Raw genomic sequence first — 57,671 nt, 5'->3', positions numbered from 1 at the left:
TACAGCATTGTCGTAAAGCATTTCATCAATCCAGTTGGTGCCAACGCCCATCTCGTCAACTTCAGCCTGTGTAAAATAAGGCGCTTTGCCCGAGTTGATGGCGGCTTCGTTCATAATCACCGCATACTGTTTGCTGTTGAGCATATCCACTTTGCGGGCAACATTTTGCAAACCATAATAGGCGTCGAAGCTGATTTTCGCTGTACCTTTTTTACCCGTTTTGGTGGTGATCAAAATAACACCATTCGCAGCCTGCGAACCGTAGATGGCAGCCGAAGCGGCATCCTTCAGCACATCGATACTTTCGATGTCGGCATTGTTTAAATACGAGATATCGCCGGACTGAACACCATCGACAATATAAAGAGGGCCCGAGTTACCGATGGTACCCTGACCACGAACAACCACTTTCAAACCTTCGCCCGGCTGGCCGGAAGTAGAAGAAATCTGAACGCCCGAAGTTTGTCCTTGCAATGCTTGTAAAGCGTTGGTGGTATTTCTTTTTTGAAGGTCTTCGCCATCCACCTGAACGGTAGCGCCGGTTACCAGCTTTTTCTTTTGAACACCGTAACCAACCACAACGACCTCGTCAAATAAGGCCACATCCTCCTCCAACTGAACGTTCAGGCTTTGCTGCCCGTCTATTAAGATTTCCTGTTGTTTAAAGCCAACAAAGGTGATTTGCAGGGTTTGCCCATCGGACACCTGCAAGCTGAATTTACCGTCGAAGTCGGTTGATGTTCCGTTGGTGGTTCCTTTCACCACAACTGCTGCTCCGGGGATGGGCTCACCCGATTTTTGATCGGACACCATCCCGGTGATCTGTCTTTGAGCTTGTGCAAAGCCCGAAAAAACAAGAAGTAAAGCAAAAACCAGACAGAAGCATCGAAGAAGCAAAGCTGTCGGCTTCATGAAGGAGTTGGTTAAGAAACTCCTGTCACTGCGTTTTTCTTTCATAAATTTAGTTTTAAGTTAGATTTTACAGGTTTAATTGCTGATTGTGCAATTGTGCTCCTGAAGGCTGCCCGGCGAACGAGTCGTATGAGCTGAAGCCTAAAGAGCATTTTAAAACTAGGGCTAAAAATATTGCCGCAACTGATGAAATTGTTGTCGAAAACCGGGTAAATTGATAATGCGACCGTACCGAAATGTTTCGTACCGGGGGTACTCCGGTTAACCAGCAGGCATAATAAAATACTCTTGACAACTAACGTACAGCATGTTAAGGAAAGAAAAATCCCACGCGACATACACAAACCCAAAAACAACGGAACATCAAAACAAAATTGAGCTAAAAACCAGGATAAAGAACTGAAATCAACTGGTTTTTCTATTTTTGTGCTATGTATTATTCTTACGTGTTATATAATCTGGAACACCATCGATTCCATTACGGATTCACGGTTGATTTAAAGAAAACCGAACAAGCGCACAACAATGGCTTAATTGAAGAGACGAAGAACATTTCGCCTTGGGCAATCGTTTATCACGAACCCTGCGGAAGTAAAAATCAAGCCATCCGCCGAATTCGCTTTTACAGGACCAAAGCGGGGCAATACCATCTGAAAAGAATCTTAAACTTTTAGATTTCAACAGCTCTTGGTTGATAATCAATCGTCAAGAGATCGGTCTACAGTACCGCTTTTTCGTAATTTTGTTATTTGAAACCATAAAAGAACTAGGAATGAAAAAAATTATCATTGGAACATTTGCCTTCGCATTGATGCTTTCCAGCTGTAAAACCATGCAGCGCATGAAAGGCAACGAGGCAGCAGCACCTGCACAACAAGAACAAACACAAACAAAAGTTTTTTCGGTAGCCGAGCCACAAGCAACAAGCCCGCAACCGGCAGCGCCTCAACAACCGGCAACAAACACCTACCAGGCACCTGCCAAACCGGTTCGTACGCAAACCGAGACCTTTACTTTCGACCAGAAGGATGATGCTGCCAAGTATCAGGGAAGCAGCTTCTTTGTAATTATCGGAAGCTTCAGTTCTCTGGATAACGCCAACCGCTACAAGCAGGAATTGATTCCGCAAGGTTTCAACCCCATTGTACTGCACAGCGAAACAGGCTACTATCGTGTTTGTGTGAATTCGTATGCCGAAGAGATGGCTGCCCGTCAACGGGTAAACCAAATCCGGACCGATTTCCCGAAATATGCCGATACCTGGCTGTTAGTTAAAAAGTAAGTTCCAAAAACACAGCATACCAAAAAGCTTATTCATCGATTTGAATAAGCTTTTTCTTTTTGGTGAAAGTCGATGAACGCAAAGACGCTAAGGCGCAATGTCAATAACTTGTTTTGATTAGATGTGGAACGACAACCAAGACAACTTTTGAAAACAACGACAACAGCCTGGTCGAAAATCCTAAACTTTCATTCCTGTTGGTGATTTCCCGGAATCATGAAGGTTTTTTCGGAAAGTGTATCTGTTCTGTCTGGGAGCTAATCCACAATCATCGAGGGTACGCTCATCAAACGTTCGGCCGCCTGCTCGAGCTTGGCATTGTCCTTGGCAAAGCAGATCCGGAACATCCGGGCTTTGGTTTTTTCGTGGTAGAAAGCAGAAACCGGCAAAACAGCGATGCCGAAATCGCGGGCAAGTCGCTCTACAAAAACCTGATCAGGCTCGTCCGACAAACGGGAATAATCGATTATCTGGAAATAACTTCCCTGCGAGGGAACAAACTTATACATGCTGTTTTCCAACAGGCGCAGGAAATAATTGCGCTTGCCCTGATACAGGGAGGCAACTTCCTCGAAGGCTTGATTGCCGGGAATATAATCGGCCAAGGCATTTTGCATGGGCGTATTCACGTTGTGCAACTGAAACTGCTGCATCTTCCGGTATTCCACCATCAAACTTTCGGGTGCCAGGCAATAGGATACGCCCCAGCCGTTCACATTGTATAAGGGTCCAAAGGAGGACACAATGAAACTGCGGTTAATGAGTTTTTGATAGCGGGCAATACTTTGGTGCGTCAGGTTGTCAAAAACAATCGACTCAAAGGTCTCATCACTCAAAATGATGATGTTGGTTCCGTTTGTCAGTCGCTGCAACTGCGCCATATCGTCTTCCGACAGCACACTTCCGGTCGGGTTGTTGGGCGAGTTGATAATGATCATTTTCGTCTTGGTGGTGATCATTTTTCGCAGCTCTTCCCAATCAATTTTAAAATTAGGGGCTTTCAACTCCAGATACACCGGTTTCCCGCCATTCAGGATAATCGAGGGCACATACGACTCGAAAGCCGGCTCGAAAACAATCACCTCATCATCGTCGCGCACCACAGCACTAATGGCAGTATGCACAGCCTGAATGATGCTTGCCGAAACCGTTACTTCGGTTTGCGGGTTGTAGCGATGACCATAGTTCTGCTGCACCATATCGGCAATAACCTGACGAAGTTTTGCCACTCCTTCCAACGGAGAAAAACTGTCGTTCCCATTCTTCAGATGATCAACAGCGAGCTGCAGCAAGTCGGGAGAACACGGAAAGTCCGTGCCGCTAATTGCCATATCCAGCGCTCCTGTTTCCTCAATCAGACTGTTGACGGAGGCAAAAACTGATTTATTCGTATTCGGAAGTTTCGATTGTACCATATTCGCAATTAGAGCGGAAAGATACAAAATTACCGCTTTCCGACCGCCGGTTGGTTGTTAATTTAGAAGCTTTTAATCAGGACAGAACTTCCTTGAGTACGGCCAGCGACTTGAAATCGCCCGACAAATCGAGATGAATTTTATAGTATTCCAGCAGCGAATCGAGCAGTTCACGCCGGATCCGGTTGTTGAAGCTCAGTTTTGCCAGACCACTTAAGTCATGCTCAAACAGCTCGGCAAATTTCGCACTGCATTCCACATCCATAAACGAATGATGAACGGGCTCCTGCTGTTTAAAGGAAGCCGATATCAGGTCGAAAAAACGATAGGGCTCGCGGGGTGGCTGCTGAGGAGCAACCCCCAGAAAACGCGTCAGTCGGAACAACACACTTATCAGGAAATTATTCTGCCCCTCATCGGCCAGATCGAGCAGGCAGGCTGCATGGAACAGGAAGCTGAACAGCTCGGGGTTTCCTTCCTCCTCGCGGAGGCACTTCATCAAAATTTCGGCTAAAAAAATTGCTTGAGCACTTTTGCCAATATCAAATGGCAACTGGTTAAAAGGAACCGACAAGCGGGCATTTTTCAAACTTTGAATACCGGTTCGGTTTTTATGATACACCTCTAAATCCAATAAAAACAAAGGTTGAAAAAGATTAATCGGCGCTGCCGACTTTTTGGAACGCACACCCCGAACCAGATAGGCCTGCTGCCCAAAGCGCTCGGTATAAATCCGTGCAATGATTGAGTTGTCGGAATAAGGTATGGCATGCAGAAATATGCCACGGGTTTTTTCAAGCATAACCGGATATTAATGTATAAAGAGGATTTTCGTCACAAAGCTCTGTTCGCCGTAGCGATCGTTCCCAAACACCAGGTAAACACCGGTGGCCACCCGATGCCCGCGCAAATTGCGACCATCCCAGCTTGCCTGCCCGCCCAACGAAGTGGTTTTATAGACCAAATTACCACTGATATCGGTAATTTTCAGATCGGTATCTTCCATCAAACCGGTAATCACAACATCACCATCGTAATCCTCCCGCACCGGGTTCGGATAGGCATACACATTCTGGTAATCGTCATTTCCGGAAGTTGCGGATCCCATATACGAAATCAAACCTTTGGATGTCCCGATAAATACTTCCCCGGTCTGGTCATTGATCGCCAGACTGGTAATTTCGTCCGACAGCAAGGGACTGTCGTCCGTTGTAAAGTGGAGCAGCTCTTCGGTTCCATCCTCCGAAATTAAATACACACCGGAAGTTTTGGTGCCGAACCACTTCCGATTGGCGCCGTCGACAGCAATTGCGGTCACGGTTTGTGTGCTCAATAAGGGATGATACAAACCATCGCCTTCATCCAATCCCGGCCGCGACGCATAAAACGCACCGCCATCCCAAATATCCTGCGGATTGTAATACACGCCAACACCTACGGCAGTGCCAAACCAAATGGCGCCATCCTGGTCAATCGCAATGGAATAAATATCGGTCATGTTGGTATAAACCTCGTTGGATCCATTGTTGTAATAAGCCACCACCGACAACCTTTTACTCGCGGCACCACCGGCATTGCGGACAATCATCGTGTTTTGACGACGCGGAACGGTGATCCACATATCATCGTCCTCGGTCATAACCATTGTCCCCAAGTCGGTGCTCGACTGCACGCCCGACAAGGTGAACGACTCCCACTCGCCGGAAGTCCTCAGCACCGACAGGGGCTCGTCAACAATCGAGTTGACCACCCACAGGTTGCCATTGCTATCGAACTTCATATCGCTAACGCGGCAATAAGGTTCGTCGGGTTGCGAAGGAATGGCGGTCTGCAAACTGGAATTTTTATTGTTGTAGCGGGCAACAAACTGATCGTCCTGAAACTCGAGCACTCCTCCTCCCCACGAACCGGCAAAAACATGATCGGGATCACTCGGATCGGGCAGCACACATACAATATCGTGAAAGCCGCTCATCTGGCTGAATGTCTGACCGTCGAAGGGTTGCCATTGCTCATCCCTTAAAAGTTGAAAACGCGGCGTGTAAAACATGTTATTCCAGACTGAAGTTCTCCCGCCGTCGGCCAACCACAAGTCCGAACCATTCATGGCCAAGGCAAAAACAGCATTGCTCGCCGGTCCTTCGGGTTGAATCTGCTCAAACGATGCACCAGTTACTTGCACCAACGAGTAGCTGGCATCGGCAACCCACAACACACCATGGGCATCCGTCACGGCACTTTGTGCTGCAATGGAACTCACCGGCTGATGATTAAATTCGTAGGAACTGACACGCGCCGCCAACTGATTGCCGGGATTGTAAACTTCGACTTTCGCCCCGGACGAAACCACCAACTGCCCGACCGAGACCTGTAGATCCTGAACCTGGGTCACCGAAGCCAAATAGCGGCTCCAGGACGAACCGTCCCAGGCGTATAATGCATCTCCTCCCCAACTCTCACTATTCTGATTGACAATCAGCTTGTCATCGAAATAATCAGCCTGGTCAAACGCACTGTCGGCATTCGGCAGTGAGCTCTGCTTTTCCCAATTTCCGTAGTACTGCAAGTTCGGGGAGTTAATATCGGCTTTGTAAAGCCCATTTTCCGTGGCAGCGTAAAGGTAATTCCCATCGAAGGCCATGTCATTCACGCGAATTTGTGCAGCATTGTCGCCGATATAGTAAGTATCTTTAATTTCCCTTTTTTCAAGGTTCACCGCCACAATACCGAAGCCACAGGACAGATAAGCGACCTGATCGACCACCAAAATATTGTAGATTGACTTATCCCCCGAAATTTGCTTCCGCTTGATGTCGGACATATTATAAACCTGTCCCGAGTAGATTAAATCGAGGTTGCTGTTTTGGTAAGCAACAATCACCACATCCGACTGTTCGCCGTAGCCGATTGCAACAACGCCCACGTCCGACATGCCGGAGATCATATTCAATTTCTGAACGCTGTTATCGGCTTTATCAAAACAAAACAAACCACCATTGGCGACGCAATACACTTTACCGTCTGCCACAATAACCTTTTGAGCCGAGTTATAGGAAAGATATTCCGTCCACTGGCCAATCGAAAAACCGGCGAAACAGGTCAAAACCAATTGGGTAAACAGCAGCAATTTCTTCATAGCAGGTTCTTACGATCGATTCAGGAAAGTTACCAACTTCTCAACCGCCCGGGCCCGATGGCTAATCTTATTTTTCTCATTTAAGTCCATTTCGGCAAAACTCAACTCGTAACCTTCGGGTTGAAAAATCGGGTCATAGCCAAAGCCTTCCGCGCCGCGTTTCTCGGTCAGGATCGTTCCTTTCACTTCGCCATCCATCCATGTTTGCTTACCGCCAATCACCAAGGCAATCACAGTGCGGAAGCGGGCTATCCGGTTGTGCTCACCATTCATTTTCTCCAGCACTTTGGCCATATTCGCCTGTGCATCCTTAGCCTGTCCGGCATAGCGAGCCGAATAAACTCCCGGCTCCCCGTTCAGGGCATCAATTTCCAGGCCGGTGTCGTCGGCAAAGCAATCGTAGCCATAGTTCTGGTAAACATACATGGCTTTCTGAAGGGCATTGCCTTCCAGCGTTGGTGCTGTTTCCGGAATATCCTCGGTACAACCAATATCTTTCAAACCAAGCAACTCAATTTCGTCACCCAGTTTATGTTGAATTTCCTTTAATTTGTTCGGATTATTTGTGGCAAAAACCAATTTCATGAATACTTATTTTTATGCTGTAAATACGATTTCAGGAGTCAAATTTACAAAAACATCCCAATGGACATCTCGTTCCTGAAATTCCTCCGCAACACGATCCTTCAAAAGAGCCTGCAAGAAGTTCCGAATGAGCTTTATAAACTGATCTTCAAAGCCCGAAACAGCTGTTCGGCCGAGTCGGCCAGCAAGACCGGCGCATTGGCAATGCAGGCATCCAAGCTTGCGGGACCATTGGGCAAGGCAAATATTGAGGTGAATCCCTCGTCGTACAGTTCGCGATAGCCATCGCCCAGGAAGCCGGCAAAGGCAAACAGTGGTTTGCCGTGTTTTTGAGCCAGCTGCGCCACGCCCCAGGGCGTTTTTCCCTGCTTGGTCTGGCCATCCATCTTTCCTTCACCAGTCAGTACAATATCGGCTTGCCGAACAGCTTCCTCCAAATGAGTTTGTTCTTTTACGATGTCGAAGCCAGCCTGCAGGCGACCACCGGCAAAAGCCACCAAGCCGGCACCAAGTCCGCCGGCAGCGCCACCGCCAGGCAAATCCAGCACATCAATATTCAAATACTTTTTGATAACTGTTGCCAGATGCCCCAGGTTCGCATCCAGACGCTCCACCAACTCAGGAGTAGCACCTTTTTGCGGCCCATAAACCGCCGATGCTCCGCGTGGACCGGTCAGCGGATTGTTCACATCGCAGGCAATCCAAACGGCAGTCTCGCCAACCAAGGGATCAATATTCGTGAAGTCGATTGACTCGATCTCGTTCAGTGCTCCTCCTCCGGGAGGCACTTCAAGGCCTTTTTTATCCAGAAACCGATAGCCTAAAGCCTGGGCCATTCCTATTCCGCCATCGTTGGTCGCACTGCCTCCAATACCAATGATAATTTTCCGGCAGCCTCGTTCCATGGCATCCATCATCAGCTGCCCGGTGCCAAATGTTGTTGTGATTAACGGGTTTCGCTCGTTCGCTGTCAGGTGCTCAATTCCGGATGCCGCGGCCATTTCAATCACGGCGGTTCCGTCGGGCAAAACACCATAGAAAGCCTCAACCTGGCGCATCAGCGGATCGCAAACGGCCAGCTGCACCCGCTCGCCACCCAGCGCCGAAAGCATGGTCTGCACAAAACCTTCGCCACCATCAGCTACCGGAATCGACCTGATTTCAGCATCAGGAATCACGCGGCGGATTCCTTCACCCAGGTAGCGGGCAACATCAGCGGCTTCCAAACAATCTTTGAACGAATCGGGGGCAATCAATATTTTCATCTGCTTTTTTGTTTCAGGTTTAAAGTTCAACAGATCATTAGATCTTCAGATTTTAGTCTATCAGACATTCGATATTCTAAATTGAATATTGAGAATTGGATATTCGCCTCGGTTTAACGTCTATCTCTTCGCGCTCTGCTTCTCGCCATATTGTCAATGGTCAATCGTTAAGTGGTAAATGAGATTCCTTCAATCCTTTCCTCTTTGTGTTCTTTTTTATCTATGTGATTTCAAATTAGCAAGCCTGGCGCTTTTCCCTGCCGTGCGGAGTGGGTCGAGGCCTTTCTTTTTCTATAAACATTTAACCCCGCTGGGGTTGCCTCCAAAACCAAGTTCCGGGCTGTCAGCACCACTTTCTCATTCCTTATTTCTTATTCGATATTCTAAATTGAATATTGAGCATTGGCTATTCGCTTCGGTTTAACGCCTATCTCTTCGCGCTCTGCTTCTTGTCTCCAATCTGGTATCTTATCATCTAAAAATCCGGCATCCATTAAAACATAAAACGTGTTCGCAGCCATAAACTCTGGTAGGGCTTCATTTCGATGCCATCGGGATCTACAAGCTCCCAGGTTAAAATGTCGCGGCAAAATTCCATTAAGCCAGCGGGCAGCATCACCTTTTGCGGCTGATTGGTCAAATTATACAAGCAAACCAGCGACTCCTCGATATGATGAGCCTTACGGAGAATACAAAAAAATGCACTTCCCAGATCGATCACCAGCTGTTGGGTTTCAGGCGAAAAAGCCTCCATATTCCGGCGTATCCCCGTACGTTTGTTCAGCTCGGCCAAAATGGCGGCATGCTCCGGATGATTCCGCAACAAGTCGTTCAACTCGTCGAGGCTGAACTTATGCCGGTTAATGGAACGATTGACACCTGTAGCAGCGACGCCTTCGTCGTCATTCGGAATACCGAAGAGGTTCAGAAAATAAAAGGCCGGCACACCTTGCAGGGACAACATGATGGTTTGAGCCTGCAGGAAGCGTTTTACCTGATACTGATCTTCGCCGTTGCGTGTTCCTTTCAGCGCGTCGAAATAGGTCACATTAATCTCATAGGGCACATGTTTGTCGCCGAGCTGGCGAGTCGTTACCCGCGCACCAAACTCCTTCAGCTTCTCAATCATCTGCATCTTCTCCTCATCGGGCATAATACCCTCCAGAGGGCGCACACCAATACCGTCGTGCGAAGAGGTAAAATTGAGGTAGGTCGTTCCGCGACGCGGATCATTCAACTCTTTGGCCCAATTGGTGAGGTACAAACCATTGCCGGTATGCAAAGCATGCAAAAGCAGCGGAGGCAGGGCAAATTGGTAAATCAGGTGCGCCTCGTCACCCAGTCCGAAATAAGTGATATTTTCGCGATGCGGCACATTGGTTTCAGTTAGCAACAAAGCTCCGGGATAGCAATAATCCATCACATCGCGAAAAAGGCTCACAATCTCGTGTGTTTCGTGCTCATGCATACAGGCTGTTCCCGATGCTTTCCACAAAAAGGCAATTGCATCGAGCCGCACCACCCGAATACCCTTAGCCATATAAAAGAGGAAAACGTTGAGCATTTCCTTCAGTAGCTCGGGGTTGGCGTAATCCAGGTCGACCTGATCGGCGCTGAAAGTTGTCCACACCTTTTGGGGGCCATTGGCAGTGGACACCTCCGTGAGCAAAGGTGTGCTTCGCGGACGAATGACCTTCGAATGATCGAAATCGGCGGGAGGCACAAAGAAATAATCTTTGCCCGGCGCCTTTCCGTCCTTAAACTGCTTAAACCACACCCCTACACTACTGGCATGGTTTGCCACCAGGTCGGCCATCAGGATAAAATCCTCCTCAAGCTTTTCGATATCGTCCCAGCTGCCAAGCTCCGGGTTCACGGCATAAAAATCCATCACCGAAAAACCGTCGTCGCTACTGTACGGGAAGAAAGGGAGGATGTGAATGGTTGAGATCATCCCTTTCAACTTATCGATTGCGAAACGCCTTAAGGTTTGCAAGGGGGCCTCTCCTTTTTGGCGGATCATATCGCCGTAGGTGATCAGAAAAACCTGTTTTTCGTCCCAGCCCGGGCGTTTACGCGGTGTTTTGTTTTTGCGTTCGTCAATAAAATCACACAAGTCATTAATCCAATCTTCGGAAAGAGACTTGTTGTAAATCCGGTTTAACCGGTTTCTGATTTTCGATTTGGTACGGATATCCATGCGCAGATTACTGGTTACTCGTTTCTAGTTTCTAGTTACTGGTTGCTGGTTACTGGTTACTGGTTGCTGGTTGCTACACCTCCTTGTGGTCGGTTTCAACAATTTCGTTAAAACGTTCCAGCACGTCTGGAATTGCGTCAATCACACGCTTCCAGGAGGGAATAAAAGGAACAAGATCCGGGTTATCCAGGAAATCGATCCCGGCCCGGTAAATATTTTGGGCGAACATATCCACCGACTGTTCCTCTTTATGCCGGTCCATGCTCAGTCCGTTGATGACTGCATCGGCAGCATACTGCTCCACCATATCGAGGGCCAGGCGCAGGTATACTGCTTTTACCGTACGCACCACGCCTTTGCTAAACACCGAGCCCTGCGTTGCCAACTTGGCAAAAATACTGCGTGCAATATCGAAGCTCATCTTCGACAGCCCCCTGGTGGGGTCGCTGTTCGACTCGTCCTGGTGTTTGTGGTCGTAAGCATCGGCGATCTCGACCTGGCAAATCCGGTTAATGGCATTGTTGCGCTGAACCTCCGAGAGGATTCCAACTTCCAATCCCCAGTCGGAAGGAATCCGAACCGTTTTCATAATATCGGCACGCATCGAAAATTCGCCGGCCAGGATATACCGAAAATGATCGAGGAAATCGAGAAAGTCGTTTGCCGGAAACACCTTTTTCAGCGATCGGATCAGCGGGGTGACCATCAAACGCGTAACACGACCGTTGAGTTTTTTACCATCCGAGCGATAATAAAAGCCCTTGCAAAATTTATAGTTAAAGGTTGGGTCGGCCACCGGATAGAGCAAACGTGCCAGCATTTCGCGATCGTAAGTAATCACATCGGCATCGTGCAGGGCCACCGCTTCGGAACGTCCCGAGGCAATCATGTAGCCAAAGCACAACCATACATTTCGTCCTTTCCCGGGATCGCCGATAAATATTTTCTTTTCTTCAAACAATTTACGCAGCTCCATCATTCGGGGCCCGTCGTTCCACAACACACGGCAACGACATTTTTCCGAATCGAGGCCGGCGAAATATTCCTTGGCATGCTGAAACTGTTTCTTGGTTGCCTGATCCAGCCCAATGGTGATCTCGGTGAGATAAGGTACTTTTTGCAGGGTATCTACAATGTGCTTTAAAGCAGGCTTTTCCAGCTCGGTATACAATGCCGGAATGATCAAGCCCATTTTCCGTTTTTTGGAGTATTTCACCAAGCGCTGCTCCAGGTATTCAAGGGTTGAATAGTTGAGGTTGTGCAAGGTGGTAATACTCCCGTTTTGATGAAAATCGCCCATACTCGGTTTTTTATTTAGGTTAATAGTTTATACAATTTCCAAGAGCTGCGAAAGCTCCGTGATGACATAGTCCGGTTTAGTTTTCGAGGCCTGCGGATGGTCTTTCCGCAAGCGGTAGGCTCGCATGTCGCCGGCATAAAAGCAGGTTTTAAAACCAACTTGTTGCGAGGCGTACATATCTTTCAGCATATCGTTGCCAACGTACAGCACCTCCGATGGTTTGAGGCCACGCTTTGCCAGGGGTTCAACCAGTGCTTCGTAAACGGCCGTATCGGGTTTTCCTTTCAACATTTTATAACTGAAAACTGAAAGGTCGCGTTCAAATCCGTCCAAAAATTCTTCACCGTGAATTTTCCCCGAGAAGAAATAATTCATCATTACCGGAGTGTAAAACTGGGCATTCGAGACGATTCCCAGCGGGTAGCCCTTCTCCCTCAACGCGTCAATAGTCTTCGTCATTTTCGGCATTGGCCACACCTGGTTGCTGCTCAGCTCAAAAATGAAGGTGAACAGTCGCAAATCGGCTTTGTCGATTCCTTTAATTAAGCCGCGGTCTTCGGCCCGGCTCAGTGTTTTGCGCCAAATTTCCACAATATTCAACTCAGGGAAAGGGGTACCGGCCGCCTTGGCCGCTTCTTTTCCTTGTGTAACTTCTTCTTCAAACAAAGTATGAATTGTCATCAGGCCCGAGTCGGGAACCAAAATCTCGAAGCCGGAAGCATCGAGCGAACGCTTAAACATGGAAGCATCGTAGCCGGCCTGCATAATATCGCCGGAAGCCGAGATAATGAGGGTTCCGTAAATATCGAAAATAAGTGCTTTAATCCCTTTATCGCGGCGATAATAAGGTTCTGCACCCGTTGGGATGAGCTCCATGGGTTTTATCGCCTTCAAAAAAGGTTCAAGATGATTTAAATACGATTGGGTCGTCATGTCTGTATCAATTTGAGATTCGCGAACGGAATCGATTTGAAAATGGAACAGCCAACGCCTCAACGCAGGCTGTTCGTTCTCAAGATATCAAAATCCGCCGGAATTTTAGGGACACAAACACCGCAAGCCTGCATTCATGGCGAAAAATTAACAGACGAAATCCGCACCACACTGTCGAATTTGAGCAGCTTCATTCACCTTCCCATCCGTTTAAACCTCCCAAATCTGAAGCAAATATTACCTCTTCCCTGTCACCTGGACATTATGGGTTCCCGGGAGGAAATGCCCCGCTTGTTCTTTTTATTTTTGCCGGCGAACGGAAAACAATTCAATGGACATTCAGAAAAATTCGAGAATCTACCTGTTGGTGATCATGGGTATGCTGTCGGCCTTTGGCCCTTTTGTAACCGACTTTTACCTGCCGGGCTTCCCGTCGATCACCGACTACTTCAACACTTCCGCCTCGATGGTGCAATTGAGCCTGACATCGAGCATGCTCGGACTAGGCCTCGGTCAACTTTTTGTTGGCCCGCTGAGCGATAAGTACGGACGCAAACCGGCCATCCTCGGATCGCTGATTTTGTTCTTGCTGTCGACCATTGCCTGTATATTTTCGCCAACAATCCAGCTCTTCGTTGCTTTTCGTTTCATGCAGGGTATCGCAGGCGCAGGCGGTGTGGTTGTTTCGAAATCGGTTGCTGCCGACCTTTATAAAGGTAAGGAGCTAACCGCCTTCTTCTCGATGCTGATGGTCGTTAATGGCCTCGGGCCAATTGCCGCACCGGTTTTCGGAGGTATCACCATCAAATTCACCAACTGGCAGGGCATCTTCGTTGTTTTGCTGGCACTCGGGCTCATCCTCTTCATCTCGAACCTGTATTTAAAGGAATCGCTTCAGCCTGAAAGGCGGGCTCAGGGCAATATCTTCTCCACCTTTCGGAACTTCGGCCCCATACTCCGGAACAAACGGTTTATGCTCTACGTGATGAGCCAAACAATGGCGATGGGTTTTCTGTTCGGCTACATTTCATCGTCTCCATTTATCTTTCAGAACCATTACGGGCTGGGGCCAATTGGCTACAGCCTTTGCTTTGCCCTCAACTCGTTGGGGATTATGCTGGGCAGCCGGGTTGCAACTTTCTTCCGGCTACAAAAATCGTTGGCCATTGGCGGCATCAGCCTGTTTGCTCTGGGCTGTTTACTGTCGTTAATTTTATTCGTGGAAGGCGGGCTGATCGTTTTCGAGCTTGTTATTTTTGCTCAAATGACCGCTTTGGGAATTATCCTTCCAACAACGTCCTCGCTGGCTTTGGATATCGAACGAAAGAACAGTGGTGCAGCCTCCGCTATTTTGGGTTTTCTTCCGTTCTTATCCGGAAGTATCGTTTCGCCACTTGTCGGATTGGGAAATATTCTGAGCTCAACAGCAGTGGTTATTTTTATTAGTTGCCTGCTTTCTCTGGCGTTTACTTTGCTGGCCATTCGAGCCAACGAAACCGGCGAGGCCTAAAATCGACCATCCAAATTCGGGAGACTCACACATCAGTTTTTCCGGCTTCGAACCGGACTTAATTCCGGCTTCAATTTCGATGCATTGTCGGCACCGGCAGAATTATCGCGCGCCTTACTTTGAGTCACAATATAAACCCCGATAAAAACCAGCACAATGGCCAGCCCCTTGCGCCAGCCAAAGGTGTCGAGCTGCCAAACGACGGCTGCAAACGAAGCCACCACCGGCTGCACATTATTATACATGGTTGCCACCGTCGGGCGCAGGAACTTCTGACCAATGGGAATCATCAGATACGAAAAGAAAGTAGCCCCGAAAACCACGAAAGCAATGTCGCCGAAAATACTGACCGGCACAGCACTAAAATCGGTTGTAACCAGCTGTCGGAAGTTTAGCGGCAGATAGATAACAGACGCAAACAGGAACATCCATTTCATTTGCGTGATGGGGTGATACTTGCTGATGGAGTTTTTGAACAGCACAAAATAAGTGGCGTAACAAACCTGAGATAATAAACAAAGGCCAATGCCCATCAGGCTCTCGCGGCTGCTTACCACACCACCAGCTACGGTACTGCTCAAAATTAACATCAGGGCGCCCGATGCGCCCACCAAAATGCCGCTTAGTTTCACCCAGGTGATGGGCTCTTTCAGGTAGAAAGCAGCAATAATCATGGTGACAATGGGCAGCGTAGTGGTTACAATGGACGCATTGATCGGTGAAGTTAGTGACACCCCAAAGATGAACACCCCCTGATTCATAATGATGCCCAGCAAGGCAGCAATGGCCAGCAACTTTAGATCGGCCAGCGGCACACGTTCGCGCTTCACAAACAGCGAAGCGATCCAAAAAGCCATGGCAGCACCAATCACCCGAAACGATACCAGCATCCACGGATTGATGACCGGGTTGCCCATCACCAGTTTCGACAAGGGAGCCATCAGCCCCCACGAAATATTCGCCGCCAGCATCGCCAAATGCCCTTTTAACTTATTCTGATCCATTGTAAAAAATTTGGTCAAAAGTAAGACTTATCCATTAGCTAATTAATGCCAGAGAATGAAGCTATCGTTAATTCAATCCCGGCGCCCCGTCAAACAACAAAGCCTGACCCCCGGGGCAAAACTGCCACCGGAAATCAGGCTCCGTACACGATCGATTATACAGCCTAGTTAATCACCAGCTCGTCGGTAAACAGGAAAGCTTTCTGCGTATTTCGGGCTACAACATGCACATAGCGGGCTTTTTGCCCTTGCAGCGATCCCTCAAAATTCTTGAAAACCAGCTTTTGCTCATCGGTCGGAATATCATTTTTCAGATCGAGCACCTTTTCAAAGTTTTCGCCATCAGCCGAAACAGAAACCTCAACCGAACCCGGCATATAAACCCCCGGACTAATAATTTGCATGAATGTGGCAGAGAAGGAATGCAACTCTTCCACCTGTCCCAGATCAACGGTCACATCCACATCGTTGGTGAAGCCCTGCCATTTGCCGTCGCCATAGCTATCGCCGCCACGAAGGCCATCGGTCAAAGCGCCGGCATCGCCTGCAGGATAGGCCCTGTTCCAGGGCTTTTGGTAGCTCACCGGCTTGGCAATAGCCTTGTGATAATCGACCTGCTTGCGTAAAACCGGCTCAGTCAGTTGTCCATCCTTAAACACCGCAGCGCAAATCGAGGCACTGCCACTAACGAAAAACTCCCCGGTGTACAAGTTCGACGCCGTCGTGGGCAGCGAGCCATCAGTCGTGTAATACACGGTGGGCTCACTCATTTCGCTCTCGAAGCGAATGCCAATCCGTTGCTGCTCGGTATCCACTTCCATAAAAGGAATCAGCTCGGCAGTAGGATTGTAGTCGAGTTTGACACCGAGGTATTGCAGGCGCTGAAGCTGCTCTTTCACCCGAAACTTAAACGATTGCCAATCGAGCATTTGGCTGTCGGTCCAGGCACGCTCGGCCAGGGCCAGTGCCCGCGGAAACATCAGCTGATCGGCCACCATCTCCGTGGGGATGGTTTCGGACCACAGGCAAGCCTGCATTCCTTTCAGCTGATCCAGTTTGTCCGTCGGAAACTTCGAACCATGCAATTTCATATTGTAAACGCTGAACATCCGGCTGTCGCGGCGCGAAAAGTACAGGGGATTACCCGGTGTTAAAATCAGCTCACTGCCATTGTTCACCACCTTCTCGGGAACGCCGGCCACCCAATTTCGCCAGTACATCACATGCAACGATGAGTCGATTCCGCCCTCCAGCGCATCGTCCCACACCACCACTTTTTTTCCTTTGGCCTGCAGAAATTTCGCCACCCGATCGACAAAATAGCCTTGCAGGTGCTCGTAATCTTTGATGCCGTTTTTCAACATGAACTCGCGGCATTCCTGCGACTCCTTCCAGCTGTGTTTCTCCACCTCGTCGGCGCCAATATGAATGTATTTTGAAGGAAAGATGTCGACAACCTCATTCAAAACATTCTCCACAAAAGTGTAAGTCTCCTCACTCACCGGGTTCAACGGCGTCGAGAACACATTGCCCCAGGCCGACTTGCCGGTTGTTGAAAGATGCGGAAACAGATTGATGGCCGCCATCATGTGCCCCGGCATGTCAATCTCGGGAACAATCTCCACGTGCCGCTCTTGGGCATATTTTACCAGCTCGCGCAACTGCTCCTGCGTGTAAAACCCGCCGTAATACGGCACGCCGTCGCGCATTTCAATATGTTTGGGGTCGAGGGCATAATCCGGATTTTCCTTTGCCATTTCGATGCAGGTTGAATCCTGCGAGTTGAACGTTCGCCAGGCCCCCTGCGCGATCAGTTGCGGATACTGCTTAATTTCAATCCGCCAGCCCTGGTCATCGGTCAGGTGCAGGTGAAATTTATTCAGTTTATACAGCGCCATGCGATCGATAAAGCGCTTGAGGTAATCCACCGAAAAGAAATGGCGCGACACATCCAGGTGCATCCCGCGCCAACCAAACCGCGGCTTATCGTAAATGTTGAGCGCCGGAATCGAGATCGCCCCGTCAACCGGCGTCTGTTCTACCGAGGCCGGCAACAGCTGCCGCAAACTTTCGATGGCATAAAACATCCCGGCTGCATCGCCTGCTGCCAGCAAAATCTTATTGGATGTGAGATTGATGGCGTACGATTCGGGAGCAGAGAAGCTGTCGGACAACGCCAGTTCAATCGTCGACTCACCGTCTTCCTCCGACAGTTTTGTGCCTACTGCCTGCTGCATAAGCCCCTGCAGAAAGGCTACTTCAGTTGAAAACTTGCCTTGGTCGTTCACCACCAAGCGGGTGTTGGCCGTTAAGTCGAACTGGCCGTTTACTTTTTCGAGCTGCGCCGGATAAGGCACGATCGATAACTCCTTCGTCGCTGGTTTGCTGCAGGCCGAAGCCAACCAAACCAGCACAACAATTAAATAAGTGTATTTCACGGATTCTTGATTTAGGTGCCCCAAAGATAACAAGATGCCCGACTTGCAAAAACCCCAAAACTGTTCTCCCTACAGCAAATCCCCCGCAACTAAACCGATCAGGCGCCGGCATTTCTGAAGTCTTGATTAAATAGCGGCCTGTTGTTCGCCGAAGCAGGATAACACGACCGAAGCTTCACTAATTTTGAGGACAATATCGTTTAACCAATTCACAACCTCGCATGATCCAGGATATTTTTCCCCATCAATTCAAGAATGAATACAAAGCCAACCAGCTTGTTGCTGATACGGACTGGCTGTTCTATTTCGAGAACAACCAGCTGTTGCTGAAAACTGTGGGCGAGCAATTTTTCATTCCCCGGAAGAAAGACTTCCCGGCCCTTTCATGCCAAACAGCAACCTTCCTGTTCACCCTCAACGAAAGCTCCTGTTTTTTGATTTCAGAAAAACCGGAAGCCAACCCGGCTGAATTTGATTATAAGGACCTGAATTTCATGCGGACAATCGACCAGCCCGAAGTTGCCTGGACAGCGCTTGCGGCCTTTCAGCTGATGAACTGGTACAAGCAGAATAAGTTTTGCGGTAAATGCGGATCGCCATTGCAACACAAAACCGACGAACGGGCGCTTGTTTGTCCGTCGTGCAAAAACATGGTTTTCCCGAAGATCTCGCCGGCGGTGATCACTGCGATTATTTGCGGCGACAAAATCCTGCTGGCCCGAAACGCAAGCTTCACCAACAACCGCTTTGCCCTGATTGCCGGTTACGTGGATGTGGGTGAAACACTGGAGCAAGCTGTTCGCCGGGAAATAAAGGAAGAAGTGGGGTTGGAAATCACGAAGCTGCACTATTACAAAAGCCAACCCTGGCCCCTATCCGGCTCGCTGATGGTTGGCTTTGTGGCCGAAGCCGATGACCAGCACCCCATCACCATCGACAATAAGGAAATTGTTGAAGCTGGCTGGTTTGCGCGGGGGCACCTGCCCAACGTCCCGAACAACACCAGCATTGCCGGCGAGATGATCGAGAAGTTTGAAAAGGGAGAACTCAGCATTGACACCAACAACACCAACGATCAGCAATTGCGGCGAATTGAGCTCAGCAGAAATTGAGCTCATAGAACAACATAAGCCGACTAAGCAGAGCGAACATCTAAACTACTTCAAAACAATATCTTACAAACACCTAAGCAACAGGTAGCCAACAATCGTTTCGACTAAAACGAATAATAGAGACTGTCGCATCATTAATGGAAGAATTGCCTCCGCTTTGGCTCCCGGCACCTTGCGAAAACAAATAGGGCCGGAAAAAATTCCAGAGGGAAAAGAGCTTCCCTTCTATCTCCATATCCAGTTTTTAGGCTTATCAGGCCAGTATCGGGATAGTGGTATCGTCGCTAACTTGAGTGCTGACCGACAAGATTCAAATAACCACCAACTACTGGCTGTTAATTATCCGAAATTAAACAATGCTATAATAACAGGTCTCAACTTATTGTTTATAGGCTGATACTTTGCAATTGCCTATATGAATATCCGAAACCACCCCAGTAATTGTTTCATAATTACGAATGTGTTATATTTATGCCTGACGTAAAAACAACCTTTAACCCATGAAACTTTCCTTTCAACCATTTACTAAAAAACAAGCATCAATCTGGCTCGTATTTGCACTGCTCATTTTTCTCTATTCATGCGAAAAAACTCCCGCCCTTAGTCCGGAAATTGAAAGCATTAAAGAGTTTTATGATAAAGCAGAAAAACAAACTGTACTTTATGCCGATTCGGCGGCACTAATGTTAGATTCAGGGATAAACCGGGCAATTCAAATAAAACACGATTCATTAACGGTTGCCGGACTTTTTCGAAAAGCTGACTTAAAAGAAAAACAAGGACTTAGTCGACAGGCCGATTCCATTTACAGCATGTTAATTTACGGAAAACGATTCAATATAGATAGCTCGGCAGTCAATAAAATAAAGCTCCATTATGCGCATTTTAACCAATTAAATGGTGATCAAACAAAGGCTCTTAAGCTATGTACGGAAGCACTTGAGTTTTTCAAACAAACGAATAACAATAAAACGGTTGTATTGGGAAATATTTATCTATCAGACATTTTCACCCTGCAGAACGAATATCCCAAGGCAATGGATGCTTTGATGGAAGGATTAGCAATAGCTGAAAAAATTGGCGATACAAAAAGCCTGGCATTGTTATATGGGAGCCTGGGGAAGATGTATTTTCGCCAACAGGATTACGAAAAGTGTCTGGATTGTTTTAACAAAGTGCTAACTTTTAATACACAATTAGAAAATATAGAAAACATTGCTGTTACCAACCAGAACATTGGCACCATTCTTTTAATTCAGGAGAAATATAACGAAGCAGAAAAGTATCTGCTAGAAGCTGATAAAGTACTTTCGAAAGCCGGACTGAACTCAAAGCAAGTACATGTTTTAAATAGCCTCGGAGCCTTATACGAAAGACAGCAAAAGTACGATTTGGCTATTGATACCTACACTCAGGTGTTGGAATTGAATAAAGAATTAAACAATCCGTACATAAGATCCAATGTATACACAAATATTGGTAATGTGTATTACGATCAGCGGAATTGGACTAAAACAGAATATTTCTATAATAAATCATATCAGTCTTTGATTGAGTCGGGAGAAAATGATTTTCGAGATTATTACGAAAACATGATGATCTTAAACGATGAAAAACGGAATTACAAGGAAGCTTATAAGTGGGCAAGAAAATTTCATAATCACAGCGATAGTCTTTTTAATATTGAAAAGTATCAAGTAACCGAGAACTTGCGGAATAAATATGAGGCCGAGAAGAAGGATCTTCAGCTTGCAAAAATGACGATTGAAAAGCAAAAGGATAATGCAACTCTATTAAAAAATCGGGTGTTACTAATTAGTATATCGGCCTTATTGCTTCTTACAATTATTTTTAGTTTGGTATATTATTGGCAAAACCGCTTAAAACTACAATCATACAAAGAGTTGGTTAAAAAGAACGATGAACTGGTCGCTGTAACTACGGAAAAGCGCAGACAGATCTTAGTTGGTGAGAATTCAAAACCATCAACGCACAACGAACCAAATGTAGGAAAACCGGATCTTTCAGCAGAACTGGTTCAGAGCATAAAACAAAAGCTGAACGAACTAATAGACCAGAAATTCTATCAAAATCCAGGTACCACCCTTAACGAAACGGCACGGGAGTTACACACAAATACAAGTTACTTGTCGCAAGTAATCAATGATAGTTTTTCCTGCAATTTCCCAACATTTATAAACCAACTAAGGGTTGAAGAAGCCCAGCGTTTACTTCGGACACCTGAATTTGACCGCCTTAGCATTGAAGGCATTGGCAATAAAGCAGGATTTAAAAGCAAATCAGCCTTTAATTCGGCATTTAAAAAATTAACAGGAGTAACTCCATCGGTTTATAAAAACACAGCGTTCGCTGACCTAACAGAATAACAAAACGACCGTTTAAATTGTCACATCCAAAGAACGATTTAGCACACGAAATATCCAGACGATACTTATAAATAAACTAAACCGTATAAAAAACGCTCCTCCGACACACACAATACGAGTACAATTATTTTTCCAGTATATCCAAAGGGACAAAAAAGCGCTTTGCACGATCTTTTCTTTATCCCTTCTTATCAACCGAACACCTTTTCAGCAACGTCTTATTGGCGTTGACAACCTGAGTTCGGTTCTAAATACGCATACATAAATATTCAAGATTTACTCAAAAATCCAGCAAGAGCAATCATTGACTTTAAGCATTGGTTAAGCAAAATATCGGCTGTTCCGGATTTCCCTGTAAAGGCTCCGATAATTGTCCCGCTTCCCGCCCCAAACTTTATCCGACTATTTTATCAATTTCTATTTAAAATAATTCGCAAACAAACTCACCAAACTTAAGATATCAAGCTCTTGTACTCATAGCTAACATTTAGCTAATTCTGGTTTTTCGTTGAAGTTTCCTACTTCCGACCAGTACGAGATTGTAAAAAGACGCCGTAAGCCACCGAATAAGTTCGGATTTATAAATCAACACTAACATTGCTTTGTATTCAGCTATTTATAAGGTTTCTTCATGCCAAATAAAAACAAAAACAGAACAACCTTTATAAACATAGGCCAAAATTCAGCTTATTAAATAAGAAAGTGAATAAACGCGAACAAACGATCACAAAATAAACACATCTATCGTTATTACTTATTTTTCGCAATACATAAAATAAAAATCAAAACAACCTAAATTCAAAAAAATTAACGATGAAAAATTGCATGTTAATCCTGATGGTAGTGGTATTGGCTTCGTGCGGGGTATCAAATTCACCCGAAAAAGTCGTGGAAACATTTTATTCAAATATGTTTTCAGGAAAAACGAATGAAAACGTTGGTCTTATATTGAACGCCAAGGGCGAACCAGTTGCCCCGGTAAAACAGGAAGATCAAGCGGATACTATTGAAGAGCTAAACGGGCTCACGAAAATGGTTACCGAGGTGTTAAAGCAGAAGTACAACCTTGAAAAAATAGAATACCAAGGCATTAAACTAATTGATACAAAATACAATGAAGCAAAAACACAGGCTAAAGTGACTTTTATTCTTAAAATTAAAGGGGCCGAAGCGGAGGAAGAAGAGATCGTAGTTCGAAAAATTGAGGATAAATGGATGATATCGATCTTCGGTTAATAATAACAACCAATCCAAGCAATTATCTTTCTCTATGAAACAAATTTTACTACTTGTAGCAGTCTCTTTTACTGCCATATTGTTGCATAGCTGTGGTGTAAAAGAATCGCCAACACAATTTATTCAAAATTGCTACAAAGCAATCTGTAACGGCCAATTTGAGGAACTTGGCACTAAGTTAGAATTGGCCGATGTTCGTAAAGCGGTTTTTGAAGACCATAACAAGAAAGTTATTGACTTTTTTCATTCAGAAGCCAGGCAGACTGATAAGGAGACACTTGCTGGTTTATTCGAAGTCACAGCCATAGAGGAGCATATTGCTGAAGACAAACAGTTTGCAACCATAAATTATAAATTAAAAATAAATGGCGGCAGAAGCTACACGATGCAAGCCAACTTAACGAAAGGAAAAGAGGGCTGGAAAATATGTCCGACAAAGGGAGCCTTAGATTTCTTAGGCTACGAAGATGTATTGCTTTATCTGCCCACATTAGACAATAACCTTTCGGGTGAAGAACTTGCTGCATTTCAAAAAGAACCTCAAAATGAAGTTCCCGAAGATTTTCACTGTGGAAGGGCAGCCGTAAAACCCAAAGAGCGTGATAAAGCAGCTGATTTTATTGATCTCAAAGGCAACAAAATATTCAGCACAAAATTTAATGCTTTGTTTAGCGATCAAAAGGAATTCAAACTAGGCCTTTTAGGTGATAAGGATATTAATGGCAATGCTGCCATGTCAAAACGCACTGCTCATGCTTTTCCAATAAACAAACTACAACTGTTTATGCCCGAGTTTAATTGGAAAGATGCTAATGCTGACCAAATCTTCTATACCGATTTGAGAAAAAGTGATGTTGAAATTGCAGCCTTAAGCTGGAAGTACGGCACCGAATTCGTGTACGGGAATAAGCGCCTCTTCGATTATGGACAGACTGATGATCGTGTTTTGTTCGAAGGATTTCGAGGAGCCGACGGCAATTTTAAAATTATCAGATATCGTTAATCAACAAAAATACAAATCAAAAATCACAAATTTTTAACACTCAATTTATGAAACAGAACTTAACAAAATCATTCACACTACTTATTGGAGGTATATTAATATTGCTGCTTAATGCCATTCCGGACCACGATTTAGGAGGGTTGATTACCGGTGCCAGCGGGTTCGATTTTCAATCAACTTTTGTTGCACTAATTGGCATCGCCTTAGTATTAACCGCAGCATCGAAAATCAGTACCGCAGAGCAACTTACAACTCATCCCAATGCCAAAAAGTTTGTTTTTATTATTCTTGCCGGTGCATCGGTTAGTTTTATTGCCCTATTTTTAAACGGAACAGCGCAACTTATTGCACAAATTTTGTCTATAATTACGCTATTAATAGCCAACAGCTTGTTAAAAGGAGCTATTAATTTTTCATTCGGTAATGCAGCAACCAAAGGTGCCTTAATGATCCTTATTGGAGGCCTACTATTCATTTATAAAGAAATTGGGGGCGGCATTGCATTCAATATTATCGCACTGGCTGGTATAGTCCTTTTCTTTTTAGGGTTAGGAAAATTGATTCACAACCTGGACGAAGAAGGAACCAGGGGAGCTAAAAAAATCAGACTGGCTTTGATTTTGTTAATCGTAGCTGCCTTTCTCGATATGATTCCGTTAATGGGACTCATTGCAGGAATTGTTGCAATCGTTGCTTTCATCGTAGAGTTAACGGGTTACCTCAGAATGAAAAGATCGACTGCAATTGGCGATCTTGGGCAAAGCGGCGCCAAAATACTGGTTATAAATATGGTTTTACTCGCCGTTGCCAGTTTATTCGGCATCATTCCTTTTGTCGGCAGTATGGTGGTTGGTGGCGTTTCCACCCTCAGTTTAATTCTCTGGATTATTGGCTGGTTACGCATTGAAGCAGGTACTGTTGACCGGTTAACTACTGCTCCGGTTACCGCATAGCAACGCACTCTGTGGATAATGAGAAATGGATAAAGTTCGTCTAATTATTCTTTTTCTATCTAGCTTGATACTTATCAGTACTCTCTTGCTAGTACACTGGCTAATTTTGTCGATAAAGCATTTCATTTTCTGGCTGCAAGCAGTACAGAAACATTAAACAAAAGCTACTGTATTCCTCCAAAGAGGATTCCGTTTATCGTCAAACCGAGAATTTGAGACAATAAGGCTGTCCAAGAAGTCGATTGGACAGCCTTCATTTTGCTGTCTCTTTAAAACTCGTATCTCAATAGCTCTGAGACCCAATAAACATCCCAGACTGAAAGCCGGCTCGGTATCCGACCGAGAACCCGGATTAACCCTGAGCTTTGACTAACCCTTAATCTGCCATCAGTGCTTTCGGTGAAAGCCGCGATTTGGGCGATGTGGTTTCCTATTGAACCGGAGATAGTTTAAATTTCGACTCAGCCTAAACCAGGCGGCGCGACTCCTTTTGCAGCAAACCTGTTGGTGGTTCCCGCGAGCTCATCTTTATTTTTTCAATAAAAACAGATCTGTAATTTTGTGCGGTCGAAAATGTCCGGCTCCATTCATTTTTCAAAACATACTGTAATGAATTTACGCCGGGCACGACCAATACCTTTAATTAATGGTGGATTTAATTACAACTTTTAGTCTATGAAACGAGTTCTTTATCTTCCGGCAATCGCACTGACGCTTCTAAGCGTAGCATGCGGGCCGAATCAAAAAACAAAAAACAGCGAAACAATGGGAGAAAACCCTTTATTGACGGAAAGCAGCCTGCCCTACGGCGCTCCTGATTTCACCAAAATCAAAAACGAGCACTTTCAACCTGCCATTGAGCAAGGGATGAAAGAGCAAATTGCCGAAATTGAGAAAATTGCCAATAACCCGGAAAAGCCAACTTTCGAAAATACCTTGGTGGCCATGGAAAAAAGCGGCCAAACGCTGAACCGTGCTTCCGGCGTGTTCGGCTTGCTAGCAGGCGCCTATACCAACCCGGAAATTCAGCGCATCGAGGAAGAAGAAGCGCCCAAGCTGGCCGCTCACTCGGATGCCATTTACATGAACGACAAGCTTTTTCAACGTGTAAAAACGATTTATGAAAACCGGGACGAGCTGGATCTGGATGCCGAATCCAAAAAGCTGGTTGAGAGATATTACCAACGTTTCGAGATGGCCGGCGCCAACCTATCGGACGAGGCTAAAGAAGAAATGAAGGCGCTGAATGCAGAGGAAGCAACTTTGAATACCAAGTTCACCAATATCATGCTGGCAGCCGCCAAGGATGGTGCGTTAGTTGTAGATACGAAAGAAGAGCTGGACGGCCTGTCGGATGGTGAAATCGCCGCTGCCGCACAAAAAGCTGAAGCTGCCGGCATGCCCGGAAAATTCATGATCCCGATTCTGAATACCACCCAACAACCGGCTTTACAGTCGCTGAAAAACCGCGAAACACGCCAAAAACTGTTCGAAGCATCGTGGAACCGGGCTGAGAAAGGTGACCAAAACGACACACGCGCCATGATTGAACGCCTGGCAACTTTGCGCGCCCAAAAGGCAAAACTGATGGGTTTCAGCAGCTACGCCGAATGGAAACTGCAAAACCAGATGGCCAAAACGCCGGAGTCTGCCGAGAAATTGCTGAACCAGCTGGCTCCGCAAGCCATTGCCAAAGCCAAAGCCGAAGCTGCCGACATTCAAAAACTGATCGATAAGCAAGGCGGAAACTTCAAGTTGCAAGCCTGGGATTGGAACTACTATGCCGAACAGGTGCGCAAAGAAAAATACGATTTGGACGAAAGTCAGATCAAGCCTTATTTCGAAATGTACAATGTAATGGAGAATGGTGTATTCTACGCCGCTACACAATTGTACGGCATCACCTTTAAAGAACGTCACGACATTCCGGTTTATGCCAACGATGTGCGCGTGTTCGAGATCTTCAACGAAGATGGTTCAACCATTGGTTTGTTCTATGTTGACTATTTCAAACGCGACAACAAATCGGGTGGTGCCTGGATGGGCAATATTGTTGAGCAATCGAAATTACTGGGCGAAAAACCGGTCATTTACAACGTGTGCAACTTTGCAAAACCTGCCGAGGGCGAACCGGCCCTGATCAGCTACGACGATGTAACCACCATGTTCCACGAGTTTGGCCACGCCCTGCACGGATTATTTGCCAACCAGCAATACCCCAGCCTTTCGGGCACCAATGTTTCGCGCGACTTTGTAGAGCTGCCTTCGCAGTTTAACGAGCACTGGGCACTGTACCCAACGGTATTTGCCAACTATGCCAAGCATTACAAAACCGGCGAACCGATGCCGAAAGAACTGGTTGAAAAAATTAAGAAATCGGCTACTTTCAACCAGGGCTATGCCTTCAGCGAATTTCTGGAAGCAGCCATCCTGGATATGCAATGGCACACACTCACTGTTGCCGATCAGGTAGAAGATGCCGACGCCTTTGAAGTAGCAGCTTTGAAAAAGAACGGCGCTTACCTGGAGCAGGTTCCACCACGCTACCGCTCAAGCTACTTTAATCACGTGTGGGGCGGCGGCTATGCTGCCGGTTACTACGCTTACTGCTGGGCCGAAGTTTTGGACAACGATGCCTTTGCCTGGTTTGAAGAAAACGGTGGGCTGACCCGCGAAAACGGACAACGCTTCCGCGACATGATCCTCTCGCAAGGGGGCACCGGCGATTATGGAACCATGTTCCGCGACTTCCGCGGCAAAGATCCGGACATCAAGCCATTGTTGAAGAACAGAGGATTGCTATAATGACTTTATTTACCGGGTGACTGCGAGTCACCCGGTAAATAAAGCAAGACGAACAACTTCGTTTGATAACCAAAAAATCCGGTCTCTTAAGGGAGAACCGGATTTCTTTTTGCTTGCTGTTTAATTGATTAAAACGTTCTGCGATCTTTATTTCGATTCGATGGCCTGCGACGTTGGCATCACCAAAGCCAGCACCAGGTAAACCAGGATCAGGAACGGGTTGAACACCGAGAACACGGCCCACAACAGACGAATAATCAGGGGATCCATTTCGGGGTTAATGTAGTCGGAAATTCCACCGCAAACCCCGGCAAAAACGCGGTCGTAAGATTTGATAAGTCGTTTCATAGTTTCTTGTTTTATTCTGTTTTTGTTTGCTCGTAATTTTCTTTCACCGCCAGTCCGTCGGGAGTCATCACCCACGATTTGCCAACCATATCGCCATCCCAGGTGTTCGATACATTTTCAATGTCGTAAATAATTTTCACCATCTCATCGCTCAGGTAGATGGCCTTTCCTTCGGGCACTTTCAGGGTCATATCTACCTCCTGCCCTAACCAACGTTGGTCGTTTTTCAAGATATAATAAGGATCGAAATACAAGGTTGAGTCCTTCTGGTTGAAGTTATAGACGATGTCCTGCACTTCTTTTCCGGCAACTTCCTCGCTTGCTCCGCGCGACTTTTTCTTCACCACCAGCACAAAATCGGTCGTATTGCTCCGCTCAACATCCAGGTGCGGACGCCCCAGCAGCACCGATTCGCCATCCTTTTTCACCACTTTCATCCGATCCAGATCCAGCGATCGTTTGTGCGCGAACCGATAATCATCGTCCGTTAACTTCAGCGCCAGCGTATTGAAATTTTGTTGCTGTAATGTTACACTTTGAGTTATTGTGCTGCGCTCGGAGTAATCCTTCAACTGCCCTAGCGATACCAGAATGGTTGTAACAAAAGCCAGCAACCACACGCCCAAGCCCGAGAGCAGAATCACCTTATTGTTGGATTTGTAGCGGAACACAATTTTGGTTCCCACATAAAGAATGACCAGCAGCGGAATACCCACCAGAAACGCGATGGCAATCATCAACACCGTAACCGAAGCAGGTGCTATCAGGAACTGCGCCACATCGGGAACAGCAAAATGCCCGGCCCACGGAGCTCCGGTGATGACCGAGTGCCCGACAACCATGGAGATCAGAAAGGCCAGCAGACCGACAAAGCCAACGATCATCATCACAATTCCCAGAATCACGCCCAGAACCTTCAGAATCACTTTCAAGGCCTGGAAGATAAACTCGCCAAAACGGTTCACATTTTCGCGCCCTTTGTTATACGATTCGGAACTGCGGAAGCGATTATAACTTTCCTTCACTTCCGCTACTTCCTCCTTTATGGATTTCTCGATATTGGATACCGTAGCCTCCTGTCCGCGCATCTCCAGCTTTTGAGCCGTGGTTTTGGCCTTTGGTACGGCAATCCACAGCACCAGATAAACCAGGCCCCAAGTACCTCCTGTTGCAAAAAACAGGATCACATTCAGCACTCGAAGAATAACGGGATCCATATTAAAGTAGGCTCCCATACCGGAACACACGCCCCCCAGCACCCGGTGGTCGGGGTCGCGGTACATGCGCCGTTTAACACGTTGCCTGGCGGTGCCGGCTCCCTGCCCTGCCGGTTCCTCTTCGGCTTCAAGCCCTTCAGCCTCCAGAAAGTCTTCGGGTTTGCCCATGCGCTCCATCACCTCATCAACCCAGCTGTCGAGCACCACGTCTTTTTCTTCGTCCTCCATCTTTTGGGTGAAGAGCTCAGCAATCCGGGCTTCAATATCCTGCAAAATTTCGCGGCCATCCTCGTCCGAACCGAAATGGTTGGTGAGCATCTGCAGGTAGCTTTTCAGCTTTTCGTAAGCATCTTCTTCGATATGGAAAACACTGCCGCTTATATTGATGGTAAATGTCTTTTTCATTGCGTCCGTATTTTTTATGTCAGTTTATTTTTCCTTCCGGGTTCTGATGGTTTCAACAGCATCAACCAGCTCGACCCACGAATCGGCCAATCCTTCCAAAAACTGTTTCCCATCCTTGGTTAACTCATAATATTTACGCGGCGGTCCCTGTGTCGATTCTTCCCAGCGATAGGCCAGTAAGCCATCGTTTTTCAGCCGGGTCAACAGCGGGTAAAGTGTCCCTTCAACAACAATCATCTTCGAGTTTTTCAGCTCGTCGATGATATTGCTGGCATAGAGGGGCTTGCCGTCCAGCACCAGTAAGATGCAGTACTCCAAAACCCCTTTACGCATTTGTGCTTTCGTGTTTTCAATTTTCATGATCTTCCCCTTTCTTCAGCAGTCATATTTTCTCGTTCGTCGGTTCTCTTTTTCTTAGTTATTGAAGAACTGCGAGTCGCACATCCAGGCCTCCAGAGCCAATTCCTGTTCTTCTTCCGAAGCATAAGGGCTGGTATAAAAGTCGCTGTCGACCATCCAGTTTTCAATTTCCAAAGATGCTTCCCGATCAACGGTGGTGTAAAGGCTGCTTGCATTGAAATAATTGCTGTTGGTCATCCAACTTTCAACGGCTAAGTCCGCTTCTGCATCTTCCACGATATTGAACGCCTCGAAATTGGCTGTTCCGGGATTTTCGGATGACACCGGTACTGAAGTTATTTCAACCGGACTGTTATAACTCAATAATTCGTTCAATAGATTTTGGGCGCTTGTGGTGAAGCTGAATAGAACTACGCTGACTAAAACGACAGCTGTACGTAACAAACCATTTAATACGCGATTGTTGTTGTTTCCTGTTGTGTTGCTTCTAGTTTTCATGATAATGCCTCCTGCTTGTTTTGTTTCTGTTTTCTGTTTTCTGAATGCTTAATTGCTTTGTTTTCTTGCTTGCTTTGAGACTTGTTGTTTTCTGTTTCCGTTTTTAAGACGACTGTTTTTCAGTTTCGTTACACTTGATATAGAACTTTTTTTAAACTATTTCTATTCTTTACCTTGAAATCGGTATTGCAAATATACATCCATTAGATACTACTCTGCAATACATAGTAGTATATTTTTCGCAATATTTCGGTAAACGGAGAATTTTGACCGGTAAACAGCGAGAAGTACCGTAATTCGTTAAGACGATAAAAAAGATCGGATATACAAATGCTGACCAGGAGGTTGAAAGCCGAAGCAATCCGCTAGTTCAATCGAATGCGAGCTATCAACTTATTCAAAACGCCATCATGATTCCGAGGGAATCTCCAACAGGGAGGAAAGTTTACTATTTTTCAACAATGCTGTTGTCGTTGTTTTCAAAAGTTGTCGGGTTGTCGTTCCACATCTAATCAAAACCTTTATTAACATGGCGCCTTAGCGCCTCTGCCTGGCAAACTTTCAAAAGAAAAGGGCTCCCCGAAGGAAGCCCCATATTAATTGATGATACCAAATGGATCAAAAGAAATAGCGCACACCAACCTGCAACTGCCAACACTGACTGTAGTTCTCATAAGTGGAATAGGTTTTTGTTGGGTACTCCCCACCGACTTTCACCATGGAGTATGAAGGGACATTGGCATTCACTTCTTCCAATTTCAGAATAGCTCCATAATTACTTGCGGCCATATTTTTATTAACCCCCCATTTCGAATTAATTAAGTTACCAACATTTAACACATCGGCACTCAATTGAATTGTATGAGCTGTCTTGCCAACTTTCAATGAGAAGTCCTCTAAAATCCGCAAATCGAATTTGTGAACCCAAGGCGCACGAGCTGCATTTGCTTCAGCGTATTCACCTTTATGCTTACTCAAATAGTCATCTTGCTCCAAAAATTTGAAGAACGCATTCTCATCTTCAGCAGAAACAAATTGGATGTCGCCTTTTGCCTTGGGGATATAAATTAAATCTGCATTAACGCCATCACCATTCATATCGTTGCTGTAGGTAAATGAATTACCGTAAGGAGAATAACCCGAGTAAAATACACTAATGGTAGTTCCTCTCATAATTTTAGACTCATCGTGACCAAAACGGTAAGTAAGCGATCCGATTACTTTGTTCGGAGTTACATATTGCGAACGTTGCGCATCGGCCATATTCGGACCATTTACAGAAGCAACACCACTCCAGGCAGAGTTTGCATAGCTACCTGGCATACCTGATACTTCTTTCATTTCAGTATGCGTATAAGCAGCCATCAATTTCAAATCCTTAATTGGCTCTGCATTCACGGTCAGGTTCAAGGTATATCCATAACCTTTGCTCGTATTTGTTAATACACAGGCGTCTCTAACACCCTGTGCCGACGGAGAATATTTATACGTATCCGGATAAATATAGCGATTATCCGATCCGGCAAACGTTTCCCAGCTGTCAGTTGGATTCATCACCAAGTAGTTCTCCTGCATTACAGCATTCACATTTTTAGTGAATATAGCTTCAGCAGTTACTGCTAAGGGGAACTCAAGGGGCACCTGGAAATCTACGGCTGCAGCGGTTTTCCATACCTGAGGCATTTTAAAATCGGGATCTACACCTGCAACAGAGCTCGGAATACTGCCATCTTCCGGAGTCACTTCGGTTTGAAAACCAAGCGTTGAAATCATTTCATCAACATCTGTTAGGATTCCTCCTTGCAGCAAATCCAACCGTTCATCCCTGCTTTTTACCGAACCATCAGCATTGAAACTCGTCTGTACTTTCATTAACAATTGATTCATACCGGCATTGGAAGGCATATTGGTAAAAAATACCAACGGCAAACGACCGGTAAACAAACCTGTTCCACCACGTACGATGATTGATTTGTCTCCTTTAACATCGAAATTCACACCCACGCGCGGAGAGAGATTAATCTTAGAATCGGGCCATGCTCCTGTATCAATTTTACGGCCTCCAAAATCAAGATCGTAAATAGCCTGATTACGCATAATATCATTGACAAATTTCAAATTATCGGCTCGCAAACCGAGCGTTAATTTCAACCTTGGACTAATTGTCCATTCATCTTGTACGTATCCACCTAGCTGTCGAAATACGACTTCGTTTACCGGATTTTTTTCACCATTGGCACCATAAGTAAGCGCAAAGTCAACAGGTGCAGCTCCGGTTAAGAAATCAGACAAACTCGCATAACGATAATATCCGGTGCCGCTTCGCATATAAGAGTTACTCGCTGATTGATGCTCATAACTAATCCCGGCAGTCAATTTATGTGCATCCAAATAATAGGTAAAGTTGTCGGTAACGGTGTAAATTTTGTTTTTCACACCATTATTATACGTAAACAACTCGTAGCCCGCGGAAATATATGGATCCAACGCTTCAGCACCTGTCGCAATATCACCACTCATAATATCGATAAAAGGAAACTCCGAAGAATTCGTACCACGCACATCCTGAATGTCGGAATAGGTAGCGATCACTTGATTTGACATCTTCTCGCTAATTCGACTATTCAACTCGATGGTCCCTGATTTTACCAGGTTTTCCATGGAGTACATCGAATTGGCATAAGACATTGAATACTGAGAAACACGATTCTTATTTCTGTCGCGGTAGGCACCATCTGTTGAATTACCATTTGGCGCGTTCCAAGCCGTATTTTTGGTATAATTGTAACGAACATTCAATTTATTGGCATCATTAATGTTCCAGTCCACACGAGCCAAATACTTGATATTCTCCTGATCAGCAGGAAAGTCGGTAAATGAACCCGTATTATATCCGTAGTTATTTTTCAGATGATCGGACACTGCCTGCAAATCGGCAACCGTTGTTCTTGAAATGGTTTGTCCATCAGACACACCATCGGTTGAAGGCTTCCAGTTTACTGCTTGTTCCGGACTCTTCTCTTTTTCGATATTACCAAAGAAGAACAACTTGTTTTTAATGATTGGGCCACCTAAAGACGCGCCGTAAGTTGTTTTCGACTCTTCGGCCGGATCACCAAAATATTTATCGCCGATTTTATTACCACGCATATCCTGGTTCCGGTAATAAGTGTATGCCGATCCTTTAAAGGTGTTGGTTCCCGATTTGGTGATTGCATTAATACCACCACCAATGAAATTTGTCTGACGAACATCAAACGGGGCAATCACCACCTGTACTTCTTCGATGGCATCCATCGAAATCGGGTTGCCTCCTCCGGGGAGACTCGAGCTCAGCCCAAAGTTATTATTAAAGTTCGCCCCGTCAACGGTAAAATTCGTCGAACGTCCGTCACCGCCCGCAAAACTCATCCCATTAGCATAGGGAGACACCTTTGCCAAATCAGAGATACTACGGTTAATTGTAGGCATCTCATTCATTTGTTCGTTCGTGATATTTGTTGTTGCGCCGGTTTTATCGGTTTGAAACGCTGATTTAGTGCCCACGACCAGGATTTCGCCGACATCAATCGTACTCTCCTTTAAACTAACATTCAGAATAGAGGTTTCTCCCAAGCTAAGCTTAACATTTGTATAAATTCCTTTTGCATAACCAATAAAAGACACCTCCACCTTGTATGGGCCTCCGGAACGCATCCCCTGTAAGTCGAACAAGCCTTCGGTATTTGAAATCGTACTGTAACGCGTCCCCGATGGTTCATGAACAGCAACCACCGTAGCATTCGGAAGCCGCTCTCCGGACGCATCCGAAATGACACCACTTAGCCCCGAACTTGTTATCTGAGCCATCGTCGACGCACAAGTCACTAACAGCAAAATCAGCAACACTGAATTTCTAAGTAAGTTTTTCATAACATTTTCATAGATTAATTTAATACAACAAAGAACTAAAATTATTATTTAGCTTTAATTAACTCATCTTCACGTAATCGTTAAAAAATCATTCTTTGTTCTCTCTCCAATTCCTTACAAAAACTTTATTGATCGACTATTTTGTCCTGCCCCCCAGCAAACACACCTATTGCTGTCAAACCAAAAGTGAAGTGCTAAAAATCACGATTTTAAATATAGTAATAATCAACAAGTTGAAAAACATAGAAATCATTTTAGCAGAACAACATAAAACAGATAGAAGCCATCGTCCCGGAAGCTTCAACACGAATGAAGCGGACCAATCGGTTAGCCCCACACCGTCTTATCACACATCATAAGCTATTTGATTAATATTTAAAGTAATCAGCCGACAGGGCATATTCCAAACAAAACTCGCTCTCAAGTCCATCAACATGCAGGGAATTAAAAACAGTATGAGATACAGATGGCACATTCCCCCTCCGTTTTAGTACACATTCCGGCGAATCGTCGCAGGTTATACGAAGCTGTTGAGCATGAAAACATTTCGCCGATTGATACGTTTTTTTAATAGGAATTTGTAAATTTGCGGCCACATTTTTTTAAGCAAAGGAGCTACCACAATGGAAAGAAAACAGCTACAAGTGATGTTGGAACAAAACGGCCACATTGTCGAACCCATTGACCCCAAGTTGAAATTGGTTGACGAAATTAACCGTTTGAAAAAGGAGAAGAATGCTGTCATCCTAAGTCACTTTTATGTTGACGGGGAATTGCAGGACATTGCCGACTACGTGGGCGACAGCCTGCAACTGGCACAGGAAGCTGCCAAAACCGAAGCCGACATGATTGTGTTTGTTGGGGTTCACTTCATGGCTGAAACGGCCAAAATCATCAACCCTTCCAAAAAGGTAATCCTGCCCGACCTGAAGGCCGGCTGTTCGCTTGCCGAGTCGGCTCCCATTGAAAAGTTCAAGCAATTCAAAGCACAATATCCCGACCACAAGGTTATTTCGTACATCAACTGTACGGCCGACCTGAAAACGGTAACCGATGTGGTTTGCACCTCGTCCAACGCTGTAAAAATCGTTGAGAGTTTCCCCAAAGATGAAAAACTGATCTTTGCTCCCGACAAAAACCTGGGCAACTACCTGAACAGCCTCACCGGCCGCGACATGATCCTTTGGGATGGCGCCTGCATGGTTCACGAGCAGTTTGCCGTTGAGAAGATCGTTGACCTGATGAACGAACACCCCGATGCCGACTTCATTGCCCATCCGGAGTGTGAAAAACCCGTTTTATTGCTGGCTAAACACATCGGCTCCACCTCGTCGTTGTTAAATTACGTGCAGGAAAGCCCGGCGAAAAAATTCATCGTTGCTACCGAAAGCGGTATTTTACACCAGATGAAGAAAGCGTGTCCGGATAAAATATTCATTCCTGCACCATCCAACGACTCCACCTGTGCTTGCGCCGATTGTTCGTATATGAAGCTCAACAGCCTGCAAAAGCTGTACATCTGCATGAAGCACGAACAACCTGAAATTCAACTTCCTGAAGAGGTTATGAACGCGGCCAGAAAGTCGATAGTACGAATGTTGGAAATTTCGAAATAAGCAATAAAATTGAAAAAAACTTATTAACACCGGGGCCGTTTTGTTTGAAACGCAATCTTAAGCTCGTGGGTTACAACGGGTTTTAAACAGCAATTTGTTAATTAGTTTTTCACCGAATAGTCCATCCCGCCTGTGCGATTTGTTAACTTCGTGTAAAGAAAATTATGCGATTATGCCGTACAGAAGGTTACCCAACACAGATCAGGCCAGGATGCGCGCTATTGAAGCTGCCCTGGAAAAAGGCAAACGGATAGCAACATCCGAACTAGCTTTTAGTTATCTCAGTCTGGAGAAACTCCAATCGATCTACCCACGCCTTTCGGGATCGATCCGCCAGCTAAATGCCGCCAAGCAAAATCAATTTGACAAGTCGCGCGAGTACGGCGAAATTTTCAAAAAAGCCAAGCTTTACCTTTCGCACTTCCTGCAAGTGATGAGCTTTGCCATCATCCGCGAAGAGCTACGGCCCGAGGTACGTGCATTTTACGGCTTAGACCCCAACAGTCAACGCCTGCCCGCGCTGAACCTCGAGAAAGATGTACTGGAATGGGGCGAACGCATCATCCGCGGCGAAGCACAACGCTGCCAAAAAGGTGGAAGCCCGATTTACAGTCCTTCCATTGCCTTGGTAAAGGTGCATTTCGAGGCCTTCATCGACGCCTTCCGCCACCAAAAGATGCTGCAAAATATCACCAACCGGGCGTCGGAACAGATGAATATGGTTCGCGACGAAGCCGACAAACTCATTCAGGAAGTTTGGAATGAAGTAGAGGAAAAATTCAGCATGCTGCCCGACGATGCAAAACGCGAAAAAGCCACAAGCTACGGCATCACCTACGTTTACCGGCCATCGGAACTGAAGAAAATGGAAGCGGAAAAATTACAGACCAACTTGTTTTAATGCGCTGTTGCGCACTTACCAGCCATCCGACGCCACAACAATGGGGCTGTTGTTCGGTGATGGCATTCAGCGTCATTAATTGTCATTCAGTTGTCGTTCGACTGTCATTTGTAGTCATTCAATCGTCATTGAGTGGGCATTTGTAGTCATTCGATTGTCATTTTATAGTCATTGGGTGGGCATTCCTTATCAATTACGTCAAAAGCAATGCGGGTTGCAGAATCGCCCAAACAAGCGCTTTATTCCAGGCCGGCAACGATTGTCGCCCGGCGTTTTTTCATCTGAAAAATTAGCCAGATGGTACAAGCCAAGCTAACCAGCGCAATGGGCCAGTAAAAGGCAATGCCATCCGAAAAATCGGGATCGACCACCTGCTCTAAGCCACTCGGCCCCGACTTAGCCGCATACAGCGCAAACACCCCGACCGCATTATTGATAAAATGCGCCACAACCGGTACCCAAATCGATCCGCTGTAAACCAGGAAATAGCCAAACAACGCCCCCAGCAGCAAACGCGGCACAAAGCCGAAAAACTGCAAATGCAATGCGCTAAACAGGAAGGCTGAGATCCAGATTCCCCAATGGTAGTTGCGGGTCATCTTGGTGAAAATTTGCTGCACCACCCCGCGAAACAAAAATTCTTCGCCCAAGGCCGGGATCACAGCAATCATAAACAGGTTGAAAAGCAAACCGCCAAGCCCTTCAACCGCGATAAACTTACCAATGGCAAACTCGGCCTGATCTTCCATCGCGCGCATCCAGCTTTCGATGCCCGAGGCCCAATCCGGAAAGCTCATCTGCTGGTTGAGATGCCCCACAAGCGATATAAACGGCGTAACAACCAGCAAGGCCAGCACGCCCAACACCACAAACCGGACGTTCAAGCGGCCGCGCATACTCAGGTATTTGGCCGGGCTTCCCACATAAAACCACCCGATAGCGAATGGCGGCAACACAAACAAACCGATGGATTGCATCACCTGAAAGTATTTCAGCAGCTCGATATGGGCGGGGTTGTCCAGGTTAGCCCCCGAGAAAACCTCCATCAGCAAGGCCCCTCCAAACAAGGGGATGGCAGCAACCGTAGCCACCAGCATAACCACCAGCATCGAAACCAGAATCATAAATAAAGCCATGAAAAGCTCGGACACGGCACCCATGCCCCGAAATGCAGTAAACGTCATAAAGTTGATTTTAAGCGATCACCCAAAGATAGGAAAATAGTGGTGAGTAGTGAGACATGAGTCGTGAGTAGTGAGACATGAGACATGAGTCGTGAGTAGCCGCCCCCCGCAATCCAGTGACTCCCCCTCGAACAAAAAAAACACAGATGATTCGGAGGGAATCACCAGTAGGGATGAAAGTATAGTAGTTTTCGATTATACTGTTGTCGTTGTTTTCAAAAGTTATCGGGTTGTCGATCCACTTCTAATCAAAACCAGTTATTGACATGACGCCTTAGCACCTCTGCGGAGTAAGACTTTCATAGAAAAAAAAAAAAACGATGCTTCGTGTACTTTCACCAAGCATCGCTTAAGCCAACTAAGAACCGAAGAATCAGGCTTTACTCTTGGCAGCCTTTTTCTCCTTCTTTTCGAGCCGTTTTTCTTTCAACGACTTCACGGGCTCTTTCTTAGCGCTCTTTTTGGCGTCGTGTGCTTTGGTCATGATGCATCAATTTAAACGTTCAACTTCAAACGGTAAACACCATAAATAAACCGTTGAAAATTACGCCATTTTTCAATCCGTTGTTCTTCAATTGAACGGAGATTGAAGAAATATTTTAAAAACGTAGAAATCATTTCCAGCAGAAATAGAAAACTTGAACATCCGATTTTCAGACACATCCAATAAATCCCATAAACGTTTATCTTTGCGGCGAATTAAAGTGAAGTAAACGTGAAGATTGGATCGATTGAATTGGAAGGGACGCCGCTGTTTTTGGCACCCATGGAGGATGTAACCTACAAGTCGTTTCGCCATATATGCAAGCAAAATGGCGTGGATGTGATGTACACCGAGTTTGTGTCGTCGGAAGCGCTGATTCGCGAAGTAGAGAAAACGCGCCTGAAAATGGAAATTGAGGACGACGACCGCCCCGTTGCCATCCAGATTTACGGCTACGACCTCCAGTCGATGGCCAATGCCGCCCGCATTGCCGAAGAGCTCGAACCCGACTTCATCGACATCAACTTTGGCTGCCCCATGAAAAAAATCGTGAAAAAAGGCGCTTGCTCGGCCCTCTTGCAAGATCTGCCCAAGATGCAGCAAATGGCCGCCGAGGTGGTCAAAAGCGTGTCGCTGCCCGTAACGGCCAAAACGCGCCTGGGCTGGGACGAAAACAACAAGGTGATCCTCGAAGCGGCCGAACGCTTGCAGGATGCCGGCATTTCGGCACTGGCTGTTCACGGACGTACCCGCAGCCAGCTGTACACCGGCGAGGCCGACTGGACCCTGATTGGCGAAGTTAAAAACAGCCCCCATATCCACATCCCCATCATCGGCAACGGCGATATTAACGGCCCCGAAAAAGCCGCCGAGCTACTCCGCCAAACCGGCGTTGACGGCCTGATGATTGGCCGCGGCGCTATTGGTCGCCCCTGGATCTTCAACGAAATTAAACACTACCTGCGCACCGGCGAGCTACTGCCCCCGCCAACGGTTGCCGAGATCATCCTGCAGCTCCAAAAGCAACTCAGCATCACCATCGACTGGAAAGGCAACGAGAAAAGCGCCATCCTGATGATGCGCCGCCATTTTGCCCGCTCCTTTCCCGGTGTACCAAACTTCCGGAATCACCGTATAAAACTCCTGCAGGCCGATAACATAGAGGCCATAAGCGCCATCATGGCCAACATCGTTGAACACTGCGGCGATTTGCGGGTTGATTACAGTAATATGAGCTTAAAATGACCGATTTAGGGTACAAAAAATATTATTCTGAAACTTCGTTTAAAGACAAAATAAAGGACCGGGCACAGCAAGCAGGCACCAAGGTGATTTACGCCGCCCTGCTGCTGTACTACCTGATGAAAGATCCACTGGTGCCGCTTACCGCCAAACTAACCATTACGGCCGCCCTGGGCTATTTCATTCTCCCCACCGATGCCATTCCGGACCTGGCTCCGCTGGTCGGCTTCAGCGACGATTTGGGTGTTCTCATCTTTGCTCTCAACCAAATTGCCGAGTATATTACCCCCGAAATTAAGGTGAAAGCAACCCAACAATTACAGCACATCTTCAAAAACCTGAAAAAAGAAGATATTCACGAGCTGGAGCAGAAAGTTATATAGCAACTCCGGGCTACAATTTTTCATTCTCTTTAGAACAACACACAATCTTTAGCTGCTGGCATCGTTTTTGGTTCGTATCCACTGATCAATAAAACAAAACCCATGAAAAAATTCCGTTTCATTATACTGATGGTACTAGCGGCCTGGGTATTGGGCAGTCCAAAAGCGACAGCACAGGTAATTGTCGAGAAAAAACCCAATCCGCCCGAACAATATGTTGCCCCTCCGCCCAAACCCGGCTCCGATTATGTGCTGATACCGGGACACTGGCTGTGGTCGCGCGAACACAAAATGTACGTGTGGGTTATTCCGGCGTGGGTGCCTAAAAAAGAAGACCAACAATGGCGCCCCGGCTACTGGAAACAACTGCCGCGCGGCTGGAAATGGATTCCCGGAAAATGGGAACGCAAAGACCGAAAACGCTGGTAATCGCGCTACGAGCCGCACAACAAACACGACACCCATAGCTGCTATTCAATAGAAAAAACCTACATGATTCCGGGGAATCTCCAACAGCGATGAAAGTTTAGTATTTTTCGACGATGCTGTTGTCGTTGCTTACAAAAGTTATCAAGTTGTTGCCCAAAACAGCATCTGCGAGCAAGGAGGTGGTTTGATCAACGAGAAAAAATTGGGACCGAGTGGCCTGATTTTATCAAGACCGGAGTCAAAAGAAAAGCCGGTATTCTTTTCAACCCGCATTCCTGTTGGCTCGCCCCGAATTGACAGCTTCCGTGCGCTGCCAGTACTCAAAATTGCCGGTTTAGAGGCTTCCGCCACACTCAACCCAATTCAAAATTTGCTACTTTTGTAGCGCATGATCGACCAGGCAACCATAGACCGAATTATTGACGCAGCCGAGATTTCGGAAGTCGTCGGCGAGTTTGTTACCCTCAAACGCCGCGGGGTAAACATGATCGGGAACTGCCCCTTTCACAACGAAAAAACCCCTTCCTTCACGGTGTCGCCCACCAAGGGAATCTTCAAGTGTTTTGGCTGCGGCAAAGGCGGCAACTCGGTCAACTTTATTATGGAGCACGAGACGCTTTCCTACCCCGAAGCGCTAAAATGGCTGGCCCGCAAATACCATATCGAGGTAAAAGAAGAAGAGGAAAGCCCCGAGCAGAAACAACAAAAGGACGATCGCGAAAGTATGATGATCGTCTCGGCTTGGGCCCAAAAATACTTCTCCCGCTACCTGCTGCAAGAGAATGAAGGGCGCGCCGTAGGCTTGAGCTATATCCGCGAGCGGGGCATCCGCGACGATATTGTCAAAAAATTTGAGCTGGGCTTTTGCCCCGATGGGAAAAATGTGTTCACCCAGGAGGCCCAAAAGCAAGGCTACAAAATGGAATACCTGGAACGAACCGGGCTCACCATTAAACGAGACGACTGGGTGCGCGACCGCTTTGCCGGAAGGGTGATGTTTCCCATTCACAACATTGCCGGGCGGGTAATCGCCTTTGGCGGACGAACCCTGAAAGCCGACAAAAACATCGCCAAGTACCTCAACTCGCCCGAGTCGGATATTTATCACAAAAGCCGCGTCCTGTATGGCATCTATCAGGCCAAACGGGAAATTAGCCGCGCCGACAAGTGTTATCTGGTTGAAGGGTATACCGATGTGTTGTCGATGCATCAGGCCGGCATCGAAAATGTTGTCGCCTCGTCGGGAACAGCCCTCACCCACGATCAAATTCGCTTAATTAAGCGTTTCACCCCCAACATTACCATCATTTACGATGGCGATGCTGCCGGTATTAAAGCCTCGCTGCGGGGAATCGACCTGGTACTGGAGGAAGGCGTAAACGTTAAGGTGCTGCTCTTGCCCGATGGTGAAGACCCCGACTCGTTTGCCCGCTCCATGAGCTCGAGCCAGCTCACAGCCTACATCGAAGAAAACGAAACCGACTTCATTCGCTTTAAAACCAAACTGCTGATGAAAGGAGCGGCCAACGACCCGATTGAAAAATCGCGGCTGGTGAACGACATTGTTCGCTCTATTGCCATCGTTCCCGATGCCATCACACGCTCCATCTACATCCAGGATTGCAGCCGGCTGATGGCTGTGCAGGAAGAAGTGCTTTACACGCAGGTTCGCAAAATTATTCACAAGCACACCGAAGAGTTGCAGAAAAAAAGCTACCGCGACCGCAACTACAAGCAACAACAAGAACCGGCTCCCGACTTCTTCTTCGACGAACCGGCAACTGCTTCTGCAAAGCCGGTAACGCCCCTCAAGCCACAATTCACCTGCGAAGTTGAGGAGCGCGAGATCATCCGCATCCTGCTCAAATACTTCAACGAAGAAGTTTTTGAAGAGGAAGATGAACAAGGCGAGCCAATAAGCATCACCGTCGGGCAGTTTGTGCTGGAGGAACTGGACAACGACGGGCTGGTGTCGGACAATGCGCTGATCAACCATGTTCTCGACTTATTTGCCGAGAACCTTGAAAACCCGGACTTTAAACCGCAAAGCTTCTTTATTCGCAACAGCAACCCCGAGGTTAGCCAACTGGCAACCGACCTGCTGGCCGACAAATATATTGAAAGCAAACGCTGGAAAAAGGGAGGCGCTTTTGTTGAAGAAGAACATGAGATTCTGGATCTTCTGGTTCCCAAAATTGTGCAGGAGTACAAACTAAGCAAGGTACGCCAAATGCTTCGCAGTCTGGAGAAAGACATCCAGGCATCCTATGCAGCCAACGACGATGACAAGCTGATGAACTGCCTGAATCAGGTGCACAACATTAAAAAAATTGAGAAGGCACTAAGCGAGCAGCTGGGTAACCGCACCATCTTATAACCCCCAAAACCCCTAAAAATGAGAACCCTGTTTATTGAAGACCGCAACGAAATTGACCAAATTATCCGTGCCTGCAAAACCTGCTACGTAGCCGTGAGCGACCAGGGCACTCCCTATGTGCTGCCGCTGAACTTTGGCTACGACGGCAAATCAGTGATCCTGCACTCGGCTCAACATGGGCGTCTGTGGGATAGCCTGCAGAAAAACCCCAAAGTTTGCATCAACTGGACCCTGGGCGAAGAATTAGCCTGGCAGGATGTTCGTGTGGGCTGTAGCTACCGGGTAAAATCGAAATCGGTTTTAGTGGAAGGAACCGTTGAGTTTGTGAACGATTACGACCAGAAAGTCAGCTGCCTGGAGGCCACGATGGCTCAGTACGACTCCGAACGGCAATTTAAGTTCAGCAAACCGTCGGTGATGAATGTGGGAATCATGAAGGTTCACATCGACAAAATCACGGCCAAGGAATTTGGTGCCAAAGCGGTTACCCCCTGGAGCCAGGACAAAGAATAGATCGCTCCTGGTTAATCTTGCTGAAAAACGATGAAATCTGAAAGAGATCATTATTTTTGTCAGAACACCCACACAAACACGCACATTGAAAAATTCGCTGAATGTTGATCGGTATTTAATCGCCCAGGCGTTCACAAATTGCTGGATGCTGAAAGGAGGTGAAGCATGATTTTCGTGACCGGAGGAACAGGTCTTGTCGGCTCGCACCTGCTTTTCAACCTGCTGCAGACCGGCAACAAGGTTCGTGCCCTGAAACGCCCAAACAGCAACATGAAAGCGGTCATTAAATCATTTTCGTACTATACCGACAAAGCCGAGGAACTTTTTCAACAAATTGAATGGGTTGAAGGTGATATTCTCGACTATCACAGCCTGGAGGACCTACTGAACGGCGTAACCGATGTATACCACTGTGCCGCCATGGTGTCTTTTCACCCCAACGACCACGACAGCATGTTGAATAACAACGTGAAAGGAACCGCCAACCTGATTGATGCAGCAATTGTGAACAAGGTGAAACGTTTTTGTCATATCAGCTCAATTGCGGCTTTAGGCAAAACCCAGGACGGCACGCTGATCGACGAAGAAACCTACTGGATTCCGTCCAAACAAAAGTCGGCGTATAGCCTGAGTAAGTTTTTTTCCGAGATGGAAGTATGGCGCGGCATCGAGGAAGGCGTGGATGCGGTGATCGTTAACCCCTCGATTATTCTGGGGCCGGGAAACTGGGATATTGGCAGTCCCAAGCTTTTCCAGACCATCTGGAAAGGATTAAAATACTATACCAAAGGAGAAACCGGCTTTGTGGATGTGCGCGATGTTGTCCGGGCGATGGCTCAGCTGATGGAGGCCAGAACCTTTGAGCAAGTTAAAAATCAGCGTTTCATCCTGAATGCCGGGAATATGAGCTATCAGGATTTCTTCAATCAAATTGCCGATGCCTTACAACGCCCGCGCCCTAAAACCTTTGCCTCGGATCTGATTCTGAAAATTGCCTGGCGGGCAGCCCGTTTAGCGAGCTTTTTCTCCGGTAAGCGTCCTGCAATCACGCGCGAAACTGTTTCGGGAAGCAATAACATCAACCACTACAACGGATCCAAAATTCAACGATCAATCGATTTCAGCTACCACCCGTTAAATCAAACAATCGTGGACATCGCCCAGCTTTTCCTGCAAGATGTGGAACAACTGACACCCGGAGGTCACCCAAAAGCGAAAAAAGCATCACACTGACCGTCGCCCCAATAACCGCTGATTGTCATTCAATTTTGCTAAAACAAAGGCTACTCCACGGCTCCCCGCTTTCAATTAAACACTAAAAAAGGGAGCCTCAGATGAAACCCCCTTCCTAAAGAATATTTCTTAGACTATTTTTCCATTTCTTTCCAAACCAAGGCACTGGCGCCAACAATGGCAGCATCGCCCGGCTTCAATTGCGAAGGCAAAACCTTAATCTTGTTCTTAAAGATCGGCAACAAGTGTGCTTCCAAACTTTCTTTGGTTGGTTTAAAAATGTAGTCGCCGGCAGCTGATGGTCCGCCAAAAATAAAGATGGCTTCCGGGCTCAGGTGATGAACCGTATCGGCCAGCCCCTGACCTAACCATTTTCCGGTTTGCTCAAACACTTCCAAAGCTACCTTATCGCCTTTTACCGCTGCATCGTAAATCATTTTCGAGTTCAACTCTTTAAACGACTTATCGGCCAGCAAGCTGTCGCCGGCATTATCGCGAGCCATAATCTCAAAAGCAGTGCGTTTCATTCCGGGAGCCGAGCAATAGGCCTCCAGGTGTCCGGGAATGCCACATCCACAAGAGCGACCACCAGGAATCAAGGTGGTATGCCCGCATTCGCCGGCAAAGCCATCGTGTCCGTAAACCAAATCGCCGTTAACCACCACACCGCTTCCCACGCCGGTGCCAAGTGTATACATCACGAAGTTTTTCATATCCTTGGCGCCACCGTAAATCATTTCGCCGATGGCCGCAGCATTTGCATCGTTGGTCAATGCCACATAATCCAATTCCGGGAACTTCTCTTTCAACAGTTCAACCAAATGCACTACACCTTTAAACGAAAGGTTTGGAGCATATTCAATGGTTCCGTTGTAATAGTTTCCGTTAGGGGCTCCCATGCCGATGCCCATGATTTCGATATCCGGATTAACTAGTTTTAGTGATTTAATCAGTGCTTTTATTGCATTGGCCAAGTCAACAATATAGGTATCAACATCGCCGTGCGAAGGGGTCTCAATATTGTCCTTAACCAACACATTTCCAATAGCATCAACAATACCGATCGCGGTGTTTGTACCGCCAATATCGACGCCTACGGTTGCTTTTCTGTTCATATCTAAAAATGATTTAGTGGTTTGTTTTAAAACTAACGATTTTGCAATCAGCCTGTAAAGATAACAATTTGTTAAAAGCAGAAAAGCACCGAGGCTGACAACTTCAGCATCAAAATCGGCTTTTCTACATTTTTGAAGCCCCAAATCCACTTACTTCCAGTCCAAAGCAGCTATTCCTTGTCCGAACTACCCTCGTGAAACGGCGAGTGCACCTTCCGTCCGCCAAAATTGAAGCGCGAGCTCATGTAGCCAATAATTTCGTTGGCCGACGATTCCACCGGCTTATTAGTTACCGGAATAACGGTAAAGCGCCCCTTCAGGAATATCAGGTTGGCATAGCGGATTTCTTCGTTCAACCGTTGCTCATCCACATAGCTGGTATTGTCGGTGTTGTTGAAATTCCGCAACCGTTTAACACGATGGGACAGCAGCTGGTTTTTACTAATTTGCAAGCCAAAAACACGCCCCGGATCGATCTGAAAAAGCTCGTCGGGAGGAGCAATGCCCGGCACCAGAGGCACGTTGGCAACTTTCCACCCATACAAGGCCAGGTATACACTGAGCGGGGTTTTGCCCGATCGCGAAAGACCACAGAGCACAATCTCGGCTTCATGCAAGCGCTGCGGGCTCACCCCATCGTCGTGGTCGAGCGTAAACTCGATGGCATCGATGCGGTCGAAATACTGCTGCTTCAACTCGCGAAACAGTCCCGGCGATTGGAGCGACGGGATTTCCAGCTTTTCATCCAGGTATTCGGCCAAAGGACCCATAAAATCGATTTGCGGTACTCCGTGTACAGCACATAGCTCAATCAGCCGGCGCCGCATGGACTGTTGAACCATGGTATGCGTAATCAGGCCACCATCAGTTTTCGCTTTTTGAACAGTCTCCTGCAACTGACTTTCTTCAACAACATGAGGAACCAGAATCACCTGAACATTATTGTTGGGATATTGAATCAGCAGCGACTGCACCATATTGTGCCCCGAAAGGCCCTTTCCTCCGGAAACCACATAAATCGGGGAAGGTCGATTCGTTTGATCATTCATCTTGATTTGTTTTTAGGTTCCTGCTAAGTTAATCAGTTCCGGAAACAATCGTATTTGTTATTGAACAGGTTCACTATCTTTGAGGAACTACAATAAAACTTCAACATGTCATATTCGGCTAACAAATCACGTTATCAAACCATGCCTTACAAGCGATGCGGACGTTCGGGGATTCAATTACCGGCCTTTTCGCTGGGCTTATGGCACAACTTCGGCGGAGTGGACGTTTATGAAAACGCACGAGCCATGATCCTCCGGGCTTTCGACCTAGGCATCACGCACTTCGATTTAGCGAACAACTACGGACCTCCTCCGGGATCGGCTGAGGAAAATTTCGGAAAAATTCTAAACCAGGACTTATCAGCATACCGCGACGAGTTAATCATATCGACCAAAGCGGGCTACACCATGTGGGATGGCCCTTACGGCGACTGGGGAAGCCGCAAATATATGCTGGCCAGCCTCGATCAAAGCCTGAAACGCATGGGGATCGACTATGTCGACATCTTCTATCATCACCGGCCCGACCCGGAAACACCGCTGGAAGAAAGCATGATGGCCCTGGACCAGGCCGTTCGCCAAGGCAAAGCACTGTATGCCGGCATTTCGAACTACCCGGCCGATAAAGCCCGCGAAGCCGCCCAGATTTTACGGCAACTGGGAACGCCCTGTCTGATACATCAACCCAAATACAGTATGTTTGTGCGCTGGGTTGAAGATGGCTTACTCGACGTACTGGAGGAAGAAGGAATCGGCTGCATTGCCTTTTCGCCACTGGCACAAGGCCTGCTGACCGACAAATACCTGCACGGCATTCCGGAGGGCTCGCGGGCTGCCAAGTCGTGGGGATTTTTGAAACCCGAGATGGTTGAGCCAGCCCTGGCCAAAGTGAAACAATTAAACGATGTAGCGTTGCAACGTGGCCAAAGTCTGGCACAAATGGCACTGGCCTGGCTGCTGAAAGATCAGCGTGTGAGCTCTGTATTGATTGGCGCCAGCTCGGTCAACCAACTGGAAGCCAATGTAGCCACCATTAACCAACTTGACTTTTCGGCCGATGAACTGGCCTTGATTGAAGAGATTTTGAAAGAGTAACCCGAAAGATTAATCCATAAAAAAATCCGGCCTGCAAGCCGGATTTTTTAGGATGATATCAGGATTCTCCTATTAAAGTTCTGTTTTAATGCCATCCACAATGCCGTATTCCAACGACTCATCGGCAGACATCCAGTAATCGCGGTTGAAATCCTTCATAATACGCTCGAAGGGTTGCCCGCAATTCTCGGCCAAAATCTGTGCTCCCAGGTTTTTGGTTTTAATAATTTCGTTCATCTGAATTTCAATATCCGAAGCAGGACCACCAGCACCACCACTGGGTTGGTGAATCATTACCCGGGCATGGGGCATCACAAAGCGACGGCCTTTTTCGCCCGCCGACAGAAGGATCGATCCCATTGAAGCGGCCAGGCCTGTGCACACCGTCGAAACCGGGCTGCTGATACTTTTAATGGTATCGTAGATGGCAAATCCGGCTGTCACATAACCTCCCGGGCTGTTGATGATCAGCTGAATTTCTTTTCCCGGGTCAGTCATCTCCAGGTACATCAGGCGATCAACCACATGTTTGGCCGAATGATCGTCAACCTGTCCCCATAAAAACACCTTGCGTTCGCCAAGCAATTTGGCATCTATTTCGTTTTGTAATTTTGATTTCGCATTCATATCTTTTTGCTTTTTCTTTTCTAACAACAATATTACATTATTTTCTTTCAAAACTGAAAATCAGCCTTCAGTTCGCTCTGTAAAATTAACAATGCACGCCCAAAAAACATTCATGATTCCCGGGGAGTCACCAACAGGGATGAAAGTTTAGGGTTTTTCGACGATGCTGTTGCCCTTGTTTTCAAAAGTTGTCGGGTTGTCGCTCCACCTCTAATCAAAACCTATTATTGACCTTGAGCCTTAGCACTTCGGCCTGGTAGACTTTCAAAAAAAACCTACATGATTCCGGGGAATCACCAACAGGGATGAAAGTTTAGAGTTTTTCGACGATGCTGTTGTCGTTGTTTTCAAAAGTTGTCAGGTTGTCGTTTCACCTCTAATCAAACCCAGTTATTGACATGGCGCCTTAGCACCTTTGCGTGGTAAGACTTTCAGAAAAAAGCCGGACAAACGATCCGGCTCTGTTCGGTTTTTTTGCGACTAACTACTTTTTAAACGAGAACGTCGTCGTGCCGATGTTGTTGCCATCGGCAAAAATATCGATGGTATAATCGCCGGTCATAAACGGATCGAACCCGGTGTTATCCCAATAAATGTTCACCGGCAATTGATTGCCTTCGTAGGTCACCTGACGCATCGCCGAATATGGGATACGCAGATCCTCGAAACGGAAAAGGTCGCTTTTCGACTGCACCAGTAGAATCTGATCGGGCCGAAGGATGCGCACATACAAATCCTTGGCTCCACGTTTGGCGGTTACATTCTTGCTCAGGGTAAAACTAATCATCAACTGCTCAGCCTTTGAGCTGTTGTTGACTTCCTTTCCTTTACGATTGATACCAACAACCTGCAGATTTAGCGCCTCCAGCATGGCTGCTCGTTGTATGCGTTGCTCCATTTGTTGTTTTTCCTGTTCCAGCGCCTTATTGCGGCTTTCAACAGCGATATAATCCTGTTTCACCTGTTGATTTTCTTCCATCAGCTGCTGATTCCGTCGGTTCAGCGAGTCGACCTGCACAATATAATTCCGCATGATTTTACGCAGCGAACCAACCTCTTCCTGATATTTTGAAATTTGGTCGTAGCTGGCTTTTTTGATTTGCCCAACTTCCAGCAACAAATCCTTCACCTTGGTTTGCGCAACAAACAAGGCCGCATTTAAGGTATCGTTATCGGTTTTCAACGAATCGTAATGGGTTACCATCTGGTTCAGTTCCTCCTGAATTTGGTTCTTCTCCATATTCAGCGACTGCATAATTGCTTTGTGTTCGCTACGCTGCATAAAAAACAAGATCACCACAACAAGCAGGATGACGCCTAAAAACAGGACAATCAGGTTTTTTCGGCGCTCGGTATCGGTACTTCCCATCGAAAACTTCTTCTTCTTTTCCAACTCAGCCATAAATCAAATTTTAGTTTCTCGGGTTTGTTTGCACTAGGGGTTGAAATCTGCGATGCCTGTGCTCATCAAATTTCATTCCATTGTATCTCAAAAAATTGCCCGTAAAATTAGTATTATTTTACGGGCAGTCAAATAAAAGCAACACCCCGCCCGGTACAATTCAAGCTCCGAAACAGCCTTACAAGAAGCAGATACGATTACTTTTTTATCTTTGCCTCGTATCACACAACGAGAAGCCTGCTGAGGCGTACAATTTCAATCTAAATGGGATAAACCAATTGGCGAAACGAAAATTTGACATCACGCTGTACACTTACGGCGAGTACTCGAGCTGGGATCGGGAAAGCAAAGCACTGCCCAAGATCCTGAATATTACCGATCGGATTGAAGCTGAAATCGGTACCGAATTTGGCTATGTGCTGCAAATTAAGAAAGCAAAAGGATCGAAAATTGATTTCCGGATTATTCACCCGCCTTTTAACGATGAGCAGGGGAAGCCGATGGACGACTTTACCGGCGAGGTTTACGTGAACAGCAACGATTATGAGTTCTTTCTGGGGGATTGCATCTGGGAACCGCTGGAAGATAAACTGGGTCCATGGCGGCTAATTACCGAGCTGGATGGTAAAGTAATTGCTGACAAAACACTTCATCTTGTCAGCAAAAACTCTCCGGCATCAGGCATTGGCTAATTTCGTCAGCTTGGTGTAGCCTTCGTCGCAGGCGCTAACCAAATCTTCAGCAATTTTCCGGTAATACTGTTTGATCAGTTTCGGGTTGTCCTTCCCATCGGGATGATTAACCCGGTTGCGCAGGTCGTTACGAGTTACCAGCAGCTCGCCAATAATAGCATAAGCACCCTCGGCATCAGCCTTCTCACTATTATAAATATAGTCGAAACAATCCACAACCACCTGACCTACCAGGAAGTCGATGTCCTTTTTCAGATCTCTCAATTTTGCCATAATCAGTTTATTTCAGAATTTAAGGGGTAAGTTAACGAATTTGCATCTAAAAAAATGGCCTTCACAGCACCAATCTGAATTTTTGTTTCCACCATAACCGGAATGTGGTTTTTATCGGCTGTAAACCAAACCAACATATCTTCTCCTTCGGGGAAAAATTCGCCCTCCATCAACCAGACTGACACTTTATGACAGTTAAACCGGCGACCGTTACGCGTTTTGACCACTTCCTTCCCTTTATAGCGAAAATAGAAGTCGGCCGGTTTCTCATCGGTCATCATCGAAAAACGGATCATCTCATCCTTCTTCAAACCGTCGAAATTGTACTTGCGGAACAGGTAAGCTTGGCTCAGCAGATCGTGCACATCCGTCGACAGAGGCAGTTCGCGCTGCCGCGGATCGCTCTTTTTTGCCCGGGTCACGTAACTGATTTTCCGGGCAGTGCGATCAAACGCGTACGACTGCCACGACTGATGGCCACCATGATTAACTGCCCGGTAAAAATGCAGCGGCTGAAAGTCGGGATAAGTCAATAAGGTGCGAAAGGTATCGCGAACCGTGTAAAACAAATCGTAGGCTTTATACGTGGCACCGGTGGCTTCCAAAAGCCATTCGGTCTGTCCGTTCTGCCTCACCGTATCGGTCTGAAAAACCACTTCGCCGGCATTCACCCACAAAAACTGCCAGTTGTAGTAAGCTCCGTAGCGAAGCTCCTCACCCGGCGAAAAGGGCAAATCTGCCCGTTGGGCATCAACAGTCAGTACCCTGACAAGGAGGAAAGTCAGCCAAAGGCTAACGCGGCATACCCGTCGACCTGTTCGAGCTACGCTGAGTTTTTCCACCCTTCTTTTTCGTATCTTTTTCAGTTTGATCTTCATCGATAAGCTCCTTTTTAAACTGAAGGTCGTCGGGTAAGTTCCAGCTTTCGCGAACTTCGAAGTTCGAACGAAGCTTCAGAATTTTCGGGAAGTAAACCACCCGCTCGGGCTGAAGACCTTTGGCCAGATCGCCGGTGTCCCATTTCCCGTTTTCATTGCGATCGATCACCAACTTAATCTTATACTTTTCCGGATTCAGATAGGGAAACTCAATTTCGCCATCCGAACGAATGGCAATTTGCTGCACAGGCTCTTCCTTATCGGTATTTTTCACCAGCTGAATAAAGCTCGGCCCCCGCAGATTAGTGACCGTCAGAATGATTTTGGCATAAAAAGCTTCCTGCTTAATTTTCAGCTCCTGTTTCAATTTATTGGACGGATAGCCCGAGATTGACCTGGCCGCTGCCGAGTCTATTTCGAGCCGGTAGGCCTGCTCGAACTCCCAGGGATAACGAATTGTGTAGTGTCTCAAGTCGAGACTATCCCGGCTAATGTCGAAGTTCAGCTCCTGGTAAACCGTATCCACTTTCTGGAACAGATGCACCTGATCGTAGTCGAAGAACTCCAGCGGTTCGGGCACCGTCAGGCTCAGCTGTCGGTACACATCGAAGCCATCCTTGCCGTTTCCTTTGAACGAGAAATGCTGAACCTGGGGTTTTTCCTCTTCGGCTTCCTCATCCTTTTTTTTGCGCTTTCGCTCTTTTTCAACCGGCCGGGCATAAGTCAGCTCCAGCGTATCGGTTTGAAAAACGCGCTTTTGAAGGCTGTCCAGCACCACATAGTTAAGCTGAAACTGCAGGGTATCCATCGCGCTGATGACGGTATCGCGGATCCACAGATTAACCGTATCGCGCTTGGCCGAATATTCAAACAAAGCATAATCCGGCTTCGGATCGGCATTAATCAGGCGAACGCTGAAGCTATCGCTCACCCCTTCCTGAAAGAAAAACTGACAGAAATTATTCCGGTCGCGTTTCGAGTCTTCCAGGTATTGCTCAAAGGTATTCTCCTGAAAAAGCAGCAGATAATACGGTTTTAAATCAGCTCGCTGCCGGCTCATTGTTTCGCGGATGGCCTCGTGCACCTGCTGGCTCTCCTCTCCTTCGTGGGTATGCGCAGTCAGCACCGAGTCGGGCTGCAAGGGGGCTACGGGCACCACCAGCGAGTCGAAAAAAGCGATCAGCTCATCCGACGAGTTGTAGGTCATACTGTTATCAGCGTCCTGCAACGCATAAAGGCGATACTTGCCTTCGGCAATATTGGTAATCTGGTAGAAACCATCCGAGTCGGTTTTGGCCACATAATCGGGAATGCTGTCGCGGAAAGCCGACAAGCTGTCCAGGCGGTGCATCACGATCAGCGCATCCAGCACCGGCTCCATATTCTCGGCCATACGCACATATCCGCCCAGCGTGAGGCTGTCGAGCCGGGGGCCATTGCTGAAGGCAAAGCGGAAATGCCGCAGCGGGTTCCCTTCGTTATTGTCTTTAATGGAGTTCCGGAAATCCAGCGAATAGGTTTTGTTGGTATCCAGGCGATCGGTAAAATCGAGAATCAAGGTTCGCGACTTGGTTTTAATGATGGGAGCCTTTTTCACAGGAGGCGAGATCACCAGCTGCTGCGCCACATCGCTAGACTGGATGTACTCGCTAAAGGTAATAGCCACTGTTTTACCCTTATAGTTGCGCGCTTCAAAAGCAGGAACGGTTCTCACAACCACGGGCGGAATTGAGTCTTTAGGCCCTCCGGTAGGCATTCCCGGGTTTGCACAGGATGTTGTAAAAATCAGGTACCCCAGGTATCCCAGAACTGCTGTCAATAAAAATCTCTTCATCTGTTTTCTATCCTACTTTTTCCGGAACGCGCAAGCGCCGGTATTTTTTTTATTCAACTTACTCCACGGTAACCGACTTGGCCAGGTTTCGCGGCTGATCGACATCGCAACCACGCATTAGTGCAATGTAATAGGCAAACAACTGCAAGGGGACAACGGTCAGCAGCGATGCTACGGCAGGGTGCGACTCGGGCACTTCAAACAAGTCGTCAGCCATCGATCGCAAGCCATTATCGCCTTCGGCAACCACCGCAATAATGTTCCCTTTGCGGGCCTTCACCTCCTGAATGTTGCTCACCACCTTCTCGTAATAGTCGTCTTTGGCCGAAACCACCACCACCGGCAAGTTATCATCGACCAATGCAATAGGGCCATGCTTCATTTCGCCGGCGGCATATCCTTCGGCGTGCATGTATGAAATTTCTTTCAGCTTCAGCGCTCCCTCCAGGGCCACCGGGAACAAGTAGCCACGCCCCAGATACAGGGCATTTACGGCATCCTTATATTTTTCGGCAACGGCTTTAATATGGGGATGTTTCAGCAAAATGCTTTCCACCTTGCCCGGAATTGCCAACATCTCGCCAATGAACATTTTCAGGGTGTCGGCATCAATTTTTCCGCGCTCCTTGGCCAGTTTAAAGGCGAATAAGGTCAACACGGTTACCTGAGCGGTAAAGGCTTTGGTTGAAGCTACGCCAATTTCGGCGCCGGCGTGGGTGTACACCCCGGCATCGGTTAAGCGGGCAATGCTCGAGCCCACCACATTGCAGATCCCCAGGATAAGCGCCCCCTGCTCTTTGGCCATTTTCAGGGCCGCCAGGGTATCGGCAGTCTCGCCGCTTTGGCTGATGGCAATCACCACATCGCCCGGGTTGATGATGGGTTTGCGGTAACGGAACTCCGAGGCATACTCCACCTCCACCGGCACGCGAGCATATTCCTCAATCAGGTATTCTGCCACCAGGGCGGCATGCCAGCTTGTTCCGCAACCCAGGATGATGATGCGGTTGGCCTCCACAATTTTCGGGAATACATCAATCAGTCCGCCCAGCACAATATCGTCCTGATCCTTGCGGATGCGTCCCCGGTAGGTGTCGCGGATGGTGTCGGGCTGCTCAAAAATTTCTTTCAGCATATAATGTTCAAAGTCGCCCTTCTCCAAATCACCAATTCCCAGATCGACCTTTGTAACTTTAAAGTTTGCCGGATCGTTGTCTACGGTTTTCAGCGTCAGGCTATGCTTTTCAATGATCGCCACATCGCCGTCATTCATGTAAATCACGCTATCGGTATATTCCACAATGGGGCTGGCATCCGACGCCAGAAAATACTCGCCCTGCCCAATGCCGATCACCAGCGGGCTTCCCATCCGGGCAGCAATCATCCGGTGTTTTTCGTGCAGACAAAGCACAACAATACCGTAAGCACCCACCACTTTCGACAGGGCCAGACGCACGGCAATCTCGGCGCTGCTGACTTCTTCCAGCCGGTAGAAATACTCAATCAGGTTGACCAACACCTCGGTATCGGTATCGCTTTCAAACCGGTAGCCTTTGGCTGTTAAATCTTTTTTCAGCTCGGCATAATTCTCGATAATTCCGTTGTGCACCAACACAAAATCACCGTTCATCGAGCCATGCGGGTGCGAGTTGGTGTCGCTGGGTTCACCATGCGTAGCCCAGCGGGTGTGCCCAATTCCCAGATGCCCGTGAATATCTTTATCGGCCACGTAAGCTTCCAGTTCGCTCACCTTGCCCTGTTTTTTATAGGTCTTCAGCTTGTCGTTGTATATAGCGATGCCGGCCGAGTCGTAACCGCGGTACTCCAAACGCTGTAAGCCCTTAATTAAAATCGGGTAAACATTTTTATCTCCTATATATCCAACTATTCCACACATGTTTTTGTCATTTGATGGCAGCTATTCGGTTGCCGCCGGTTTTGTCAGGTTTTATTTTTTTCAGCATCAGGCTGATGGTTTTCGATGGAAACAATTCCTTCGGGTGACCTTATTGGCCGAATGATCAGTTGCATGAGCAACAAAAACTTCCGAACAAAAATAATCGTCCCAAATCTACAAACTTCGAAAGATAATCACCTTCCCTTTCACTTAAATAATGCCGATTTAGGATTGAAATTACCCAATAAATTCACTTTGTTTTTATTGGCTTTCAATCCCGATTAATCGGGACAGCATCATTCCGGGGCGTTCAGCCTTCGCCCCGAAACTGCCGACTGCCTGCCATTCCGGAGGCTTTTCCGATCATGCTATTTGCAAAAGCAAAGAGCCCGAAATAAAATTCCGGGCTCTTTCCATATTTTTAAAAGCAAGATTGCTTAGAGTACTTTGTCGTAGAAGTCGTTGTAAGCATCGATATAAGTTTCTTCCGCCTGATAACCAAGGTTCAGTTTGCCGGAAGCAGCAATATATTCGGCCAGTTCGGGATTGATGGTTTCACTTCCCTGAATCACGGCATCGGCATGCTGTACACCCAGTTTCATCATATTTTCGTAGGTGGGATTTTTCAGCAATTCCACGTCCGCGGCATCAATACCATCAATCATGACATTCTCCACAGCAGCCGAACTTAACGGTTTCTTAAAACTTTCGTCATAAACCGAATAAACGACCTTCGATTTCTCGAACAACGGATCGTCGTGATACGCTTTTTTGATATATAAAGGCACCAGCGAGGCCAACCAACCATGACAATGAATCAGATCGGGAGCCCAGCGCAGTTTAATAACGGTTTCGAGCACCCCGCGGGCAAAAAACACGGCGCGTTCATCGTTATCGTCAAACTCCCGCCCTTTGCTGTCTTTCAATACGGCCTTTCGGTGAAAGTAATCCTCATTGTCGATAAAGTAAACCTGCATACGGGCTGCCTGAATAGAGGCAACCTTAATAATCAGAGGGTGGTCTGCATCGTTGATCACCAGGTTCATACCCGATAAACGGATCACTTCGTGCAGTTGATTACGACGTTCATTCACACTTCCGTAACGTGGCATAAATGTGCGAATCTCGCGACCATGCTCCTGGATACCTTGCGGTAGGAAGCGGCCTTTTTTCGACATCTCGGTTTCGGGAAGATAAGGTGTTATTTCTTGAGAAATGAATAGGATTCTTTTCTTTTCCATTAGAAAGCTTACTGAAAATTGATTCGCCAAAATTAATAAAAATAAGTCGAATATTCAATTCAAGGGCAATATTGAAAGGAATTTGAGTGAAAGCAGCCGCTAAAACGGACATCGTAAAGATTAATTTATTTACTTTGCAGCCGAATTTTTTACCCATGCTGGTTATTAAGAACATAAGCGATCTTCAATCGTTAATCCGTGCCCAAAAAGAAGCCGGAAAAACGATTGGTTTTGTACCCACAATGGGTGCATTGCATGCCGGTCACCTGTCGCTGGTTGAAGAAGCAGGCCGACAAACTGATTTTGTGGTAGTAAGCATTTTTGTCAACCCTACCCAGTTTAACGATCCCTCGGATCTGGAAAAATATCCGCGCACCCTTGAGGCCGACTGCCAACTGCTGGAGGCAAGCCCCTGCCAAGCGGTTTTTGCCCCCGACGTAGCAACCATCTACCCCGAGCCCGACAGCCGACAGTTTAACTTTGGCGAGTTGGAGCAGGTCATGGAAGGACGCTTTCGACCCGGACACTTCAACGGAGTAGCCCAGGTGGTGAGCAAGTTGCTCGGTATGGTAACACCCAACAAAGCTTTCTTCGGCCAAAAAGACTTTCAACAGCTGGTGATTGTGAAAGCCATGGTAAAACAACTAACTTTGCCGGTCGAAATTATTGCCTGCCCCATTGTTCGCGAAGCCAGTGGTTTGGCCATGAGTTCACGCAACGAACGCCTGACTGCCGAGCAACGCGAAAACGCAGCGGTAATCTACCAAACACTGTGCGAAGCCAGGAACCAAGTGCCCGGCCAAAGCGTAGAATCTATTAAAAAGATGGTGGTTGAAACCATCAATGCCAATCCGTTTTTAGAAACGGAATATTTTGAAATTGTTAACGATAACGACCTGAAACCTGTGCGCAACTGGGACGAACCGGTAAACAAAGTAGCTTGCATCGCTGTTTTTTGTGGTACAGTTCGCCTAATCGACAATCTGGTTT

The 57,671-nt window shown here is 46.9% G+C and carries 45 protein-coding genes (2 of these 45 running past the window's edge); 19 read left to right on the top strand and 26 right to left on the bottom strand.

The genetic code is table 11. The annotated features are described in order from the left end of the window. Positions 1-957: the 5' portion of a SusC/RagA family TonB-linked outer membrane protein gene (locus C8N47_RS07890; RefSeq protein ID WP_245915688.1), read on the bottom strand. The gene continues 2,265 nt to the left of window position 1, outside the view; only the first 957 of its 3,222 coding nucleotides appear in the window; it begins with the start codon at positions 955-957; its stop codon lies beyond the left edge, outside the window. Positions 958-1,684: 727 nt separating this feature from the next. Here C8N47_RS07890 and C8N47_RS07880 point away from each other — a divergent pair. Next, on the top strand, positions 1,685-2,194 hold the full coding sequence (locus tag C8N47_RS07880) for an SPOR domain-containing protein (protein WP_107821993.1): 510 nt from the start codon (positions 1,685-1,687) through the stop codon (positions 2,192-2,194). 257 nt (positions 2,195-2,451) lie between these two features. On the opposite strand, the gene C8N47_RS07875 is transcribed toward C8N47_RS07880, so the two are convergent. The 8 genes from C8N47_RS07875 to C8N47_RS07840 form a co-directional block, all read right to left on the bottom strand. After that, on the bottom strand, positions 2,452-3,609 hold the full coding sequence (locus C8N47_RS07875; protein WP_107821992.1) for a methionine aminotransferase: 1,158 nt from the start codon (positions 3,607-3,609) through the stop codon (positions 2,452-2,454). A 76-nt stretch (positions 3,610-3,685) separates the two neighbouring features. Beyond that, positions 3,686-4,411 carry a DNA repair protein RecO gene (recO, locus tag C8N47_RS07870; protein ID WP_107821991.1) on the bottom strand — a complete coding sequence of 242 codons (726 nt, stop codon included), beginning with the start codon at positions 4,409-4,411 and terminating at the stop codon, positions 3,686-3,688. A 9-nt stretch (positions 4,412-4,420) separates the two neighbouring features. After that, positions 4,421-6,745 carry a type IX secretion system anionic LPS delivery protein PorZ gene (porZ, locus tag C8N47_RS07865; RefSeq protein ID WP_107821990.1) on the bottom strand — a complete coding sequence of 775 codons (2,325 nt, stop codon included), beginning with the start codon at positions 6,743-6,745 and terminating at the stop codon, positions 4,421-4,423. A 9-nt stretch (positions 6,746-6,754) separates the two neighbouring features. After that, positions 6,755-7,330: a non-canonical purine NTP diphosphatase gene (locus tag C8N47_RS07860; protein WP_107821989.1), complete on the bottom strand. Its 576-nt coding sequence runs from the start codon at positions 7,328-7,330 to the stop codon at positions 6,755-6,757. 134 nt (positions 7,331-7,464) lie between these two features. Then, complete coding sequence (locus tag C8N47_RS07855; protein WP_107821988.1) at positions 7,465-8,595, bottom strand: glycerate kinase; 1,131 nt, start codon at positions 8,593-8,595, stop codon at positions 7,465-7,467. Positions 8,596-9,088: 493 nt separating this feature from the next. Next, a complete protein-coding gene (locus C8N47_RS07850) occupies positions 9,089-10,795 on the bottom strand; it encodes a sugar phosphorylase (protein ID WP_107821987.1) in 1,707 nt (568 codons plus the stop codon). A gap of 73 nt (positions 10,796-10,868) precedes the next feature. Then, on the bottom strand, positions 10,869-12,095 hold the full coding sequence (locus C8N47_RS07845) for a glycosyltransferase family protein (RefSeq protein ID WP_107821986.1): 1,227 nt from the start codon (positions 12,093-12,095) through the stop codon (positions 10,869-10,871). A gap of 27 nt (positions 12,096-12,122) precedes the next feature. Beyond that, the gene (locus C8N47_RS07840; protein ID WP_107821985.1) at positions 12,123-13,028 is read right to left on the bottom strand and encodes an HAD family hydrolase; all 906 of its coding nucleotides are present in this window, start codon (positions 13,026-13,028) and stop codon (positions 12,123-12,125) included. A gap of 331 nt (positions 13,029-13,359) precedes the next feature. Here C8N47_RS07840 and C8N47_RS07835 point away from each other — a divergent pair, with 331 nt between their 5' ends. Next, positions 13,360-14,538 (top strand): multidrug effflux MFS transporter, encoded by a 1,179-nt coding sequence (locus C8N47_RS07835; protein ID WP_107821984.1) that lies wholly within the window; start codon positions 13,360-13,362, stop codon positions 14,536-14,538. 32 nt (positions 14,539-14,570) lie between these two features. On the opposite strand, the gene C8N47_RS07830 is transcribed toward C8N47_RS07835, so the two are convergent. After that, positions 14,571-15,542 (bottom strand): DMT family transporter, encoded by a 972-nt coding sequence (locus tag C8N47_RS07830; protein WP_107821983.1) that lies wholly within the window; start codon positions 15,540-15,542, stop codon positions 14,571-14,573. Positions 15,543-15,706: 164 nt separating this feature from the next. Continuing rightward, positions 15,707-17,980, bottom strand: coding sequence for a glycoside hydrolase family 20 protein (locus C8N47_RS07825; protein ID WP_146161467.1), 2,274 nt, complete (start codon positions 17,978-17,980; stop codon positions 15,707-15,709). 221 nt (positions 17,981-18,201) lie between these two features. Here C8N47_RS07825 and nudC point away from each other — a divergent pair, with 221 nt between their 5' ends. From nudC to dcp, 6 genes are all read left to right on the top strand, one after another. Continuing rightward, entirely contained in the window at positions 18,202-19,092 is an 891-nt protein-coding gene (gene nudC / locus C8N47_RS07820) for an NAD(+) diphosphatase (RefSeq protein ID WP_107821981.1), read from the top strand. A 500-nt stretch (positions 19,093-19,592) separates the two neighbouring features. Beyond that, the gene (locus C8N47_RS07815; RefSeq protein ID WP_107821980.1) at positions 19,593-21,479 is read left to right on the top strand and encodes a tetratricopeptide repeat protein; all 1,887 of its coding nucleotides are present in this window, start codon (positions 19,593-19,595) and stop codon (positions 21,477-21,479) included. Between the two features lie 813 nt (positions 21,480-22,292). After that, the gene (locus C8N47_RS07810) at positions 22,293-22,715 is read left to right on the top strand and encodes a hypothetical protein (protein ID WP_146161466.1); all 423 of its coding nucleotides are present in this window, start codon (positions 22,293-22,295) and stop codon (positions 22,713-22,715) included. A gap of 34 nt (positions 22,716-22,749) precedes the next feature. Then, entirely contained in the window at positions 22,750-23,718 is a 969-nt protein-coding gene (locus C8N47_RS07805) for a hypothetical protein (protein ID WP_146161465.1), read from the top strand. 47 nt (positions 23,719-23,765) lie between these two features. Next, a complete protein-coding gene (locus tag C8N47_RS07800) occupies positions 23,766-24,671 on the top strand; it encodes a hypothetical protein (protein ID WP_107821977.1) in 906 nt (301 codons plus the stop codon). Between the two features lie 765 nt (positions 24,672-25,436). After that, entirely contained in the window at positions 25,437-27,476 is a 2,040-nt protein-coding gene (dcp, locus tag C8N47_RS07795; RefSeq protein ID WP_245915687.1) for a peptidyl-dipeptidase Dcp, read from the top strand. 147 nt (positions 27,477-27,623) lie between these two features. Here the strand turns inward: dcp and C8N47_RS07790 are convergent, their stop codons facing one another. The 5 genes from C8N47_RS07790 to C8N47_RS07770 form a co-directional block, all read right to left on the bottom strand. Continuing rightward, a complete protein-coding gene (locus C8N47_RS07790) occupies positions 27,624-27,824 on the bottom strand; it encodes a PspC domain-containing protein (RefSeq protein ID WP_107821975.1) in 201 nt (66 codons plus the stop codon). A gap of 11 nt (positions 27,825-27,835) precedes the next feature. After that, positions 27,836-29,446: a PspC domain-containing protein gene (locus tag C8N47_RS07785; RefSeq protein ID WP_107821974.1), complete on the bottom strand. Its 1,611-nt coding sequence runs from the start codon at positions 29,444-29,446 to the stop codon at positions 27,836-27,838. Positions 29,447-29,470: 24 nt separating this feature from the next. Then, positions 29,471-29,806, bottom strand: coding sequence for a PadR family transcriptional regulator (locus C8N47_RS07780; RefSeq protein ID WP_107821973.1), 336 nt, complete (start codon positions 29,804-29,806; stop codon positions 29,471-29,473). A 54-nt stretch (positions 29,807-29,860) separates the two neighbouring features. Further along, positions 29,861-30,304 carry a hypothetical protein gene (locus tag C8N47_RS07775; protein ID WP_146161464.1) on the bottom strand — a complete coding sequence of 148 codons (444 nt, stop codon included), beginning with the start codon at positions 30,302-30,304 and terminating at the stop codon, positions 29,861-29,863. Between the two features lie 618 nt (positions 30,305-30,922). Continuing rightward, entirely contained in the window at positions 30,923-34,216 is a 3,294-nt protein-coding gene (locus tag C8N47_RS07770; RefSeq protein WP_107821971.1) for a TonB-dependent receptor, read from the bottom strand. Between the two features lie 623 nt (positions 34,217-34,839). On the opposite strand from C8N47_RS07770, the gene nadA reads away from it, so the two are divergent. Next, positions 34,840-35,832, top strand: a complete 993-nt coding sequence (nadA, locus tag C8N47_RS07765; protein WP_107821970.1) for a quinolinate synthase NadA — start codon at positions 34,840-34,842, stop codon at positions 35,830-35,832. A gap of 172 nt (positions 35,833-36,004) precedes the next feature. Then, entirely contained in the window at positions 36,005-36,733 is a 729-nt protein-coding gene (locus C8N47_RS07760) for a hypothetical protein (protein ID WP_107821969.1), read from the top strand. Between the two features lie 239 nt (positions 36,734-36,972). Here C8N47_RS07760 and C8N47_RS07755 read toward each other — a convergent pair whose 3' ends face one another. After that, entirely contained in the window at positions 36,973-37,917 is a 945-nt protein-coding gene (locus C8N47_RS07755) for a CPBP family intramembrane glutamic endopeptidase (protein WP_107821968.1), read from the bottom strand. A gap of 715 nt (positions 37,918-38,632) precedes the next feature. On the opposite strand from C8N47_RS07755, the gene dusB reads away from it, so the two are divergent. From dusB to C8N47_RS07720, 6 genes are all read left to right on the top strand, one after another. Further along, on the top strand, positions 38,633-39,646 hold the full coding sequence (gene dusB / locus C8N47_RS07750) for a tRNA dihydrouridine synthase DusB (RefSeq protein ID WP_107821967.1): 1,014 nt from the start codon (positions 38,633-38,635) through the stop codon (positions 39,644-39,646). Next, positions 39,643-40,026 (top strand): YkvA family protein, encoded by a 384-nt coding sequence (locus tag C8N47_RS07745; protein ID WP_107821966.1) that lies wholly within the window; start codon positions 39,643-39,645, stop codon positions 40,024-40,026. Before dusB ends, C8N47_RS07745 begins: the two co-directional genes overlap by 4 nt. A gap of 102 nt (positions 40,027-40,128) precedes the next feature. After that, positions 40,129-40,455 (top strand): YXWGXW repeat-containing protein, encoded by a 327-nt coding sequence (locus C8N47_RS07740; protein ID WP_107822041.1) that lies wholly within the window; start codon positions 40,129-40,131, stop codon positions 40,453-40,455. A 388-nt stretch (positions 40,456-40,843) separates the two neighbouring features. Next, positions 40,844-42,832, top strand: coding sequence for a DNA primase (gene dnaG, locus C8N47_RS07730; RefSeq protein ID WP_107821964.1), 1,989 nt, complete (start codon positions 40,844-40,846; stop codon positions 42,830-42,832). Between the two features lie 18 nt (positions 42,833-42,850). After that, positions 42,851-43,345: a pyridoxamine 5'-phosphate oxidase family protein gene (locus C8N47_RS07725; protein ID WP_107821963.1), complete on the top strand. Its 495-nt coding sequence runs from the start codon at positions 42,851-42,853 to the stop codon at positions 43,343-43,345. Positions 43,346-43,510: 165 nt separating this feature from the next. Continuing rightward, on the top strand, positions 43,511-44,578 hold the full coding sequence (locus tag C8N47_RS07720) for an NAD-dependent epimerase/dehydratase family protein (protein ID WP_107821962.1): 1,068 nt from the start codon (positions 43,511-43,513) through the stop codon (positions 44,576-44,578). Positions 44,579-44,712: 134 nt separating this feature from the next. On the opposite strand, the gene C8N47_RS07715 is transcribed toward C8N47_RS07720, so the two are convergent. Together C8N47_RS07715 and C8N47_RS07710 are read right to left on the bottom strand one after the other, a co-directional pair. Continuing rightward, a complete protein-coding gene (locus tag C8N47_RS07715; RefSeq protein WP_107822040.1) occupies positions 44,713-45,693 on the bottom strand; it encodes an ROK family protein in 981 nt (326 codons plus the stop codon). 170 nt (positions 45,694-45,863) lie between these two features. Beyond that, positions 45,864-46,742, bottom strand: coding sequence for a pyruvate, water dikinase regulatory protein (locus tag C8N47_RS07710; protein WP_107821961.1), 879 nt, complete (start codon positions 46,740-46,742; stop codon positions 45,864-45,866). 105 nt (positions 46,743-46,847) lie between these two features. Between C8N47_RS07710 and mgrA the strand changes: the two genes are divergently transcribed. Further along, positions 46,848-47,837 (top strand): L-glyceraldehyde 3-phosphate reductase, encoded by a 990-nt coding sequence (gene mgrA / locus C8N47_RS07705; RefSeq protein ID WP_107821960.1) that lies wholly within the window; start codon positions 46,848-46,850, stop codon positions 47,835-47,837. Positions 47,838-47,909: 72 nt separating this feature from the next. On the opposite strand, the gene C8N47_RS07700 is transcribed toward mgrA, so the two are convergent. Further along, the gene (locus C8N47_RS07700) at positions 47,910-48,464 is read right to left on the bottom strand and encodes a ClpP family protease (RefSeq protein WP_107822039.1); all 555 of its coding nucleotides are present in this window, start codon (positions 48,462-48,464) and stop codon (positions 47,910-47,912) included. Positions 48,465-48,948: 484 nt separating this feature from the next. After that, positions 48,949-49,866: an SH3 domain-containing protein gene (locus C8N47_RS07695; RefSeq protein WP_107821959.1), complete on the bottom strand. Its 918-nt coding sequence runs from the start codon at positions 49,864-49,866 to the stop codon at positions 48,949-48,951. Between the two features lie 278 nt (positions 49,867-50,144). On the opposite strand from C8N47_RS07695, the gene C8N47_RS07690 reads away from it, so the two are divergent. Next, a complete protein-coding gene (locus C8N47_RS07690) occupies positions 50,145-50,558 on the top strand; it encodes a DUF3859 domain-containing protein (RefSeq protein ID WP_107822038.1) in 414 nt (137 codons plus the stop codon). Here C8N47_RS07690 and C8N47_RS07685 read toward each other — a convergent pair. From C8N47_RS07685 to C8N47_RS07665, 5 genes are all read right to left on the bottom strand, one after another. Further along, entirely contained in the window at positions 50,544-50,831 is a 288-nt protein-coding gene (locus C8N47_RS07685) for a hypothetical protein (protein WP_107821958.1), read from the bottom strand. The two genes, C8N47_RS07690 and C8N47_RS07685, sit on opposite strands and share 15 nt — an antisense overlap. 2 nt (positions 50,832-50,833) lie before the next feature. Continuing rightward, positions 50,834-51,673, bottom strand: a complete 840-nt coding sequence (locus tag C8N47_RS07680) for a DUF3108 domain-containing protein (RefSeq protein ID WP_170111332.1) — start codon at positions 51,671-51,673, stop codon at positions 50,834-50,836. Beyond that, positions 51,624-53,543, bottom strand: coding sequence for an Ig-like domain-containing domain (locus C8N47_RS07675; protein ID WP_107821956.1), 1,920 nt, complete (start codon positions 53,541-53,543; stop codon positions 51,624-51,626). The genes C8N47_RS07680 and C8N47_RS07675 overlap by 50 nt, the downstream gene beginning before the upstream one ends. Before the next feature lie 58 nt (positions 53,544-53,601). Beyond that, complete coding sequence (glmS, locus tag C8N47_RS07670; RefSeq protein ID WP_107821955.1) at positions 53,602-55,440, bottom strand: glutamine--fructose-6-phosphate transaminase (isomerizing); 1,839 nt, start codon at positions 55,438-55,440, stop codon at positions 53,602-53,604. 437 nt (positions 55,441-55,877) lie between these two features. After that, a complete protein-coding gene (locus tag C8N47_RS07665; RefSeq protein ID WP_107821954.1) occupies positions 55,878-56,681 on the bottom strand; it encodes a glycogen/starch synthase in 804 nt (267 codons plus the stop codon). 155 nt (positions 56,682-56,836) lie between these two features. On the opposite strand from C8N47_RS07665, the gene panC reads away from it, so the two are divergent. Then, a protein-coding gene (panC, locus tag C8N47_RS07660; RefSeq protein WP_107822037.1) for a pantoate--beta-alanine ligase crosses the window boundary here: on the top strand, positions 56,837-57,671 show its 5' portion. 20 nt of this gene lie beyond the right edge of the window; only the first 835 of its 855 coding nucleotides appear in the window; its start codon is at positions 56,837-56,839; its stop codon lies off the right edge, out of view.

The sequence above is a fragment of the Mangrovibacterium marinum genome, assembly GCF_003046625.1.
GTDB lineage: Bacteria > Bacteroidota > Bacteroidia > Bacteroidales > Prolixibacteraceae > Mangrovibacterium > Mangrovibacterium marinum.
This window is presented reverse-complemented; position numbering and strand designations above follow the sequence as displayed.

Coding starts and splice junctions, on each gene's coding strand:
- dnaG (WP_107821964.1), top strand. CDS start 40,844: ATGATCGACCAGGCAACCATAGACCGAATTATTGACGCAGCCGAGATT.
- glmS (WP_107821955.1), bottom strand. CDS start 55,440: ATGTGTGGAATAGTTGGATATATAGGAGATAAAAATGTTTACCCGATT.
- C8N47_RS07725 (WP_107821963.1), top strand. CDS start 42,851: ATGAGAACCCTGTTTATTGAAGACCGCAACGAAATTGACCAAATTATC.
- C8N47_RS07775 (WP_146161464.1), bottom strand. CDS start 30,304: ATGAAAACTAGAAGCAACACAACAGGAAACAACAACAATCGCGTATTA.
- C8N47_RS07840 (WP_107821985.1), bottom strand. CDS start 13,028: ATGACGACCCAATCGTATTTAAATCATCTTGAACCTTTTTTGAAGGCG.
- C8N47_RS07835 (WP_107821984.1), top strand. CDS start 13,360: ATGGACATTCAGAAAAATTCGAGAATCTACCTGTTGGTGATCATGGGT.
- C8N47_RS07715 (WP_107822040.1), bottom strand. CDS start 45,693: ATGAACAGAAAAGCAACCGTAGGCGTCGATATTGGCGGTACAAACACC.
- C8N47_RS07675 (WP_107821956.1), bottom strand. CDS start 53,543: ATGAAGAGATTTTTATTGACAGCAGTTCTGGGATACCTGGGGTACCTG.
- C8N47_RS07740 (WP_107822041.1), top strand. CDS start 40,129: ATGAAAAAATTCCGTTTCATTATACTGATGGTACTAGCGGCCTGGGTA.
- recO (WP_107821991.1), bottom strand. CDS start 4,411: ATGCTTGAAAAAACCCGTGGCATATTTCTGCATGCCATACCTTATTCC.
- C8N47_RS07860 (WP_107821989.1), bottom strand. CDS start 7,330: ATGAAATTGGTTTTTGCCACAAATAATCCGAACAAATTAAAGGAAATT.
- C8N47_RS07710 (WP_107821961.1), bottom strand. CDS start 46,742: ATGAATGATCAAACGAATCGACCTTCCCCGATTTATGTGGTTTCCGGA.
- C8N47_RS07810 (WP_146161466.1), top strand. CDS start 22,293: ATGAAAAATTGCATGTTAATCCTGATGGTAGTGGTATTGGCTTCGTGC.
- C8N47_RS07800 (WP_107821977.1), top strand. CDS start 23,766: ATGAAACAGAACTTAACAAAATCATTCACACTACTTATTGGAGGTATA.
- C8N47_RS07875 (WP_107821992.1), bottom strand. CDS start 3,609: ATGGTACAATCGAAACTTCCGAATACGAATAAATCAGTTTTTGCCTCC.
- C8N47_RS07880 (WP_107821993.1), top strand. CDS start 1,685: ATGAAAAAAATTATCATTGGAACATTTGCCTTCGCATTGATGCTTTCC.
- C8N47_RS07845 (WP_107821986.1), bottom strand. CDS start 12,095: ATGGGCGATTTTCATCAAAACGGGAGTATTACCACCTTGCACAACCTC.
- porZ (WP_107821990.1), bottom strand. CDS start 6,745: ATGAAGAAATTGCTGCTGTTTACCCAATTGGTTTTGACCTGTTTCGCC.
- C8N47_RS07755 (WP_107821968.1), bottom strand. CDS start 37,917: ATGACGTTTACTGCATTTCGGGGCATGGGTGCCGTGTCCGAGCTTTTC.
- C8N47_RS07855 (WP_107821988.1), bottom strand. CDS start 8,595: ATGAAAATATTGATTGCCCCCGATTCGTTCAAAGATTGTTTGGAAGCC.
- C8N47_RS07700 (WP_107822039.1), bottom strand. CDS start 48,464: ATGAATGCGAAATCAAAATTACAAAACGAAATAGATGCCAAATTGCTT.
- C8N47_RS07785 (WP_107821974.1), bottom strand. CDS start 29,446: ATGAAAAAGACATTTACCATCAATATAAGCGGCAGTGTTTTCCATATC.
- C8N47_RS07760 (WP_107821969.1), top strand. CDS start 36,005: ATGCCGTACAGAAGGTTACCCAACACAGATCAGGCCAGGATGCGCGCT.
- C8N47_RS07805 (WP_146161465.1), top strand. CDS start 22,750: ATGAAACAAATTTTACTACTTGTAGCAGTCTCTTTTACTGCCATATTG.
- C8N47_RS07830 (WP_107821983.1), bottom strand. CDS start 15,542: ATGGATCAGAATAAGTTAAAAGGGCATTTGGCGATGCTGGCGGCGAAT.
- C8N47_RS07780 (WP_107821973.1), bottom strand. CDS start 29,806: ATGAAAATTGAAAACACGAAAGCACAAATGCGTAAAGGGGTTTTGGAG.
- nudC (WP_107821981.1), top strand. CDS start 18,202: ATGATCCAGGATATTTTTCCCCATCAATTCAAGAATGAATACAAAGCC.
- C8N47_RS07720 (WP_107821962.1), top strand. CDS start 43,511: ATGATTTTCGTGACCGGAGGAACAGGTCTTGTCGGCTCGCACCTGCTT.
- dcp (WP_245915687.1), top strand. CDS start 25,437: ATGGGAGAAAACCCTTTATTGACGGAAAGCAGCCTGCCCTACGGCGCT.
- C8N47_RS07685 (WP_107821958.1), bottom strand. CDS start 50,831: ATGGCAAAATTGAGAGATCTGAAAAAGGACATCGACTTCCTGGTAGGT.
- C8N47_RS07745 (WP_107821966.1), top strand. CDS start 39,643: ATGACCGATTTAGGGTACAAAAAATATTATTCTGAAACTTCGTTTAAA.
- C8N47_RS07665 (WP_107821954.1), bottom strand. CDS start 56,681: ATGGAAAAGAAAAGAATCCTATTCATTTCTCAAGAAATAACACCTTAT.
- C8N47_RS07850 (WP_107821987.1), bottom strand. CDS start 10,795: ATGGATATCCGTACCAAATCGAAAATCAGAAACCGGTTAAACCGGATT.
- nadA (WP_107821970.1), top strand. CDS start 34,840: ATGGAAAGAAAACAGCTACAAGTGATGTTGGAACAAAACGGCCACATT.
- C8N47_RS07695 (WP_107821959.1), bottom strand. CDS start 49,866: ATGGCTGAGTTGGAAAAGAAGAAGAAGTTTTCGATGGGAAGTACCGAT.
- C8N47_RS07815 (WP_107821980.1), top strand. CDS start 19,593: ATGAAACTTTCCTTTCAACCATTTACTAAAAAACAAGCATCAATCTGG.
- C8N47_RS07770 (WP_107821971.1), bottom strand. CDS start 34,216: ATGAAAAACTTACTTAGAAATTCAGTGTTGCTGATTTTGCTGTTAGTG.
- mgrA (WP_107821960.1), top strand. CDS start 46,848: ATGTCATATTCGGCTAACAAATCACGTTATCAAACCATGCCTTACAAG.
- C8N47_RS07790 (WP_107821975.1), bottom strand. CDS start 27,824: ATGAAACGACTTATCAAATCTTACGACCGCGTTTTTGCCGGGGTTTGC.